This window comes from Pseudovibrio sp. FO-BEG1, assembly GCF_000236645.1.
In the GTDB taxonomy this organism is placed as follows: domain Bacteria; phylum Pseudomonadota; class Alphaproteobacteria; order Rhizobiales; family Stappiaceae; genus Pseudovibrio.
In genome coordinates this window covers 4253733-4310842 of the sequence record NC_016642.1, presented here as the reverse complement: position 1 = coordinate 4310842, position 57110 = coordinate 4253733, and the positions used below count along the sequence as shown (strand labels likewise).

At 51.7% G+C, this 57110-nt stretch carries 50 protein-coding genes and 1 tRNA gene (1 of these 51 only partly in view); 25 read left to right on the top strand and 26 right to left on the bottom strand.

The window, feature by feature from the left end; genetic code table 11:
• The first annotated feature begins 56 nt into the window (after positions 1 to 56).
• Together PSE_RS19405 and PSE_RS19400 are read left to right on the top strand one after the other, a co-directional pair.
• On the top strand, positions 57 to 833 hold the full coding sequence (locus PSE_RS19405; protein WP_014286382.1) for a rhomboid family intramembrane serine protease: 777 nt from the start codon (positions 57 to 59) through the stop codon (positions 831 to 833).
• Positions 834 to 991: 158 nt separating this feature from the next.
• Positions 992 to 1423: a CBS domain-containing protein gene (locus tag PSE_RS19400; protein WP_008547558.1), complete on the top strand. Its 432-nt coding sequence runs from the start codon at positions 992 to 994 to the stop codon at positions 1421 to 1423.
• Positions 1424 to 1520: 97 nt separating this feature from the next.
• On the opposite strand, the gene PSE_RS19395 is transcribed toward PSE_RS19400, so the two are convergent.
• The 3 genes from PSE_RS19395 to folE all read right to left on the bottom strand — a co-directional run bounded on the left by PSE_RS19395 (position 1521) and on the right by folE (position 3771).
• On the bottom strand, positions 1521 to 2534 hold the full coding sequence (locus tag PSE_RS19395) for a patatin-like phospholipase family protein (RefSeq protein WP_014286381.1): 1014 nt from the start codon (positions 2532 to 2534) through the stop codon (positions 1521 to 1523).
• Between the two features lie 99 nt (positions 2535 to 2633).
• A complete protein-coding gene (gene hisI, locus PSE_RS19390; RefSeq protein ID WP_014286380.1) occupies positions 2634 to 3104 on the bottom strand; it encodes a phosphoribosyl-AMP cyclohydrolase in 471 nt (156 codons plus the stop codon).
• A gap of 34 nt (positions 3105 to 3138) precedes the next feature.
• Positions 3139 to 3771 carry a GTP cyclohydrolase I FolE gene (gene folE, locus PSE_RS19385; RefSeq protein WP_008547794.1) on the bottom strand — a complete coding sequence of 211 codons (633 nt, stop codon included), beginning with the start codon at positions 3769 to 3771 and terminating at the stop codon, positions 3139 to 3141.
• A gap of 416 nt (positions 3772 to 4187) precedes the next feature.
• Between folE and PSE_RS19380 the strand changes: the two genes are divergently transcribed.
• Together PSE_RS19380 and yidD are read left to right on the top strand one after the other, a co-directional pair.
• Positions 4188 to 4622, top strand: a complete 435-nt coding sequence (locus PSE_RS19380) for an iron-sulfur cluster assembly scaffold protein (RefSeq protein ID WP_014286379.1) — start codon at positions 4188 to 4190, stop codon at positions 4620 to 4622.
• An 11-nt stretch (positions 4623 to 4633) separates the two neighbouring features.
• Positions 4634 to 4987, top strand: coding sequence for a membrane protein insertion efficiency factor YidD (gene yidD, locus PSE_RS27050; protein ID WP_014286378.1), 354 nt, complete (start codon positions 4634 to 4636; stop codon positions 4985 to 4987).
• Positions 4988 to 5001: 14 nt separating this feature from the next.
• On the opposite strand, the gene PSE_RS19375 is transcribed toward yidD, so the two are convergent.
• Together PSE_RS19375 and PSE_RS19370 are read right to left on the bottom strand one after the other, a co-directional pair.
• A complete protein-coding gene (locus tag PSE_RS19375) occupies positions 5002 to 5553 on the bottom strand; it encodes a hypothetical protein (protein WP_014286377.1) in 552 nt (183 codons plus the stop codon).
• Between the two features lie 45 nt (positions 5554 to 5598).
• Entirely contained in the window at positions 5599 to 5931 is a 333-nt protein-coding gene (locus PSE_RS19370; protein ID WP_208997989.1) for a hypothetical protein, read from the bottom strand.
• A 299-nt stretch (positions 5932 to 6230) separates the two neighbouring features.
• Between PSE_RS19370 and PSE_RS19365 the strand changes: the two genes are divergently transcribed.
• A tRNA-Tyr gene (locus tag PSE_RS19365) sits at positions 6231 to 6315 on the top strand.
• Positions 6316 to 6359: 44 nt separating this feature from the next.
• Entirely contained in the window at positions 6360 to 6788 is a 429-nt protein-coding gene (locus PSE_RS19360; RefSeq protein WP_014286375.1) for an ASCH domain-containing protein, read from the top strand.
• On the opposite strand, the gene PSE_RS19355 is transcribed toward PSE_RS19360, so the two are convergent.
• Positions 6785 to 8125: a glycosyltransferase family 1 protein gene (locus PSE_RS19355; protein ID WP_041768692.1), complete on the bottom strand. Its 1341-nt coding sequence runs from the start codon at positions 8123 to 8125 to the stop codon at positions 6785 to 6787. The two genes, PSE_RS19360 and PSE_RS19355, sit on opposite strands and share 4 nt — an antisense overlap.
• A gap of 299 nt (positions 8126 to 8424) precedes the next feature.
• On the opposite strand from PSE_RS19355, the gene thrS reads away from it, so the two are divergent.
• Together thrS and PSE_RS19345 are read left to right on the top strand one after the other, a co-directional pair.
• Positions 8425 to 10371: a threonine--tRNA ligase gene (thrS, locus tag PSE_RS19350; protein WP_014286373.1), complete on the top strand. Its 1947-nt coding sequence runs from the start codon at positions 8425 to 8427 to the stop codon at positions 10369 to 10371.
• A 155-nt stretch (positions 10372 to 10526) separates the two neighbouring features.
• Complete coding sequence (locus tag PSE_RS19345; RefSeq protein ID WP_014286372.1) at positions 10527 to 11378, top strand: 1-acyl-sn-glycerol-3-phosphate acyltransferase; 852 nt, start codon at positions 10527 to 10529, stop codon at positions 11376 to 11378.
• Positions 11379 to 11445: 67 nt separating this feature from the next.
• On the opposite strand, the gene PSE_RS19340 is transcribed toward PSE_RS19345, so the two are convergent.
• Positions 11446 to 12531, bottom strand: a complete 1086-nt coding sequence (locus tag PSE_RS19340; RefSeq protein ID WP_014286371.1) for a hypothetical protein — start codon at positions 12529 to 12531, stop codon at positions 11446 to 11448.
• Between the two features lie 259 nt (positions 12532 to 12790).
• On the opposite strand from PSE_RS19340, the gene PSE_RS19335 reads away from it, so the two are divergent.
• A complete protein-coding gene (locus PSE_RS19335) occupies positions 12791 to 13396 on the top strand; it encodes a nitroreductase (protein ID WP_014286370.1) in 606 nt (201 codons plus the stop codon).
• A 16-nt stretch (positions 13397 to 13412) separates the two neighbouring features.
• Positions 13413 to 14024: a flavin reductase family protein gene (locus PSE_RS19330; protein WP_014286369.1), complete on the top strand. Its 612-nt coding sequence runs from the start codon at positions 13413 to 13415 to the stop codon at positions 14022 to 14024.
• Between the two features lie 25 nt (positions 14025 to 14049).
• Here PSE_RS19330 and PSE_RS19325 read toward each other — a convergent pair whose 3' ends face one another.
• Complete coding sequence (locus tag PSE_RS19325; RefSeq protein WP_014286368.1) at positions 14050 to 14757, bottom strand: citrate lyase subunit beta; 708 nt, start codon at positions 14755 to 14757, stop codon at positions 14050 to 14052.
• A gap of 184 nt (positions 14758 to 14941) precedes the next feature.
• Here PSE_RS19325 and PSE_RS19320 point away from each other — a divergent pair, with 184 nt between their 5' ends.
• Both PSE_RS19320 and PSE_RS19315 read left to right on the top strand, forming a co-directional pair.
• Positions 14942 to 15904 carry a transglycosylase SLT domain-containing protein gene (locus tag PSE_RS19320; RefSeq protein WP_014286367.1) on the top strand — a complete coding sequence of 321 codons (963 nt, stop codon included), beginning with the start codon at positions 14942 to 14944 and terminating at the stop codon, positions 15902 to 15904.
• A 146-nt stretch (positions 15905 to 16050) separates the two neighbouring features.
• Entirely contained in the window at positions 16051 to 17190 is a 1140-nt protein-coding gene (locus PSE_RS19315) for a DUF2336 domain-containing protein (RefSeq protein WP_014286366.1), read from the top strand.
• 21 nt (positions 17191 to 17211) lie between these two features.
• Here PSE_RS19315 and PSE_RS19310 read toward each other — a convergent pair whose 3' ends face one another.
• The 3 genes from PSE_RS19310 to PSE_RS19300 all read right to left on the bottom strand — a co-directional run bounded on the left by PSE_RS19310 (position 17212) and on the right by PSE_RS19300 (position 20239).
• On the bottom strand, positions 17212 to 17727 hold the full coding sequence (locus PSE_RS19310; RefSeq protein ID WP_041768691.1) for an Hpt domain-containing protein: 516 nt from the start codon (positions 17725 to 17727) through the stop codon (positions 17212 to 17214).
• A 147-nt stretch (positions 17728 to 17874) separates the two neighbouring features.
• The gene (locus PSE_RS19305; RefSeq protein WP_014286364.1) at positions 17875 to 18651 is read right to left on the bottom strand and encodes an NAD kinase; all 777 of its coding nucleotides are present in this window, start codon (positions 18649 to 18651) and stop codon (positions 17875 to 17877) included.
• Positions 18652 to 19096: 445 nt separating this feature from the next.
• Positions 19097 to 20239, bottom strand: a complete 1143-nt coding sequence (locus PSE_RS19300) for an anhydro-N-acetylmuramic acid kinase (RefSeq protein ID WP_014286363.1) — start codon at positions 20237 to 20239, stop codon at positions 19097 to 19099.
• 467 nt (positions 20240 to 20706) lie between these two features.
• Here PSE_RS19300 and PSE_RS19295 point away from each other — a divergent pair, with 467 nt between their 5' ends.
• Positions 20707 to 21387 carry an OmpW family protein gene (locus tag PSE_RS19295; RefSeq protein ID WP_041769105.1) on the top strand — a complete coding sequence of 227 codons (681 nt, stop codon included), beginning with the start codon at positions 20707 to 20709 and terminating at the stop codon, positions 21385 to 21387.
• A gap of 81 nt (positions 21388 to 21468) precedes the next feature.
• Here PSE_RS19295 and PSE_RS19290 read toward each other — a convergent pair whose 3' ends face one another.
• The 6 genes from PSE_RS19290 to PSE_RS19265 all read right to left on the bottom strand — a co-directional run bounded on the left by PSE_RS19290 (position 21469) and on the right by PSE_RS19265 (position 29035).
• Positions 21469 to 22557, bottom strand: a complete 1089-nt coding sequence (locus PSE_RS19290) for an ABC transporter ATP-binding protein (protein WP_014286361.1) — start codon at positions 22555 to 22557, stop codon at positions 21469 to 21471.
• 14 nt (positions 22558 to 22571) lie between these two features.
• Complete coding sequence (locus PSE_RS19285) at positions 22572 to 23858, bottom strand: trehalase family glycosidase (protein WP_014286360.1); 1287 nt, start codon at positions 23856 to 23858, stop codon at positions 22572 to 22574.
• Positions 23859 to 23897: 39 nt separating this feature from the next.
• The gene (locus tag PSE_RS19280; protein ID WP_014286359.1) at positions 23898 to 25127 is read right to left on the bottom strand and encodes a carbohydrate ABC transporter permease; all 1230 of its coding nucleotides are present in this window, start codon (positions 25125 to 25127) and stop codon (positions 23898 to 23900) included.
• Positions 25124 to 26455: a carbohydrate ABC transporter permease gene (locus PSE_RS19275; protein WP_041768690.1), complete on the bottom strand. Its 1332-nt coding sequence runs from the start codon at positions 26453 to 26455 to the stop codon at positions 25124 to 25126. The genes PSE_RS19280 and PSE_RS19275 overlap by 4 nt, the downstream gene beginning before the upstream one ends.
• Positions 26456 to 26546: 91 nt before the next feature.
• The gene (locus tag PSE_RS19270; protein WP_041769104.1) at positions 26547 to 27896 is read right to left on the bottom strand and encodes an ABC transporter substrate-binding protein; all 1350 of its coding nucleotides are present in this window, start codon (positions 27894 to 27896) and stop codon (positions 26547 to 26549) included.
• 11 nt (positions 27897 to 27907) lie between these two features.
• Positions 27908 to 29035 carry a substrate-binding domain-containing protein gene (locus PSE_RS19265; protein WP_128647316.1) on the bottom strand — a complete coding sequence of 376 codons (1128 nt, stop codon included), beginning with the start codon at positions 29033 to 29035 and terminating at the stop codon, positions 27908 to 27910.
• Positions 29036 to 29407: 372 nt separating this feature from the next.
• Between PSE_RS19265 and PSE_RS19260 the strand changes: the two genes are divergently transcribed.
• From PSE_RS19260 to PSE_RS19240, 5 genes are all read left to right on the top strand, one after another.
• Positions 29408 to 29920 (top strand): helix-turn-helix domain-containing protein, encoded by a 513-nt coding sequence (locus PSE_RS19260; RefSeq protein ID WP_014286353.1) that lies wholly within the window; start codon positions 29408 to 29410, stop codon positions 29918 to 29920.
• 50 nt (positions 29921 to 29970) lie between these two features.
• The gene (locus PSE_RS19255; RefSeq protein WP_041768689.1) at positions 29971 to 30957 is read left to right on the top strand and encodes a nitronate monooxygenase family protein; all 987 of its coding nucleotides are present in this window, start codon (positions 29971 to 29973) and stop codon (positions 30955 to 30957) included.
• A 147-nt stretch (positions 30958 to 31104) separates the two neighbouring features.
• Entirely contained in the window at positions 31105 to 31482 is a 378-nt protein-coding gene (locus PSE_RS19250; RefSeq protein ID WP_014286351.1) for a hypothetical protein, read from the top strand.
• Positions 31483 to 31748: 266 nt separating this feature from the next.
• Complete coding sequence (locus tag PSE_RS19245) at positions 31749 to 33083, top strand: sodium-dependent transporter (protein WP_014286350.1); 1335 nt, start codon at positions 31749 to 31751, stop codon at positions 33081 to 33083.
• 727 nt (positions 33084 to 33810) lie between these two features.
• Positions 33811 to 35145: a sodium-dependent transporter gene (locus tag PSE_RS19240; RefSeq protein ID WP_041768688.1), complete on the top strand. Its 1335-nt coding sequence runs from the start codon at positions 33811 to 33813 to the stop codon at positions 35143 to 35145.
• A 105-nt stretch (positions 35146 to 35250) separates the two neighbouring features.
• Here the strand turns inward: PSE_RS19240 and PSE_RS27045 are convergent, their stop codons facing one another.
• From PSE_RS27045 to PSE_RS19220, 4 genes are all read right to left on the bottom strand, one after another.
• Positions 35251 to 35529 carry a hypothetical protein gene (locus PSE_RS27045; protein WP_014286346.1) on the bottom strand — a complete coding sequence of 93 codons (279 nt, stop codon included), beginning with the start codon at positions 35527 to 35529 and terminating at the stop codon, positions 35251 to 35253.
• A gap of 195 nt (positions 35530 to 35724) precedes the next feature.
• Positions 35725 to 38160 carry a trimethylamine-N-oxide reductase TorA gene (torA, locus tag PSE_RS19230; RefSeq protein WP_014286345.1) on the bottom strand — a complete coding sequence of 812 codons (2436 nt, stop codon included), beginning with the start codon at positions 38158 to 38160 and terminating at the stop codon, positions 35725 to 35727.
• 168 nt (positions 38161 to 38328) lie between these two features.
• Positions 38329 to 39012, bottom strand: a complete 684-nt coding sequence (gene torD / locus PSE_RS19225; RefSeq protein ID WP_014286344.1) for a molecular chaperone TorD — start codon at positions 39010 to 39012, stop codon at positions 38329 to 38331.
• The gene (locus PSE_RS19220) at positions 39005 to 40177 is read right to left on the bottom strand and encodes a NapC/NirT family cytochrome c (protein WP_041768686.1); all 1173 of its coding nucleotides are present in this window, start codon (positions 40175 to 40177) and stop codon (positions 39005 to 39007) included. The genes torD and PSE_RS19220 overlap by 8 nt, the downstream gene beginning before the upstream one ends.
• Positions 40178 to 40324: 147 nt before the next feature.
• Between PSE_RS19220 and PSE_RS19215 the strand changes: the two genes are divergently transcribed.
• Positions 40325 to 41032, top strand: coding sequence for a response regulator (locus tag PSE_RS19215; RefSeq protein ID WP_014286342.1), 708 nt, complete (start codon positions 40325 to 40327; stop codon positions 41030 to 41032).
• An 8-nt stretch (positions 41033 to 41040) separates the two neighbouring features.
• On the opposite strand, the gene PSE_RS19210 is transcribed toward PSE_RS19215, so the two are convergent.
• Both PSE_RS19210 and PSE_RS19205 read right to left on the bottom strand, forming a co-directional pair.
• Positions 41041 to 43425: an ATP-binding protein gene (locus PSE_RS19210; RefSeq protein WP_014286341.1), complete on the bottom strand. Its 2385-nt coding sequence runs from the start codon at positions 43423 to 43425 to the stop codon at positions 41041 to 41043.
• A gap of 111 nt (positions 43426 to 43536) precedes the next feature.
• The gene (locus tag PSE_RS19205; RefSeq protein ID WP_008547559.1) at positions 43537 to 43875 is read right to left on the bottom strand and encodes a hypothetical protein; all 339 of its coding nucleotides are present in this window, start codon (positions 43873 to 43875) and stop codon (positions 43537 to 43539) included.
• A 307-nt stretch (positions 43876 to 44182) separates the two neighbouring features.
• Here PSE_RS19205 and PSE_RS19200 point away from each other — a divergent pair, with 307 nt between their 5' ends.
• The 4 genes from PSE_RS19200 to PSE_RS19185 all read left to right on the top strand — a co-directional run bounded on the left by PSE_RS19200 (position 44183) and on the right by PSE_RS19185 (position 51145).
• Positions 44183 to 44830, top strand: coding sequence for a hypothetical protein (locus tag PSE_RS19200; protein ID WP_014286340.1), 648 nt, complete (start codon positions 44183 to 44185; stop codon positions 44828 to 44830).
• 480 nt (positions 44831 to 45310) lie between these two features.
• A complete protein-coding gene (locus PSE_RS19195; protein ID WP_041768685.1) occupies positions 45311 to 46561 on the top strand; it encodes a site-specific integrase in 1251 nt (416 codons plus the stop codon).
• A gap of 328 nt (positions 46562 to 46889) precedes the next feature.
• Entirely contained in the window at positions 46890 to 49142 is a 2253-nt protein-coding gene (locus tag PSE_RS19190) for an AAA family ATPase (RefSeq protein ID WP_014286337.1), read from the top strand.
• Complete coding sequence (locus PSE_RS19185) at positions 49139 to 51145, top strand: UvrD-helicase domain-containing protein (protein WP_014286336.1); 2007 nt, start codon at positions 49139 to 49141, stop codon at positions 51143 to 51145. The genes PSE_RS19190 and PSE_RS19185 overlap by 4 nt, the downstream gene beginning before the upstream one ends.
• Positions 51146 to 51762: 617 nt before the next feature.
• Here PSE_RS19185 and PSE_RS19180 read toward each other — a convergent pair.
• The 3 genes from PSE_RS19180 to PSE_RS19170 all read right to left on the bottom strand — a co-directional run bounded on the left by PSE_RS19180 (position 51763) and on the right by PSE_RS19170 (position 55150).
• A complete protein-coding gene (locus PSE_RS19180) occupies positions 51763 to 52944 on the bottom strand; it encodes a carbohydrate porin (RefSeq protein ID WP_014286334.1) in 1182 nt (393 codons plus the stop codon).
• A gap of 113 nt (positions 52945 to 53057) precedes the next feature.
• The gene (locus PSE_RS19175) at positions 53058 to 54113 is read right to left on the bottom strand and encodes an ABC transporter ATP-binding protein (RefSeq protein WP_041768684.1); all 1056 of its coding nucleotides are present in this window, start codon (positions 54111 to 54113) and stop codon (positions 53058 to 53060) included.
• On the bottom strand, positions 54095 to 55150 hold the full coding sequence (locus PSE_RS19170) for a substrate-binding domain-containing protein (protein WP_014286332.1): 1056 nt from the start codon (positions 55148 to 55150) through the stop codon (positions 54095 to 54097). The genes PSE_RS19175 and PSE_RS19170 overlap by 19 nt, the downstream gene beginning before the upstream one ends.
• 193 nt (positions 55151 to 55343) lie before the next feature.
• Here PSE_RS19170 and PSE_RS19165 point away from each other — a divergent pair, with 193 nt between their 5' ends.
• Both PSE_RS19165 and malE read left to right on the top strand, forming a co-directional pair.
• The gene (locus tag PSE_RS19165; protein ID WP_041768683.1) at positions 55344 to 56972 is read left to right on the top strand and encodes an alpha-glucosidase; all 1629 of its coding nucleotides are present in this window, start codon (positions 55344 to 55346) and stop codon (positions 56970 to 56972) included.
• A 34-nt stretch (positions 56973 to 57006) separates the two neighbouring features.
• Positions 57007 to 57110 carry the 5' portion of a maltose/maltodextrin ABC transporter substrate-binding protein MalE gene (gene malE, locus PSE_RS19160; protein WP_014286330.1) on the top strand. 1066 nt of this gene lie beyond the right edge of the window, so only the first 104 of its 1170 coding nucleotides appear in the window; its start codon is at positions 57007 to 57009; the stop codon falls past the right edge of the window.

The window sequence follows — 57110 nt, the reverse complement described above, 5'->3', positions numbered from 1 at the left end:
CTGTGCCAAGTTACCCTAGTTCAAAATGGGACAGCAATTTTCGGGTCTGTAATGAAATGAACCAATCCAACGAAGAGCATCAGGGCCCGGACGGTCCGTATTTTCACCGCCCAGCACGGGAGCCGATGTTCAATCTGCCAACTGTGGTTGTTGGTCTCTCTCTTATCCTCATAGGGATCCATCTGGTTCGGGCTTACATTCTTTCTCCGAATGAAGAAGTGCAGACGCTACTTCTGTTTGCCTTCTGGCCGGTTCGTTATGTCAGCGGCTTTATGGCTCAATATTCCTGGCCGGGTGAAACGGCTTCTGCGGTCTGGAGCTTCCTGACCTATGGTTTCCTGCATGGGAGTGCTGAGCATATCGGCTTTAACGTGCTTTGGATGGCTGTGTTTGGCAGTGCGGTTGCCCGCCGGTTTGGCGCGACGCGGTTCCTGCTTCTTTCTGCGGTTTGTGCTGTTGCTGGCGCCGGTGCGCATCTGGCAACCAACTGGGGAGATCAGGTGCCAGTGATTGGTGCCTCTGCTGCAGTTTCCGGCCAGATGGCTGCTTCTTTGCGGTTTATCTTTGAAGCAGGCGGGCCGATGAGTTCTTTCCGCCGTCATGATACTCATGCATATGCTGTTCCTGCGCGTCCTTTGATGGAAGCTTTGAGTGATCGGCGCGTACTCACCTTTATCCTTGTCTGGTTCGGTCTCAACTTCCTGTTTGGAATCTGGTCAGCACCTATCGCAGGTGAGGGTGTAAGTATTGCGTGGCAAGCTCACGTAGGTGGATTTGTGGCTGGATTGATCCTCTTCCCACTCTTAGATCCGATTAAACGGCGTTGGTCCTGACTACTTAATAGTTAGCTAACTACATATGTTAACAGCACCTAAGTTGGTGGCTAGGCAAGTATTGTTTTTTTGTGCCATGATACCGTAGGGTTAGATTTGTTCTCTTCCTCTTTTTTCTCTGAGAAAGAAGGATGGCATAAACAAACGAGGAGGTCGCCATGACAGTTGCTGCCATATTGAACGGCAAAGGGCGGGACGTTTATACGGAAACGAGCACACGTAGTTTGAGCGAAATATGCGCGAGCCTTGGCGGACGTCGCATTGGTGCGATTGTGTTGTGTGACGAGCCGGGCGTGATTGTCGGTATCGTTTCAGAACGTGATGTTGTTCAGGCGATCGCCATGGAGGGTCCTGACGTTCTCGCCCAACCCGTTAGCGAATACATGACCAAAGAGGTTGCTGTTTGTACGGAAGCAGACTCTGTAAACGGTGTTATGGCCCGCATGACCGAAGGCCGCTTCCGCCATATGCCTGTTGTGGAAGATGGCAAGCTGATCGGTCTTGTTTCGATCGGTGATATCGTGAAGTTCCGTATCGCTCAGGTGGAGCGTGAGGCGGACGACCTTCGCAATTACATTCAGGCAGTCTGATCTGCTGGTTCACTGCTGTGCTGTTTAGGCACAGCAGTCATTTCTTCCAAAACTCGTTATTTTACACCGCATCATTCGTGTGATGCGAGTGCCGGTATTATGGCTGCATTTCTGCCAACTGGTGGATTTCCGGCAAGGCCCGGCATGTGGTTTCATAGCCGACGCGGATAGCTTCTTCTCCGCGGTGGAAGTCGAACAGCCCAAGATGGGACAGGCGCAGGGTGAGGATGGTGTCTGGTGGGTCTCCCGCCAGACGTGAGCGGCCAATCCTGTCCTGAATGATGTTGTAGCTATCCATCATAACACCTGAAATGCCGGGCAACCCCTTTTGTTTTCCGCCAAAAATCTGACGTCTCAGCACGCGTTTGATCGTGCCACCGGGGTCTTTGTTGAGTTTGCTGTCGATCTCCGGGATCATGTCCTTCGGGATCGGGGGGAGCTCGTGCACCACTGTGGAGCCGCGGCCAAATGTGTCTGAGTTCAAGTTGACAGCAATGACTGCTCTTGCGCCCATGGCCCGGCAGACGGAGACGGGGATCGGGTTGACCAGTGCTCCATCCACCAGCCAGCGGCCACCGTACGCAACGGGTTCGAATACGCCTGGAAGGGAGGTGGAGCATCGCATGGCTTGCGTGAGCAGGCCTTTTTTCAACCAGATCTCATGGCCGGTGCCTAGTTCGGTTGCGACTGCTGCAAAGGGGCGGTCGAGATCCTCGATCATGATGCCGCCGAAGTGGTCTTCGAACAGGGAGAGGACTTTTTTGCCAGAGATGAGGCCTGAGCCGCCGAAGGAGAGATCGACCATGCTGAAGACGCGGCGGCGGGAAAGGGAGACGACCCACTCCTCAAGCTGATCCAGCTTACCACAGAGATAGCAGCCGCCGACGACGGCGCCGATCGAGGTGCCGGCGATGAAGTCCAGTTGGATGCCTGCTTCTGAAAGAGCTTTGAGAACACCGATGTGCGCCCAGCCGCGGGCTGCACCTCCGCCAAGTGCCAGGCCAATGCCGGGGGTGATCTCCGGCTCTGGAATGGTGGTGGGTGTTTCAGGCTCTTCTTCTACAGGCTGTTTGCTGTTGGGCCACAGAGGTAGATTTTGCAGCACTGCCATCTCCCCGACTGTCTTTACACTGGTTGAATAGTCAACGTTACCTTGGGGTAACTATGCTATTTAAACCTATAAAAAGACTGAATCGGGGCGCAGCGAAACCTACTGTTTTTTCCCGTAAACTTCTTGGGGGTCATATACCGGAGCGACTTCTGTCTTCTCCAGCCAGACATCGCCGGTTTCGTTCGAGTTTACTTTCCGGAAAAAGCAGGAGCGATAGCCGACGTGGCATGTGGCGCCGTTGCCATGGACTTTGACGCGGAGCCAGATTGCGTCCTGATCACAATCGGTACGGATTTCAATGACTTCCTGTACCTGACCAGAGGTGCCACCCTTCTTCCAGTACTCCTGGCGGGAGCGGCTCCAATACCATGCTTCACCGGTTTCGATTGTGCGGCGCAGGCTCTCGGAGTTCATATAACCCACCATGAGAAGCTCACCGCTGTCGAAATCAGTGACTGCAGCAGCAATCAAACCATTTTCGTCAAATTTCGGGCAGAGTTCATCGCCCAGTTCAATTGCGTTTTTGTCAGCGCGCGGCGCAAAGCCGTCGGCTTTAATATTCGTCGACATGAAATGCTCGAATTTTCTGATGAATGGTCCGCGCTTACGAACGGACCATTGTCATGAAGCGTACCTGTTCAGAGGCATTGTCTTCAAAAACACCGGAGAACCGGTTGGTGAGTGTGGAGACACCCTGTTTTTGAATGCCGCGCATGGACATGCACTGGTGCTCTGCTTCGATCATGACGGCGACGCCACGAGGAGCCAGATATTCTTCCAGTGCAGTTGCGATCTGAACGGTCAGATGTTCCTGTGTCTGAAGGCGACGTGCGTAGATTTCTACAACACGTGCGATCTTGGAAAGGCCCACGACAGCATGGTTTGGATAATAGGCGATATGCGCCTTGCCTGTGAATGGCAGGACGTGATGCTCACAGAAAGATGTAAAAGTGATATCTTTCAGCAGCACAATATCGTTGTATCCACCGACCTCTTCAAAGGTACGTTCCAGATGCTCGCGAGGATCTTCCTTGTAACCGGAGAAAAGATCTTCGTAGGCTTTGACCACGCGCTTTGGTGTATCCAGCAAACCTTCGCGCTCCGGATCATCTCCGATCCATTGAAGAAGTACGCGCGCAGCAGCCTCAGCTTCAGCCCGGCTAGGGCGGTTGGGGAGCTTGTTGTCTTCTGTAGCCGTGGGATCGGTTTCTGTAACCGGTCTCAAAACAGCGTCCATATTATGTCTCCAACAATACGCAGGCGATGAGTGTAATTTAAGACATACTTCTCTTAAAAAAACACTGAACCCGCCATAGGTTCCTGCGCAACAACTATTTTCGTCGGCCTGTTTTCAGTTCAGGCTCTTCCCATTGTCATACGCAAATCTACGGCTTACCTAAGGAGATGTGAGTATGGCGCAGGGTATAATCTGCGACAACCCGTTTAGACCGCCAATAAATTGGCACCTATGGTTTCTTCTAGGTAATGTGTGCTAGATTGCGATATTCCGCTTTTGACCTCTAGCAAGGTCTCGGCAGCACCACCTATATAAGATAGATGTCTTGGTTAGGAAAGGGTCTTCCCTTATTAGTGAGTGATCCAAGCTCGCTTTAGGTTATAAAGCGGGCGTGAGAAGAGTAGCCAGAGTTTTGCATGTTGGACGACATTTACAATACTAAGATCCTTGAGTTTGCAGGGAATATTCCTCTGTTGGGGCATATTGATAACCCGCAGGCTCAGGCAAAAGCACACTCGCGGCTCTGTGGTTCGACGGTGAGTGTTGAGGTTTGTGTAGCCAATGGTCTAATAACCTCATTTGCGCAGGACGTGAAAGCGTGCGCTCTGGGGCAGGCTTCTGCATCCATTCTGGGTCAGCATGTTATTGGAGCAACACCTGCAGAAGTGCGGGAGGCTTATGCGCAGCTGCACGCTATGCTGAAGGATAACGGCCCTGTGCCGACCGGCCGCTTTGCTGACCTTTCTTTCCTTGAGCCAGTGCGTGATTATAAAGCACGCCATGCGTCCACCATGCTTGCGTTTGAAGCGCTGGTGAAGGCGCTTGATGATGTTGAAGCTGCTGTTGCCTAAGGCATTTTGCTATGTGTAAGCCCGATCCGCTCCCCAAAGAGAGGCCTGCCAGCCTGATGGCGCGGTTTGGGATTGGGCTTATCTGGATTTATCAGCACAGTCTGTCACTGATATTAGGACGGGCCTGCCGCTATCAGCCATCCTGCTCTCATTATACAGCTGAAGCCATGACACGGTTTGGGTTTTGGCGCGGTGGCTGGATTGGGTTGTCGCGGATTATCCGCTGCAATCCTTATGGGGCGAGTGGATATGACCCGGTTCCGCTCAGCTTACCCAAGGCATCAAGTTGGTACTTGCCATGGCGGTATGGTCACTGGAACGGTGATCATATTGATCCCAAGACACGTTTTGATCTGAAAGACTGAGACTGCTCTGAGTATCAGGGGCAGTTGAACTCGGTCTTTTCTTCGGCTGTCGGTACTGGAAGAACAGCGAATTCTCCCTCAATTGCTAGGTTTTCGTAGGGCTGTGAGTTGACGACCACGCCATATGCCTTGCCGCTGGCTGCATCGAGCGTCCACACCCATCCCAGATTGGATTCCTGCGGATTATCTTTCCAAGAGATCTGAGTGATGTCTGGGGTGATCTGCTGCACTGTGTAGGTCGCGGTGCCTTTGCTCTTGCCGAATTGCGATGTGGTGTTCCAGGCCAAAGCTTCTGCATTGCAGATGAAGGCGGTGAACTTTTCTTCGATGGCTTCCGCCCCATCCTTGGTGATGCTCCATGCAAAATTCAGGGATTTGCCGAGCCATTGTTCTGCGGTTTTTGCAGCAGACGTGTTGCTGCCGGTTTCAGCAAGTGTGTGGATTTCGCTTTGAAGGCTTTTGCTGGTGGGGACTGGCGGTCCGTCACCTGGAACCTGGGCTGTTGTTAGGCTGGCTGATTGAAAGAGGAAAATTGCAGTGGCGCTCAGGAGGGCTGGAGTTCTCATTGTTTTCTCCTGTTTCAACTCTATTATCCGGCCATTCAAAGAAGATCAGCGTTTGTCGTCGTCTTCCTGATCTTGCTGGGTGGCCTCATTATCAGGATTCTGTGTGGTGACAGGTGGCGCGGGCATCATGGATTGGTTACTCATCGGATAATCAGGCATGCCGGACATCATTGAAGGATCTTCCTGAGCACTGTTGTCTTCGTCCTCAACACTTCCTGAGGTTCCCAGAGATGGTTCATTGAACATCTGCGCAGGAGAAGGGAGGGACCATGCTGACATGGATAGTCCCAGAACGATGATATGAGTTAGAAGCCAATGCCTGCTCATTTCGACGCCTTTGATGATCTTCGGGATGTGCACTCCACTACAGAAACTCATAATTTCGTTTGAAGATAATGGCTTAATGTAGAAAAGCGTCCAGCAACCAGCAGTGGTTCCCGGTCCTTCGCTTAACAAAGCGCTACTTGCCGAAGTGGGAATTCGTGAAATTTTCGCGGTGATGATTACGTAAATACCCTTAGTCAAAGCTGCTGGAGTGGGGTGTTGTTCACAGATTGCCGGCTAAAAACGTTTTTTCCGATGTTTTCCCAACTCAAATTTCAAAGGGGCGTTGACAAGAGGGCCTCAAATGAAGATAACCCGTCCTCACACGGCGCGGCCAACTTGGCCAATGCGACGGAGGAGTGCCCGAGTGGCTAAAGGGGGCGGACTGTAAATCCGCTGGCTATGCCTACGTTGGTTCGAATCCAACCTCCTCCACCACCTTTCTTTCTTTTCATGAAATCAAATAGTTACGGTGGAAGCGCATGTCTTCTGAAGTATTCGATCATCTCCCTAGTTTTGCATTTGGTGACAGCCCTGAGCTGGCTGATAGTTTGCTTGAGCTTGTTCTGAATGGAACAAAGACAGCGACGTGCGGTGATCTGCATTCCTATGAGAAAGACGGAGAGCCACTTCCGCAGCCGGGCGATCAGTACGTTATTCTGGATGGTAAAGGGCAGGCAGCCTGTGTCATCGAAATGGTGACTGTTGATGTGCGTCAGTTTAATGAGATTGATGAAGTCTGGGCTGTGCTGGAAGGTGAAGGCGATCTGAGCCTCGAGTTCTGGCAGGAAGGCCATCGCGAGTTCTTTGAGCGCAACGGCGTTTATGCTCCTGATATGAAGCTTGTTTGTGAGTACTTCCAGCTGGTGAAGATCTTCAAGCGCGATCAGGCGAAACCAAAACCGAATTAAGTTTCTTCCAGCTTTTGCTGCTTGCCTTCTGTGCCGGATGAACGTTTGTCCGGTGGGGTGCTGTTGTTCTCAATAATCTTCCAGATATCCTGTTGCACATTCTGCCATTGGCGAAGCTCATTCCGTGCTGGCAGTTCTGCGCGTAGAGCTTCTTTCGATTGTATTGTCGACTGGATCAGGGCAGCCAGTTCTTCAGCGTTGTGCGGATCAAAGTATTGGCAATGATCTCCACCGACCTCCGGAACTGAAGTTGCGTTTGAGGCCAATACGGGTGTGCCCATCCAGAGTGCTTCACCGACTGGCAGGCCATATCCTTCAAACAAGCTTGGGTAAACCAGTGCAATTGCTTCTTTATAAAGTGCAGTCAGCTCCGCGTTTGTAGGTGATTGAACAATCGTCACGAACTTGCCGATAGGCGTGTACTTTTGGTCTTTGTTGAGGCTGGCAAATGCGCCGTTGGGGATCGCTCCTGCGCATATAAGCTGAGGTAACTGCGCGTTTTCGTCTTGCTTCACGATATGCAGGTATGCGTCAAAGACCAGCTTTGCGTTCTTTCGGTAGCGAATGTCACCAAGTAGCAGGAAGAAACCGTGCTCGGGCCGTTGTCGCAGAGGGTAGATAGGCTCTGCCTCCTGAAACTCGTGGGCCAGATGCACAACACTGGTGCTTTGCGGGGAAGGGAGCTTTTGCTCTGCGAGGAACTTCAGGAGGTCATTGCGCGTATATTCGGAGTTAGCGATCACGTGCGGCCTTGTGGTGACTGTTCGTCTCAGATGCTCCAGCCAGAGCTTTGCGCCAAGATCCTCCTCCGGATCGTTGAGGCGTAACGGAGAAATATCGTGGATCATGACATAGACGGGCACATAAGGTGCGCGGCTCTTCACATATTCTGTCAGTCGCCGTGCTTCTTCCAGGTTTCCCAGTGAGAGGAACGGGGCGTCGATATCTGTGAGGGGTTCTTGCAGTGCTTCGCCATCATAAGCGCCGGTGGTCTCATTGGCGCGTGCGCGGAGTGTGTGCCTGAGCTTGTGAAACAGGCCTTTGAGTTTGCGGTTTCTGTATTTTTCAGAACGGAATGCTTTGACGGGAGCGCCCAGCAAATCAGGTAGGCATGCGGGGTTCAGGTCATCTGATGCGAACAATGGATCAGCTTGCACGCTCACATATTCGTTTTTGCGGGCGTCATGACAGATGAAGGTGACTTCGATGTCGTCTTTATAGAACCGCTTTGCTGTCTCATAGAGCGTTCTGGTGACACCGTTGGCCTGTAATGAGGTGGATCTGTTCTGCCTCAACGTGGTCAAGTCAAAGTAGAGCTTTGGCTTCGGCGTGGTCATGCTCAGCTCCTGACAGCTGGTAGAGTGTGCGTCATGCATTCCTTGTGATGGAGTTTGCGAATCCTGTTCTGGCCAGCAGTATGAGGAGGTGGAGCGGGTAAGGCCAGCTAAACCCTTGCTAACCCGTAATAATTCAAGGTGTGTAACCTGTCGATTACGCGTCAGTGCCCGCGGAAAACAGAGTTGATCTGCACCAGATTCATCTGGACGCGTCCTTTAGAATTGGTTATTCAGGCAACCCATGATTAACACCAAACCGCTTACCTGCCTTGTTTGCAGGAGTGAGCTGGAGAATTGATATGCTTCAATTAACTTTCCCTGACAATTCCGTTCGCGAATATGACGCTGGTTCCACCGGCGCTGATGTTGCAGGGAGCATTTCCAAATCTCTCTTGAAAAAAGCTGTTGCCGTCGCAATTGATGGTGAACTGCGCGATCTTTCTGATCCTATTGAAACGAATGCTGCGATTGAAATCGTAACCCGTGATGACCCACGTGCGCTGGAGCTGATCCGCCACGATGCGGCGCACGTGATGGCGGAAGCTGTACAGGAACTGTGGCCTGAGACACAGGTTACAATCGGTCCTGTTATCGAAAACGGCTTCTACTACGACTTCAAGCGCGATACGCCATTTACCACTGAAGACCTGCCGAAAATCGAAAAGAAGATGCAGCAGATCATTCAGCGGAATGCGAAGTTCACCAAAGAGATCTGGAGCCGCAACGAAGCAAAAGAATACTTTGCTGCCAAAGGGGAAGACTACAAGGTTGAGCTTGTTGACGCGATCCCTGAGGATGAAACCGTCAAGATCTACAAGCAGGGTGACTGGCTCGACCTATGCCGTGGGCCGCACATGGCGTCCACTGGCCAGATCGGTCAGGCTTTCAAGTTGATGAAGGTTGCCGGTGCCTACTGGCGCGGTGATGCAAACAACGAGATGCTGACCCGCATCTACGGCACTGCATGGTCAAGTGATAAGGATCTGAAAGCTTACCTCCATATGCTTGAGGAAGCTGAGAAGCGTGACCACCGTAAGCTGGGCCGCGAGATGGATCTCTATCACTTCCAGGAGGAAGGTCCGGGCGTTGTCTTCTGGCACCACAAAGGCTGGCAGCTGTTCCAAAACCTGACCAACTATATGCGTCGTCGTCTGGAAGATGACTATCAGGAAGTGAATGCACCTCAGATTCTGGATAAGGCTCTTTGGGAAACTTCTGGTCACTGGGAGTGGTACCGCGAGAACATGTTCGCGACTGAGACCGAGGATCACCGTGTCTTCGCGATTAAGCCGATGAACTGTCCAGGTCACGTGCAGATCTTCAAGCACGGCCTGAAGTCCTATCGTGACCTGCCACTGCGCATGGCTGAGTTTGGTGCGGTTTCCCGCTATGAGCCATCCGGTGCGTTGCACGGTCTGATGCGTGTGCGTGCGTTTACGCAAGATGATGCGCACGTGTTCTGTACTGAAGAGCAGATGGCTGCGGAATGTCACAAGATCAACGACCTGATCATGTCCGTCTACAAGGACTTCGGGTTTGAAGAGATCGTTGTGAAACTCTCCACGCGTCCTGAAAAGCGTGTTGGTTCCGATGAAGTCTGGGATCACGCTGAAGCTGTGATGGGTGAAGTGCTGAAGGAGATCGAAGCGAACTCCGGCGGTAAGATCAAGACCGGCATTCTGGAAGGTGAGGGCGCGTTCTACGGACCTAAGTTCGAATACACTCTGCGTGATGCGATTGGCCGCGAATGGCAGTGTGGCACTACTCAGGTGGACTTCAACCTGCCAGAGCGTTTTGGTGCCTTCTACGTGGACAGCGATGGTGAGAAGAAGCAGCCGGTGATGATCCACCGTGCGATCTGTGGTTCTCTGGAACGCTTCCTTGGTATCCTTATCGAAAACTTTGCAGGACACTTCCCGCTGTGGCTGGCACCTCAGCACTTCGTTGTTGCTGCGATTACTTCTGACGCTGATGACTACGCGAAGGAAGTGCATGCTGCGCTGAAAAAGGCTGGCCTGCGTGGTGAGCTGGATCTTCGCAATGAGAAGATCAACTACAAGGTTCGCGAGCACTCACATGCAAAGATCCCTGTGATTATCGCTGTTGGTAAGCGTGAAGCCGAAGAGAAGACTGTAAGCATCCGTCGTCTCGGTTCCCGCAACCAGACTGCTATGGCTCTGGACGAGGCTGTTGCAAGCCTGCGTGACGAGGCTACAGCACCTGACCTTAAAGAGCAGGCTTCCTGATCTTTAAAGAGACACTGATTTGAAAGGCTGGCAGCGTGTTTGCGTTGCCAGCCTTTTTCTTTTTTGGCCTCACTGTCGCCTAATGTTCACGTAAGTTTGCGAAAGCTTATGAAGCCAGCTCACAGAAAAGCTGGGCGAGTGAAGTGAGGTTAGCGGTGAACCACGCGGAATTAAGCTATGCCAATGATGGCCATCCTCTTTTGAAGCGATGGCTTATCCGAAGCATTGAAGGACTCTCGGGTCGCAAGAGACTGCTGGATCTCTATGAGGTCTGGCGCAGTGACTATTCTATTTCGGATCAGGCCCTCTGGCGGGACCTGCTGGATCTGATTGATCTTCGTGTTGAATGCACCGGTCATTGCTGGCCGCCCTCTGATTTGGATGGTAAGCCGCTGGTGCTGATTGCGAACCATCCCTATGGCATTGCCGATGGTATTGCGATCCTCTCACTTGCCGAGCAGTTGAACCGTCCTTACCGCGTGCTCATCAATAATGAGTTGCTCAAGGTGCCAGAGGTTCGGCCCTTTGCGCTGCCGGTTGATTTTGAAGAAACAGAAGACGCTCTGCGAACCAATCTGAAGACACGGCAAGAGGCGCTGAGATTGCTACAGGAAGGGGTGACGATAGTTATCTTTCCAGGTGGCGGTGTTGCGACTGCTGCGAGGCCATTCGGTCTTGCGGAAGAGCTGCCATGGAAGACGTTCAGCGCCAAGTTGATCAGGAGTGCCCGGGCGACCGTGCTGCCGGTCTATTTTGAAGGGCAGAACTCAGCGCTGTTCCATCTGGTCAGCCGCTTTTCACTGAGCTTGCGCTTGTCCCTGTTGATCCGTGAGTTCAAGAGCATTCTGGGGCAGACAATTTTGGCGCGGATTGGAGATCCTATCCCCTATGAGGCTTTGGAGAAATGTGAGAGCCAGCGGCAGATGATGGAGCAGTTGCAGGCAGCAGTTCTAGATTTGCGCCACGAGGCTGAGACTTCAAAGCCCGAGACGTTTTATCTGCCTTAGTCAGTAAGCAGGCCAATAAAAAAGGCGCCGTGTCGGGCGCCTTGGTCATTGCTTGCTGTGGTCTGTCTTACATCGGGTTCTCTGCAAGTACTTCCACTTCCACGTTGTTCACACTTGGGTTCACGGTGAACTCATCGCGGTACATCTCGCCGTTGTTGCGCGCCATGACCGTGTAGGTGCCAGCTGCGAGTGTTAGGTCGAGGAATGCGCCGTTGCCGCTTGCAACGGTATCTCCACCTGGTGACAGGATGGTCCAGGAGGTGTTGGCCAGAGACGTCTTGTTCTTGGCGCTCACCAGCTTCAACGTGATGTTGCCTGCCTGATGGTAGAGAGTGGCTTCTGTCAGCTTGCCAGCCTGCACGTGAATGTCAGCCCGCACAACAGCATTGATGTCGCCGTAGCGGCTTTCTACGTGATAGGTGCCTGCGCTTACAGGGACAAGTTCGCCCGGCTTGATGCCTGATGCGATGAGACCGCGGTCGCCGGTTGCGTCGTAGGTCATGTCATAGATGTTGAAGCGCACATCTTCACGCGGCATCTTCTGATCGTTGCCAAGAGCTGCATCCAGACGAATGCCACCTGCGTTCAGAATGATGGTGCCGGTCTTCACGCCGCTCTTGAGTTCATAGCGTGTTGTCGCTGTGACTTTGCCAAAAGAGGTGTGAACCAGATAGGTACCCGGATCGAGACGGAATTCAGCATCCTGATCCTGTGAGGACGCAACCATGTTCAGGGAGCCGTCGGAATTTTCTTTTGAAGAGTATACGCGCCACTTCAAACCACGTGTGAGGTTTGGTGTTCCCTCAGCCAGCTTGGCGACCAGATAAAGTACTGGCTGCGCACCAATTGGTGCCTGCTCAGCACTGACTGCTGGTGGTGCGTATGGCAAGAAGCTCGTACCCATTGTTGGTGCAAGAGACTGACCCTGATATCCGCTGAGTGGATCATAGCTGATTGGAGGTGCGATGGTCTTTTCTGGCTTGGCGGCCAGATCCAGCACTTCCTTAGAGAACGGCAAAGCAGGTTTAGAAACAGGAATAGGACCTGCAGCCTGAGCGGCGTTTCCAAGCAATGCCAGCCCAGCACAAAATGCTGTTGCGGCTGCTGCGCGTTGTAGCGCTTTGTTGAACGTCGATATCCGCTCTAACTTCACGTGTGCTCTCGCTACTACTTCAGAAAGTGTTACCCATGTGCGACAGTAAATACAAAACCGTCACCAGCCCGAGTGAAATCAGATTACAGTGACAAACTGTGTTTTGGAAGTGTTTTATAAATTTTTACTCAGTGGGTTGGGGATTGGTAGGCAATGTGGCAAGAATGGGGCAAGACCATCCTTTAATTGACACAGTTGATATTCTGTATAGGACTATTGCGTAGCTTTAATCCTTGAAATCCTGAAAAGAATCGAGACCGTGGAAATCAAAGACCTTCCAGAACTGAAGAGTTTTCTGAAAACTCGTCGCTCTCATCTCGCTGCAACACTCCTACATCCTGGCCCTGATCAAGCACAAATTTCTGAGCTGCTTGAGATGGCATGTCGTGTGCCGGATCATGGGAAAATTTCTCCTTGGCGGTTTGTTATCTATGACAATTCACAGGCGGACTCTATTGGTGAGAAGCTTGCTGAAATTGCTGAGAAGCGTCAGGGGCCGCTTGGAGAGAACACAAAGGCGATGGAGCTGGAGCGTTTCAAGCGTGCGCCGCTGGTTATTGGCGTTCTTTCTTCTCCAAACCGTGAGCATAAAGTGCCGGTCTGGGAGCAGGAGCTGGCAGTTGGTGCCGTTTGTGTGTCTCTGCTTAATGCTTGTTTCTCAATGGGATTTGCTGGTCAGTGGCTGACAGAGTGGTATGCTTTTGATGATGAAGCTGCTGCACATCTGGGTGCTCGTGAGGGTGAGCGGTTTGCAGGCTTCATTCATATTGGAAGCCCGAGTGTCGTTCCAAATGAACGTCCACGGCCTGATGTAGCCCAATTGACCGAATATTTTCAGAGCGCTCCATCCGGTGTTGATGCGTAGGAACTGAGATAAGTCTATGTTTTATGAAGCAAATAAGCCGCATGGGTTGCCACACAATCCATTCAAGGCCATCGTTGCGCCGCGTCCGATTGGTTGGGTTTCAACTGTCTCCAAGGACGGTGTGAGAAATCTGGCACCTTACAGCTTCTTCAATGCAGTCTGTGACACGCCTCCGATGGTGGTGTTTGGCTCCAGTGGCTACAAGGATTCCGTAGGCAACATTGAAGAGACGGGTGAGTTTGTTTGTAATCAGGCGACGCTGGATCTGGCTGATGCGATGAACCAGTCCTCTGCGATGGTGGGTTCTGACGTTGATGAGTTCGAGCTTTCCGGTCTGACTGCAGAGGCGTCAAAACTGGTTGCTGCTCCGCGTGTTTTGGAAGCGAAAACTGCGTTGGAATGTAAGCTGATCAACGTGCAGCGCCTGATCGATATTGACGGAAATGAGACCAACAGCTGGCTTATACTGGGTCAGGTTGTTGGTGTGCATATCGATGAGAGTGTGCTGGAAAACGGTATGCTCAATGTGGCGAAAATGAAGCCTTTGGCGCGGTTGGGCTACATGGATTATTCGGTGGTTGATTCCGTGTTCCAGATGGATCGACCAGCTCTTCCGGAAAAAGCCTGAGAGTAGGGCGCTTCGGCGCCCTTTTTCATAGGGCTGCGAAAACTTGTTGTATCAGGCTTGCTTCTTCTGGTGAGTTTGCTGTTTTTCCAGCAAAGCCCTGCGAGGCGACCAGATCAATCAACTCCAACATTTTGGCTCTTGGCAGATGAGATGGCACAGCGGTGTCCAGCGGGAGCAGGTGGGCTGCTCTTGCGGTGAAAAGGCATTGCGTACGGGCATGCTCAAATGGTGGAAGGAGCTGGCCTTGCTCATCCCGTGAGTGCTTTGCTGCCAGAGCAATTTTCAGCACCTCTTCATTCCAGCAAAGTGCAGAGAGGCGTGGGCTTATGCTATTCAGGTTTGCGAGGGTCGTGAATGCGGACGGGAATCTGCCAAGCTCTGGAATGATTTTGAGCGAACCATCCTGAAGCCCGTGTTCGGCTTCATAAACAGATAGGATTGCGTGCAGGCGCTCAATGTCTGCTGCTGTTTTGACGAAGGTCGGGATCACGCCATTCTGCCTTACATCAGTGTATGGTTTGAGTGTCGACAGAATGGTGTTTTCTGACGGATCATTGAGCACGAAGTAGAGATGGTTCTGCTTGCTGAGCTGCGCCAATGCGTCAGGTGAACCATAAGGGTCGACTTCTCTGGCTGGCTTTTCTGGCAATATGGCATAGGCCAGCTCAGCGTGTGCCGTGAAGTCCTTGCTTTGAGCGATTGCCGATGCCGTGGTTTTGAGCAGACAGTTCATTGGCTTTCTCCGAATCCAATCAGAAATTGAATTGTAAAGCATAAATGGCAGCGATCAGGATATGCGAAAACTCTATTTTAGCTCAAATAACTCAGTGATTTCAGTAGGGCATATTTAAAAGTTAACTATTTATTAACTAATATTAAGGGATATTAACTAATGGTATTATAGGGGGCAGATTCTAGTGAAGGTTGCAGGCGATCCTTCCATAGCTGGGCGTATTGAGTTGGCTTTTCAAAAGGCCAGTTCCAAAACGGGTACGTCCTTTGATTTCCTGCTGCAAGCTGCTGCCCGTGAATCCTCCTTTGATCCTAACGCCAAAGCCAAGACGTCTTCTGCGTCCGGCCTCTTTCAGTTTATCGAGTCGACCTGGCTTGAAACTCTCAAGAAAAATGGTGAGGAGCTGGGGCTCGGGGACTATGCCCAACACATTCGCGTGGATGGTAGTGGCAAGTACCGGGTAGACAACAAGCACCTGAAGCAACAGCTGTTGGACCTTCGTCATGATCCGGAGATTTCATCTCTGGTTGCTGGTGCGTTGGCGAAAGATAATGCGTCCGGTCTTTCTTCAAATCTTGGGCGTGATCCGTCTGCCGGTGAGTTGTATCTGGCGCACTTCCTTGGTGTGAACGGCAGTTTGCGTCTGTTGAACGCGGTAGAGGATCGTCCTCAACATCCAGCTGCTGATTTGTTTCCTTTGCAAGCTCGCGCCAACAAAGCTGTTTTTTACAGCAGGGATGGGCAGCCACGGTCAGTGAGTGATGTTCATGATCGGTTGGTCGGTCAGTTTAATGAGACCATCGCCGGTGCTGAGCGTCCTGCTGTTGGGCTGCGCAAAGGGCCGATCACTAAGCCCATTGATAGCCACCGCGTTGAGAGCCGTATCCTGACGGCGTGGCGGGCGACGACTGTCGACAAAAATGAAGCACCATTCCAGTCCTTGTTCCGGACTGATGAAGCAGCTGCTATGACGGCCTCCAAAGCTGTCAGTGAGACGAAGCGGTCTGGTGTGGAAGTGCAAGAATCTATCAGCCAGCAGTTTGTTGCACCTAAACCAGTTGCGCGTCCTTCCGGGTCTCCTCTGGACCTGACGAAATTTCTCGCCCCAGCGCAAACCAGCGGAAAGTCCTTAAGTAAGAAGGTCTAGCTACCTGTGATTTACAGGTGTGCCCTGGTGCTCTGATCTCTCAAAAAGCACGTTTTGCGAGAAACTGCGGGTGCGGTGAACGAAGCCTTAAGAATTATGATTAATTATTTCTACCCATAGTTGGTGGATACAGGTTTCCGAGTACCATGATTATCAAGAGTTTCCTGAATTGGGTGCAGTATGCGCCAAGTGGTAGTCGCGCACAGGCGGCTGGTGCTTTGGCACGTGCGTTTTTGTACTCTGACCTTGAAGGCTCTGAACACAGTGAAGCGGAAGCGGCTTTGACCTTCCTGCTTGATGATCGTGATGTTGCCGTTCGGGTCGCCCTTGCAGAAGCGTTTGGCGCTGCTAAGGTTGTGCCTGCGCACATCATTTCTGCTTTGCTGGTGGATGAGGATGAGGTTGCGCTGCCTTTGCTTTCCGGTGCAACGGAAATCCCGGAAGGGGAGCTGGTTGATCTGGTTGCGACCGGGTCTGCAAGGCGCTGTGTGGCTGTGGCCAGTCGTCCTGATATCTCGGTGGGTTTGTCTGCTGCTATCTGTGAGGTTGCCTGCGAAGAGGCCTGTGCGGCTTTGTTGAGCAATGAGAAAGCTGAGCTGACTTCTGGCAGTATGGAACGTATCGTTGCGCGGTTTGGTGAGAGCCGCGATGTCAAAGATGCTTTGATGTCTCGTGATGATGTTCCGCTGCAGATCCGCCATATGATGCTGCGTCGTTACACTGAAAGCCTTGGTGACCACCCGCAGGTGCTGGGTGCGCGGAACATGCGTGCGCCAGAGCAGTTGGTGGCTGACGCGCAGGACCGGTCAACGATTTCACTGGCCTGGAGTGCTTCTGATAAAGAGCTTCAGGGATTGGTGGAGCATCTGGTGGTGTCTGCTCAGATGACGAGCGTTCTACTGCTGCGTGCTGCTGTAACCGGCTGTTTTAACTTGCTCACCAACTCTCTGTCGCGTCTGTCTGAATACGATGAAGATCAGGTTTTCGATGCTCTGGCAACGCCGTTCAGTCCTGCTCTGCGCCGGGTGCTTTCAGCAGCTGGTTTGCCGGATCGGACACATGCACTGTTTCAGGAGTGTATTGCCAGCTGGCAGCGGGTTGAGAACATGCAGATCGACCACTGGTCCAAGTCCCGTATTGTGGCGGGGGATCTGATTGCATTGGAAGATGAGCTGGGAATTGAGGATCTGGGTGATCTTCAGGATCTGCTGCATCGTCTTTCCAACGAAGCTGCTCGTGAAAGTGCGCGGACCCGTGTTGCTGAAATGCTGAGTGATGTCGCTTAAGCCACTCAGCTTGTTTCCCGATTAACTATCGATGAGCTGAGTGAGTGGTTTGCTGGCTTCTTCCAGACGCGAAACAAGCGCTACGCCGAGCTTGTTGGTATCATCGCGGGCGTCTTCTGAAATCATTGCATTGATTGCGCTGACGTGTTGGGCGATGAGTTCTTTCGGGTATGTTTCCTGCGCTTTGGCAGCGACGAGCAGGAGGGTCAGGTTGTTTGCGACGCGACCGACCAATGGGAAGCCCAGAGTTTCGGCCTGTCCTTTGATGTCATGAGCGCAGCGGAACAGGCTGTCGTAGGTTTCTTCAGTAAAGTCAGCGTCTTGTGCTGCCTGATTGGCTTCCTTCAGGCAGTCGACTTCCGATCCCATCCAGCTTTCAAACTTATCTGAGAGCTTCTCAATCGCTTCTTCAGCTGCTTTGACCGGATCAAACTTGGCTGCTTCGATGGTGGACATCTTCCGGACTTTTTTGGAAAGGTCGTTGGGAACGCGGATGTGTTCCTGAGAAGATTTATCTGAACCAGTTGAAGAAGCCATTGTCCTGCGCAATTCCTGAGCCTGCATTGCTGTAGGCGCGATTATATTTCGAATTCGTAATAATATCTAACGGTTTTATGGGCAATCCCAACCCGAAGTTGTCTCTAATAACATATTTGGCATGGGACTGCCATAAACGGGTGTGGCTCAGTACTTAAACATCTCTGAGAGGATACGTTCGTCCCAGCTGTGCTCATGATCGAACATGATGCAGCTTTCAGCGGTCGCGTCCTGATAGATGGTGGTGCTGATAACATTGCGGAACTCGCGGTGATCAGCTGCCGCGTTGACCGGGCGCTTATCAGCCTCAAGTACCTCAATCTTCACGGTGTTCTGCGTGGAGAGCAGGGCACCGCGCCAGCGTCTTGGGCGGAACGCGCTGATGGGTGTAAGTGCCATTAACGGCGAGTCAATCGGCAGGATCGGTCCATGGGCGGATAGGTTATAAGCCGTGCTGCCCTGGGGAGTAGAAATAATAATGCCATCGCAGGCCAGCTCTTCCATGCGCACGCGTCCATCAACGGAGATGCGCAGTTTGGCGGCCTGATGTGATTTGCGCAGGAAGGATACTTCATTGATTGCGCGGGCGGTGAACTCGTTGCCGTCCTTGTCGATCGCCTCGATGTTCAGTGGATGCAGAGGCGTTATCTCTGCTTTTTCAAGGCGTTCGACGAGATTTTCGGTGCGGTACTCGTTCATGAGGAAGCCGACTGAACCGCGATTCATGCCGTAGATAGGCATGCCGGTGTTCATAAACTTATGTAGACAAGAGAGCATAACTCCGTCGCCACCAAGCGCGACAATGACGTCTGCTTCATCTTGTGAGGCAGATCCATACATCTTTTCAAGAGCTTGGCGTGCAGCAAGTGCTTCTGGCGTGTCACTGGAAACAAAAGCGATGCGGTTGATAGTTCTTCTCTTCAAAGACGGCTCCTCCCTTAAAAAGGAGGTAGCATGACTTTCTGAAAATTCAAACTGCCTTTATGTCGCTTCTCGTCGGTTTGCCAAGGGATTAGGCGTTGCTGGCGTGATTTGCGCTGTCAAAAATACATAGATACTATAAGTATTGTGTTGTGTATTTGTGCAATACTACTTGTTTGTGTTCGAATAAACATCAAGGTACTGATTTGCAACAGTCTGCTTTTCAGTTGTTCGGAGGGGTTTTTGTTAAAATAACTTTCGAGTATGTTGAATGTGTTGCAGATGGTTGAATTTCTCTCAAGATATCAATTATCTACAATGTTGCGACCAGAATATACTGCTTACCTTTTCTTATAGCTATTTGTAGCAGAGACCTTTTGAGCCTTAAGCAAGAGGTCGGTGGGAGCTTTTGCGCGGCGGCAGGGGCTCCCACCTTTTTATGTAAAGGTCACTTGGTTGTCTGGTGTGGTAGCGCTTTGGTACCGCCGGACATGGCGGTTGGAACGCCTGTGGTTCCCGGAAAACTGATCGGTAAATTGCGGTCGCATCTGGCGGCGAGGAAGGCGAAGCATTCTGCTTCCACGGCATCTCCTCGCCAGCCAAGTTCTTCTGCTTGCACGATTTTTACGTTCGCACGCGCTTCGATTTCCTTCAGAATCTGCGGGTTTTTGCGTCCGCCACCACTGGCTACCAAGCGAGCTGGGTGTTTTGGTAACATGTCCAACCCTTTGCCGACTGCACTGGCTGAGAAGGCGGTGAGTGTTGCTGTGCCGTCTTCGAGAGAGAGACCGGTTGCCATGTCTTTGGTGAAGCTGTTGCGGTCGAGGGATTTGGGGAAGGCTTCTGTGAGATAGGGGTGTTTGAGGAGTGACTGGAGGCGGGCCTCGTCCACTTGTCCGCTGGCGGCGATGAGGCCGTCGCGGTCCATGTCGCCGCGATTGTGTGAGCTTATCCAGTCGTTTATAGGGGCGTTGGCTGGGCCTGTGTCGAAGGCGATGAGGGTGTTGTGCCCGTCCCACCAGGAGATGTTGCCAACGCCGCCGAGGTTCAGGATGGCTGTATCTGTTGGATCGTCAGAAAGACCAGCGCTGCGCAGGAGCGCCTGATGGTAGATAGCGGCGAGGGGCGCGCCTTGGCCACCGGCTTCGATATCCTGCGTTCTGAAGTCGTAAATGACTGGAATGCCAAGACTATCAGCGATGATGTGCCCATCACCGAGCTGGCGAGTTGCGCCCTTCTGGCCGTCTTTGGGAGCGCGGTGCAGGACGGTTTGACCGTGAAAACCGATCAACGCAATATTTTGCGTTGAAATGGAGTTTTTTGAAAGGAAATGTGAAATCGCGTGGGCCTGACCTTCACTCAGAGCTTTTTCCGCCCGTGAAAAAATTTCAGGTTCTTCTGATGCGAAATTCCAGTCCTGAGCTGCGGCCATGGCTTCGGCGATCAGCTGATTGGTTTCGGGGGGATAACTTGCCAGGGTATAGGGGCCGAACTCCTCGATGGTTTCGCCATCGGTTTTCAGCATGGCGATGTCGACGTTGCCGTCCATCACTGTTCCGGTCATGAGACCGATGCACCATTGCGCCGCCATTTATTCCCCCACTTCCCCATTCTGGTAGACTTAAATCAGTTCGCAGTTTGTTTTTTGCAGCAAGGATGCAGGCCTTGCGATGGAACACGTGCGAAGCCTTCACTTCATAGCGGGTTCCGGTGTTCCTGACAAACTTGGAACACCGCAAAGTTACAGGCTTCGGTTGAATGGAGGCGGTTGTCGATGGGGTTGTTTGGTAGTCTAGGTGCGTACTACACATCAATAATGGTGATTAGTTGTGGTTGGTTGGACATTACACGCACTTGTTGGTGCTAGTGAATTATGTTAGGTTTTATGTCGAAAATGTCTATTTGAAATCTACTTTTCTGGATTATTTATCCGCCAAAATTACTATTATAAATAGTACTTATATTATCAATGTCAGTTTGATGCATCTCAATGCTGCTCTGATCCACTCTCAATAATTGGAATAAGTGTAAAACTCACTTATGCAACTGGAGGTGGAGATGAGTTTGAAAAGGGTGATGGGCCTGATGGCGAGCGCAGCGCTTATGGTGTCTGCTGGTCAGGCTCTGGCAGCGGATATGCCTGTACCACAGGAAGATATAGCTGCTGCGGCTGCATCGGAAAAAAGCCCTTGGCAGATCCGTGTGCGTGCTCTGGGTGTTGTGACTGAAAATAGCGGCCATGTGAACGGCGTGCCGGGTTCAGATCTGACTTATTCAGACACTGTCGTTCCTGAGCTGGATATTACCTATTACTTTACTGACAATATTGCTGCGGAGCTTATTCTGGGCACCACATGGGCCAACGTCGATGGTGATGGTGTACTTGATGGGGCTGCTATTGGTGAAACCTGGGTTCTGCCACCAACCCTGACACTGCAGTATCACTTCACTAACTTTGGCAGCTTCAAGCCATATGTTGGTGCAGGTATCAACTACACGATTTTCTATAATCAGGATGGTCGTGGCAATTTCAAAGATATTGATATTGAAAATACCTTTGGTGCGGCTCTTCAAGTTGGTTTTGATTACATGATCGATGACAACTGGGGCGTCAACTTCGATGTGAAGAAGCTGTTCCTTGAGCCTGATTACAAAGTGAAGACCGACGCGGGTACGCTGCGAGGCACTGCTGAGCTTAATCCTTGGCTGATTGGCGCTGGTGTTACTTATCGCTTCTAAGGCTGTTTTGGCTGCTTAGAAAAAGTAAGGCTTGGATGTGTGAGCACCCAAGCCTCTTGTTTATCAGGATTGCCTAGTGTTTCAGGCAGGTTCTGCTGCCTTTTCGCTGTTCACCCGCACAGCTTTGCCATCTGCGTTGAAGAAGTGGGTGAGGGCAGGGTCGAAGGAGAGGCCGACCGTGTCGCCTGCGCTGTAGTGCTCCAGACCGGACAGTCTGACCAGAATGGTGCCGAGCCCTTTGGCAGCAACATAGATGAACAGATCTGCACCCAAATATTCGACATGCTCCACCGTGCCTGTAACAGCGGCTTCTGCTGGTGGAACAACGCTGATGTGTTCCGGGCGGATGCCGAGTTTGACCGGTGTGCCTTCGTTATCTCTGAAAGGTGAAGGCTGCTCAGAGAAGCCAGCAAGCGTGAAGGTATCGCTGCTGAACTCAACGGGCATGATGTTCATCTTTGGTGAACCGATGAACTGCGCTACAAACAGGTTGTCCGGGCGCTCATAGAGCTCACGAGGAGAGCCGACCTGTTCGATACGGCCGGATTGCAGGACCACGATCTTGTCCGCCAATGTCATCGCTTCCACCTGATCGTGGGTCACGTAGATCATGGTGGCATCCAGATTGCGGTGCAGTTTTGCAATCTCGAAACGCATTTCAACGCGCAGGGCTGCATCCAGATTGGAGAGCGGCTCATCAAACAGGAAGGCGGCTGGATCGCGGACAATGGACCGGCCAATGGCTACGCGCTGACGCTGACCACCAGAGAGGGCCTTTGGGCGGCGGTCCAGATACTCTTCCAGCTGAAGCACTTCTGCAGCCTTGTTGACCTTGGCTTCAATCTCAGCTTTTGGAGCGCCTGCTGTTTTCAGAGCAAAGCCCATGTTTTCGCGCACGCTCATGTGTGGGTAGAGCGCGTAGCTTTGGAACACCATGGAGAGCCCACGCCCGGATGGTGGCAGGGCGGTGACGTCCTTGCCATCAATGTGCACGCTGCCCCGGCTGGCTTCTTCCAGACCAGAGATTACGCGCAGAAGTGTGGACTTGCCACAGCCAGAGGGCCCAACAAAGATGACGAACTCACCGGGATTGATCTCAAGATCAATCCCTTTGATGACCTGAAGATCACCAAACCATTTTTCGACACCCTCAAGGCGAATAGCTCCCATTATTCCGTTCCTCCTCAGGCTGCTTTAGCGGTCAGGCTTGGTGTGGCCCATGTGAGCCAGATGGCGGATGTCCAGGAGAAGGAGTTGCCGCCAGCGCCTTCGCCGGTGATTGGATCAAAGTATTCTGCAAAATCGCTCTTTTCGATCAGCGCAACGGTGTCTGTGCGCAGACGTTCCGCCCGGGCGGTGTCGCCCAGTTCTGCAAAGCCGGTTGCGATCAGGTAGTTGATGATGCCCCAGACAGGGCCACGCCAGTAGCGCATGCTTTCAAACAGCGGGTGATCCGGGTCATAGCTTGGCATGGTGTAGTTGACCTTTGCCGCGATCCGGTCGAAATGCTCGCGTGTTGGGTTGATGTACTTCTCTTCGCGAATGCCTGCATATGGAGCAAGGAAAGATGCGCTGGAAATGCCATCGCCCAGTACATCATTGCGCAGATCGTAAGTGCAGAAAGCCTGCTTTTCTTCGTTCCAGAGTTTGGCGATGCCTTTTTCTGTCAGCGCAATCCAACCTTTCAGCTCTTCCGCTGCTTCGGTTTCGCCCAGTGCTTCAGCCATGGCCAGCAGATCGCGGTCTGCACGCAGCAGGATAAAGGTGTTGCCCGGATCAGCGACGAAGAACGGGCACTGTTCAGCGACGATCTTCGGATCCCAGTTGTTGTCACGGCCAAACTTCACAATTGCCAGATAGCGGTCGTAGTCGATCTTCTTCGGGCGCATTTCCGGATTGACGTGGGATGTGTCTTTGCGGGTGTACTCACCAATATCAGAGATATCGACGTGGCTTGCTGCGTTGTCCCAATCTGGCAGGTTGTCACGGCCAGATTCCCATGGGTGCATGATGGCAATGACGCCGTGGCCTTCCGGGTCGCGATAGGTGTGATACCAGCGGTGCCATGCCAGCAGTTTCGGGAAGAGGGCTTTGATCTTCTCTTTACCGGCTGCGGATGTGTCCTGCTCAAACAAGCGGCGAACAACTGTGGCTGCCACTGGGGGCTGGGAATGGCCGGAAGTCGGGATCTTCGGGTTTGTGGTGCCCCAGACGGATGGGCCGGGGAAGTAGCTTGGGTCATCCTTGCGGAAGATGATGTGTGGCACCATGCCGTCATCCCACTGGCCTTCGAAGAGAAGTTCGATCTCTTCCCATGCGCGGTTCATGTTGAACGTTGCAAAGCCGAGGGCGACGAAGGCGCTGTCCCAGTTCCACTGGTAAGGGTAGAGACCTTTGGTCGGGATGGTATAGCCGCCCAGATCATTTTCCTTAAGAATGGAAATGGCCTGATTATCGAGTTGTGCGGACATGTTAGATACTCCGATGTTTTTTCTTTTTGACAGTGCCACTTAGCCTTTGACGCTACCTGCTGTGAGGCCTTGAACGAGGAACCGTTCAAACCACAGGAAGATGCAAAGCACAGGGACTGTTGCGATGACCGCACCGGCCATCAAATGTTGACGTGGGACTTCTGAAGAGTTGAGGGACACAACACCGCGGGAAAGGGTGAAAATGTCCGGATCATCCAGGAACATGAAGGCAAAGAGGAACTCGTTCCACGCGATCATGAAGACGTAAAGCGAGACTGAAGCCAGCGCTGGCAGGGACAGCGGCAGGGTGATTTTGAGGATCACGCCCAGACGGCTGAGACCATCCATGAGGCCCGCTTCTTCCAGCTCCGCAGGCAAACCTTTGAAGTAGCCTTGCAGCATATACAGGGCAACTGGAATGGTGGTTGCCGGATAGACGATGAGCAGGCCTGTCAGTGAGTTGCGCAGACCCAGCTGAGAGAAGACAGCATAGAGCGGAATGACCAGAACAATGGCTGGCACCATGTAGATGAGCAGCACGGAGCGGGACATCCAGGACCGACCTGGGAAGTTCAGGCGGGAGACTGCATAGGCGCCCGGAACTGAGAACAACAGGGTCAAAATGATGGTTGCCACTGAAACGATGGCAGAGACTGTCAGGTAGGTGCCGAAATTGAACTGGGTGAATAGCTCAATGTAAGAGCGGAACATTCCAGAGAGGCCGCCGGAGAGGTCGATGGATAGATCCAGTGGGTTACCGAGCAGTTGCTGCTGGCTCTTCAGGCTGGTCATGACCATGACGTAGAACGGCAGAGCAACCATGACGGTGAAGACGACAAAGCCAAAGCCTTTTGCCACGCGCAGGAAAATGACTTCCTTCTCATAACGGGTGAGGCTGCCTTTTGGGGTGCCATCCAGAGTCTGGCGGTTTGCCCAGAAGGTGACGGCCACAAAGGACACCAGTGCAATGAGCTGCCAGAGCGGCTCGACAGAGAGCGGCAGAGCAAAAGGTGCGCCGAGGGTTGCTGCCAGCAGAGCTAGCAGAATGATCGCAGCTGGCGCGTATTTCTGCCCGACGCTGGCGGTCTTGCTGTCCCACAGATGGGTGAAGAGCGCGCCCAGCGCAGCGGCGAGGGTGGCGGCGCCCACTTGTGGGATGGCCAGCTCGCCGGTGATGAGTGTCAGGGTGACACCAATCACGATCATGGCGAGGAAGCCCCAGACGGCTCCGCTTACAGCAGAAAGAACGTAGCTGTTCAGCAATCTCATAGTCCTTCCTCCTTGGTTGAGAAGCGGATGAACAAGGTGGCGAAGGTGACAAGAACAACAAAGACGACTACGGCAACAGCTGCACCGGCGCCCAGATTGGAGAGGGCAAAGCCTTGCTCATACACATCCACGGTCAGGGTGCGGGTTCCAGCATTGCCGCCGGTGAGCAGGAAGATGTCGTCGAACTTGTTGAAGGTCCAGATGAAGCGCAGCAGGAAGAGGACGGACAGGATGCCCATGAGCTGTGGCAGGGAAATGTACCAGAACTGCTGCAGTGGGGTCGCGCCATCCATTTCTGCGGCCTCATAAATGTCCGTGGAAACGGACTGCATGCGGGCCAGAATGAACAGGAAGGACAGCGGGAAGTACCGCCATGCTTCAAAGGCGATGGCTGTTGAGAGCGCCAGTGGGAACTCAAAGGAAGTTCCGAACAGGTGCAGGTCGACTGCGCGCTGGCCGAAGAAGTTCACCGGTTCTGCGAAGACGCCCATCTTGGTGAGCAAGGCGTTTAAGGTCCCGGAGAATGGATCCAGCAGCACGACCCAGGTGAAGGCGACGGCGATCACCGGAGAAACATAAGGGAACAGGAAAAGCCCGCGCAGGATGCCTCTGCCTTTGAAGGACGTATTGAGGAGCTGTGCTGCAAACAGACCAAGGACCAGTGCGCCCACTGTGCCGAAGATGGTGTAGTAGAATGTGACGCGCAGAACGCTCCAGAACTCATCGCTGTCAAATACGCGGCGGAAATTGTCGAGCGTGAAGGTGCTGTTGGTGAGCACACTGTCAGCATTGCCGAATACAGCTGGTTTGCTGGCTTTCTCCGGCTTCTTCAGCGCAAGGTATTCGTCAGAAACGGTGCCTGCGATGACGAGTTTTTCACGGGCTTTGCCTTCAAGCGTGCCGATGTTGCAGGTCAGGTTGATCCCAGTCAGAGAGCAGGCATCCGGCAGTTTTTGCGCGGTGAAACCGGGAGGGAGAATATCGGTAAAACCAGCGTCTGCGATGGAGTTTTTCTGGGAGGAATTGCGGACACGGTACTCCAGCGTTGCCGGATCGCCTGCTTGTTGGGGTTTGCCTTTCACGCGCTCGTTGATAAGGACTTTGGGGGCACGCAAGTCGCCCAGCTCCACGGGTTTGAAGCTGATCCAGAAGTTGGCAACCAACGGTCCAAGAACAATTGCGAGGATGATCAGAAACGTGGGCGCCAGCATGGTGTAGGCGAGGCGGGCCTCCCGCTTTTGCATAGGGCCTGCGCCTTTGGGCGGCTGGCTTACGCTTTCACCTTTTGTGGTAACAGTTTTTCCGGCCTGATCGGCTATGGCGCTCATTGCGCTGTGCTCCTGATATCACTGTGGTTTTGGTGGTTTAAGGGCCCGCAGACCAATGGCCTGCGGGCTGGGATCACGGCGGCGTCAGGCCTTACTTGATCTTGGCAAGTTCCTGGTTGATCCGGGCGACCGCTTCTTCCGCAGAGAGTTCGTCATCAATGAACTCGCGGGTGTAGCGGTTGATTGCCATGGAGTTCAGGATCTTGGATGCAAGACTGAGCTGGCCTTCCTTCACCCCCCAACGGCTAGCCGTGTCCAAACCTTCAACAATCTGAGAGATTGTTTCTGCCGGATAGAGCTCTGTGAGCGGTGCTTTGCGGTCCACACCAACTGGCAGGGTTGCCCAACCTTTGATGAAGGCATCTTTGTCTTCCGCATTGCCGCGGCGAACAGGGAACTTGCCTTCCGGTGCGATGGACAGGGTCGCCATGTAGCCTTCGTTCATGGAGTACTCCACGAACTGCTGTGCAGCTTCTGTGTCAGCATCGTTGGTGATGGAGAAGTAGCGGATGTCGCCCCATGCTGCGCCGGCCTTGTTGGATGGACCGGACAGAGTGGTTACAACGCCGGTTTTACCTGCCAGTTCCTTGGAGGTCGGGTCGTCGTTGATGGTTGGCGGTGCGCTGTCACGCAGACCAGCCAGCTCGTCCAGAATGAACGGTGACCAGATGATCATAGCTGCTTTGCCAGCGAAGTAGAGTTCGCGTGACTGTTTCCAGTAAAGGTCGCCTGGAGGAGATGCCTTTGCCAATGCCTTATAGAAGGTCAGTGCTTCCGCAAGTTTCTTCTCATCAAAGCCTTTGAAGCCGTTTTTGTCGACCGGAGTTGCGCCGTTTGCCAGAAGCACATGTTCCAGAAGCTGGCTCATGAAGCTTTCGTCGATCTTTGTTGCAGCCACAAAGCCGAACTGCTCAGGCGGATTGTGCAGCTTTTCGATGGCAGCAAGGATGGATGCGTAGGTGTTTGGTGCTTCCAGACCGGCAGCGTCAAACAGATCCTTGCGGTAGACGATCATCTGGGTCCAGCCATCAACCGGAACAGCTGCGTAGCCATCTGGCAGGGCTGCCATGTTCAGAGCGCCGGATGCGAAGGTGCCTTCTTCCAGATCTTCGATGACTTCGGTTGCTGCATCTGTGTCGATGATGCCAGCTTCTGCCCATGGCAGAACGTGGATCAGCGGATGATAGATGACGTCTGGCAGATCGCCTGCTGCGTAAGCTGCAGTTGCACGGGTGCCCATGTCTTTTTCTGTTACCGGAATAACGTTGACTTCAATGCCAGTTTTCTCGGTAAACGCCTTCGCCATTGCCTCCTGCTTGGCGAGACGTGCAGGCTGTTCTTCTGTGGTCCAGAAGCGCAGTGCTTTAGCCTGTGCCGCACTCATTGCAAATGCAAGCGTGCCGACGAGGGCTGTTGTCCTTAAAATGTTCCTCCCGAACATAATTTCCTCCATTATGCGGTTGCGAAGTATGTGCTGAGGTGAGCTTTCAGCTCCTCAGGTGTTTTGCGCGGCGGACCATCAGAGCCACGCTGAATGAGTTTCGCTTCAGCCAGTATCTGCAGCTCGCGTGCTGGCTGACCGCTGATTGCTTTTGTGAGAAGTTCCGCCAGTGTGCTGCCTGCGAGAACCGGCTCTTGAGCAAAGCTGGTGAGCGGCGGATCGAAGTGTTCGCAAACAGGCAGGCCGTCATAACCGATGACGGTGATGTCTTCGCCAACGGTCAAACCATGGCGGCGGATGATTTTGGTGACGCCGATGGCGATGGCGTCTGTCATGCAGATGATGGCTGTCGGCGGGCGGTTTTGACGGAGCAGCTGAAGGGCTGCCTGTTCACCGCCCGGTTCGTCCAGAGTTGCTTCCGCGATCAGCTGATCTTCAAAGGCAAGGCCAGCATCTTCCAGACCTTGCTGGAAGCCTTCGATACGCAGGCGGCTGAAGTTCATCTGCGGGTTGGACATCACCAGTGAGATGCGGCGATGCCCCTGTGCGATGACCTTTTGGGCGGCAGCGTAGAAGGCGGCGTGGTTGTCGATGTCGAACCAGGGATGTTCACTCTCACGGGCAGTACGACCATGACTAACAAACGGGAAGCCGCGATCCAGCAGATAATCGACGCGCGGATCATTGGTTGCTGTTCTGGTGAGAACGAAGCCGTCGACCTTTTGTGAGGAGATGAGGCGGCGGATTGCCAGCACTGCATCATCCATGGAACTTGCTGTAGTGACCAGCAGATCTTTGTCGACTGCGTTGAGCGCCCGTGTCATGCCATCCAGAAACTCGGCAAGAAACGGATCGGCGCCTTTGCCGGGCATGAGTGGCAGGACAATGCCGAATGTATCGACACGGCCTCGTTTGAGGTTGCGTGCTGTAGAGGAGGGGCGGTAGCCCAGCTCTTCGACTGCTTTGAGCACGCGCTCACGTGTGTTTTTGGAAATGTCCGTGTAGTTGTTCAAGACGCGGGACACGGTGCCCTTTGCTACGCCCACATGGCGTGCCACGTCTCCAATGGTCACAGATTTTCTCTGCTGCACATTCTGGTCAGTGATGCTCACAGAATTCCCACCCAAATACTTTGTCACCAGATCGCTCCCATGCATGATCTGATTTCATCAATGATGCTTACAAAACCGATTTTGGAAGTCAACAAAATCGGTTTTGAAGACTCCGAAATCGGTTTTGGAAACCGAAGCACAAGGTTTTTCCGAAAGAGGGTTTCGGGTGGTTTCGGTGAGCGAAACTAAGCTTGAAAAAAGTTCTGCATGGGCTGGGGACAACTTGGTTTCGATGGCTCTGACGTGGTGAGAAGAGATGTTTGAGGCCCTGAAACTGGTCTTGCAAATAGACTCAGAGCCTTCATTTGCGACTAAGCCAAAGGGCTAGGTTGCCCATTAGGTCAACTGGAAATAGCTTCTTTAAACGAAGTTAAATTCTAAAAGGTGTCGGAGCCGGGAATGAGTGGAGCACGACGAAGCTTTGCAGGTGTTGACTGCGCAGTTGCCCAGGCCATCGAGCAGATGGGGGATCCCTGGATCCTGCTTATTCTGCGATGTCAGTTTCAGGGCATTAAGCGCTTTGATGACTTTCAGGGGCACTTGCAGATTTCAACGAGCGTGCTGACAGACCGGTTGAGGCGGCTTGTTCAGGCTGGGATGTTGCGCAAGGAACAAGACCAGCATGACAAGCGCGGCACGGTTTATCTGCTGACCGAGAAGGGGATGGATTTCTATCCGGTTATGATTGCGCTGCATCAATGGAGTGAACGCTGGGAGGCCCGTGAAGATGGGCCACGGCTGGAGCTGCTGGACAGGCAGAGCGGAGAGCCGGTGCGCGAGGTGCGCGTGCTCTCGCAGGATTACAGAGAATTGGGTGCCCGGGATGTTCAGGCTCTGGTTGATGACCGGAGCGGCGAGATGATGCAGGACATTCAGGAGCGGTTGAAACGTCGGAGAGGGGATGCTGCCTGAGCCTTCTAGAGGCGGGCAGATTGTCGGATTTGTAAGGGAGTGTGTTTGAAATGGCTTTGCCAGATATTTTGAAGAGTAAACTTCGCCTGCCAGTTGTTGGCAGTCCATTGTTCATCATCAGTAATCCAGACCTTGTGATTGCTCAGTGTAAGGCGGGGATTGTTGGATCGTTCCCTGCTCTTAATGCGCGTCCAAAGGAAAAGCTGGAAGAATGGCTGATCCAGATTACGGAAGAGCTGGCAGCTTATGATGCCGCCAATCCGGATAAGCCGTCTGCGCCGTTCGCCGTGAACCAGATTGTGCATCGCTCCAATGATCGTCTGGAACATGATGTGGAGCTTTGTGTGAAGTACAAGGTGCCGATCGTGATCACCTCTCTTGGTGCGCGGCCAGAGGTGTTTGATGCGGTACACTCTTATGGTGGTATCGTACTGCATGACATCATCACCAACACACATGCGCATAAAGCGATTGAAAAGGGAGCTGATGGCCTGATCGCTGTTGCTGCAGGTGCAGGTGGGCATGCGGGGACGACCTCTCCGTTTGCGCTTATTCAGGAGATCCGTGAGTGGTTTGATGGTCCTTTGCTGCTGTCTGGTAGCATCAGCACTGGCCAGTCCATCCTTGCTTCTCAGGTGATGGGGGCTGATCTGGCTTACATCGGCTCTGCGTTTATTGCGACTGAGGAAGCGAATGCGGAGCAGGGCTATAAGCAGATGATCGTTGAGAGTGGGGCAGAGGACATTGTCTACTCCAATCTGTTTACGGGCGTTCACGGCAACTATCTGAAGCCTTCCATCGAGAATGCCGGTATGGACCCGAATAATCTGCCTGAAGGCGATCTAAAGACCATGAACTTTAATAGTGGGTCCGGTAAGCCGAAGAGCTGGAAAGAGATCTGGGGTTGCGGTCAGGGTATTGGTGCGGTGAAGACCATCGGCACTGCTGGTGATCTGGTTGCCCGTCTTTCTGAAGAGTATGCCGCCGCGCAGAAAGCGGTTGCTACGAAGATGCCTGCAATGGAAGCGGCTGAGTAACCAAAGCACTGATAATGCTGGTTTGAATAGGAGGCTGCCGGGTTTCGTGCCCGGTGGCCTTTTTCTTCACAAAAGTGCGCATGCTTCGTCCTTATGATTGTCCTGCCATGATTTCGTAGGAGGTGGGACCAACGAGAAGGAAGAAAAATGCGTATTTTTTGGTGTCTCGGCCTTCTGCTGGCCGGTACTTTCATGGTCGCCTCTGAAAGCTATGCTCAGGGCAGCGACACACAAGTCACTCCTCCCATGACCCAGTATTGTAACCGCGGTACAGCGCTCTATGCGGATGGAAGCAGTGCGGGTGGCCCAATGCCAATGATCAAGTGTGGTCAGAACACGCTGGTTTATCAGCGCACCAATATGAGTTTCCCGCTCTCCGTGGTGGCCAATGGCAAGCTGTCTGTTAACAACGCAAATGGTGCCTGTCAGAGCGCAAAGGCAGCTGGTGCTGATGCGATTGTCAGCAATATTCAGTCCCTTTGTAACACGACTCTTTGGCCGAACTCTTGTTCTCAGTGTAATTGAGTATAAGATATATCAGCGGTAGTATTGGTTGCTGTAGAGCTAAAGTAATCAATACTACTTATCTTATTGAGTTAATCTCACCATATGCCGCGTAGTAATCAGTATTACTTTTTTATGGGCATCGTGACACCCAATAGTCATATATGAGAAACTCTGTTGCATAAATGGGGTGTATCTCTGGCGATATATTGCTAGAATCGGGCAACTTGTGAAAGTTGATTTCAAAATACACTTAAGCAAAATCAAAAAAGAATGGCTTAGGTCACATGCAACGAGAGCATTGGGGAAGTCGTATCGGCTTCATTCTGGCTGCTGCAGGTTCAGCGGTTGGATTAGGTAATATCTGGAAATTTCCGTATTTGGTTGGCGCAGAAGGCGGCGGGGCATTCCTCGTGGTCTACATTGCGTTTTTGATCGCGATTGGTTTGTGTGTGATGATCGCGGAGATTGCGCTGGGCCGTCAGGCTCAAGCCAACCCATTCAGCGCTTTCAAGCGTGTCGGCGGCGCAGGCTGGTCGATTTTTGGTCTCATGGCGGTTTTGACCGCGTTTCTTATTCTCTCATTCTATTCCGTTGTCGGCGGCTGGACCATTGCTTACGTGGTTAAGACGTTAACCGGTGGCTTTGCTGGTTACTCCGGTGCGGAGTTTGAGGGACACTTCGGTGCATTGGTGACAGATGCAGTTGAGCCGATCATTTATCACGGTGCCTTCATGGCGATTGGTGTGCTGATCGTGATCAACGGTATTTCCGGTGGCATCGAGAAGGCATCCAAGATCATGATGCCGCTTTTGTTCATTCTACTGGCGTTGCTGGTGGTTCGTTCTCTGACCCTCGAAGGGGCCTGGGCAGGTGTCGAGTACTTCCTCGTTCCTGACTGGTCGCATCTGAACCCGGACATGGTTGCCGCTGCTCTGGGGCAGGCGTTCTTCACGCTGTCACTGGGTATGGGTGCCTTGATCACCTATGGTTCTTATCTGGGTAACAAAGAGAGCATTCCAAACGCAGCTGTTTGGGTTGTTGGCCTCGATCTCTTGGTCGCGATCCTGGCTGGCTTCCTTATTCTGCCAGCTGTGTTTGCGTTCAACATGGATCCGGCTGCAGGCCCAGGCCTGACCTTTATCACCTTGCCAGCGATCTTTGCTGAGCTGCCATTTGGCACCTTCATTCAGCTTTGCTTCTTCCTGCTGCTGTTTGTAGCCGCGATCACCTCAGCAATTTCCTTGCTGCAGGTTGTGGTTGCTTTCATCTGCGAAGAGTTCAACGTGGGCCGTAAGGCAGCGACCATCTGGGTTGGCATTGTGATCTTCCTGTTTGGTGTTCCAAGCTCTCTGGCGCTGGGCGTCTGGGGCGATGTCACGTTCTTTGAGCTGAACTTCTTCGACTTCCTTGGCTACCTCACAGACAACTACTTCCTGCCACTGGGCGCGATTGCGACCTGTCTAGTTGCTGGTTGGGTGAGCTATGACAAGTTTGCTGCAGAAGTGACCAATGAAGGTGAGCGTCCGTTTGCCTATCTGATCGCATGGAAGTGGATGTGCCGTGTGTTTGCGCCAATCGCAATCATCTACGTGATGGCTCATTCCATCTTCGGCGTATAAAGCTTCGCTCAAAAACAATGAAAAGGCCGCCAGTTTTGGTGGCCTTTTTTAATGCTGTTCTGAGGTCATGCGTAGTTTGACTTAATCTGGGCCGGATGAGGGAGGAAGATGTGCTTGTTGGGCATGGTCCCTTCACCCGAGATGGTCTTGATAAGGAACTGGGTTATGTTGAGGCAGCTAAAGCGCTACTGGGTGCATTCCATGAATGCCAGATTGCCGCGTGAGATGGTGTGTCTGGACGAGGAAAAGCAGGCCAGGTATCGCAGTGTAAGGGGACGCTGGCCTCAAGCATAAGGCCTGATGATCGTCCCAACGAGAAAAAGAAGCACCGTTCTGGCGGTGCTTTTTTGTGTCTGAATTGTGGTTTTGGGGTGCAGCAGCAGGGCATGCGACGAAAAAACCTGTGGGCCGCATATGAGGACAGGAAATTGCGCTCATATATCGTGGTTAATTCAATAATTGAATGAGTCTGCTAATAATTTGCGTTTCTTGGGTGTGGTGTGCCTATTTATCGGAAAATATGAGTTCATGTGGCCAGTTTTTGATCTCACCCAATAATTGCACTCGCAGAAAACGCTTATTTTTTCGGGTACGTAGTTTTGCCTGCGACAATCTGTCAGGTCAACAAGGCTAAAAATTTCATCAAAAGAGCTGGAACAACGAATTCATTTCAAGCTTTTGCGCTTGATTGAAACAAACCATCACATGTTGATTGGCAACAATAAGAATGAAACGTGAGCAATGGGGAAGCCGCTTCGGCTTCATTATGGCTGCTGCAGGGTCTGCAGTCGGTCTCGGTAATATCTGGAAATTTCCATATCTGGCAGGTACCCAGGGCGGCGGCGCTTTTCTGGCGGTTTATCTGATCATCATGGCGACCATCGGCGCGGCGTTGATCATGGCAGAAATCGCCATTGGTCGTTCAGCGAAGAAGAACCCTGTGGGTGCGTTCCGCGCGCTGGGTGGCAGCCTCTGGTCCACCACAGGTGTGATCGGGGTGGTCACGGGTTTCATGATCCTGTCGTTCTACTCCGTCGTCGGCGGCTGGACGATTGCGTATCTGGTGAAGAGTGTTGCAGGCACCATTGAATCCGCTCAGCCTGAGCTGCTGGAAGCGCAGTTCGGCGGGCTAGTTTCTGCGGTTTGGGAGCCGATCTTCTATCACGGCGTGTTCATGGTTCTGACCATGGGGATCGTGATTGCAGGTGTTGCGCAGGGTATTGAGCGCTCTGTTAAAGTTCTGATGCCTCTGCTGTTCATTCTCCTGATGGTTCTGGTGGTGCGCAGTGTGACCCTGCCGGGTGCATGGGAAGGTATTGAGTTCTTCCTCGTGCCGGACTGGTCTCAGGTGAATGGTGAGATGCTTCGCGCAGCTCTTGGTCAGGCGTTCTTCAGCTTGTCTCTGGGTATGGGCGCAATGATCACCTATGGTTCTTACTTGGACAAAGACGCGGACATTCCGAATGCATCCTGCTGGGTGGTGTTCTTGGCGGCGCTTGTTGGCGTGCTGGGTGGCTTGCTGGTTCTGCCAGCTGTGTTTGCCTTCGGCATGGATCCAGGTGCAGGTCCGGGCCTGACCTTCATCACTCTGCCAGCTGTGTTTGGTGAGATGATTGGCGGCTACGTGTTCCAGATCATCTTCTTCGCGATGCTGCTGATCGCAGCGCTGACCTCTTCCATCTCTCTGCTGGCTATTCCGGTTGCCTACTTTGCAGAAGAGTACGGTATTGAGCGCAAGTGGTCTGCGATCGTGGTTGGTATCCTGATCTTCCTGATCGGCGTGCCTTGTTCCCTCGCATTGGGTGTATGGGGTGAGTACAAGCTGTTCGGCATGAACTTCTTTGATCTGATGGTTTATGCGGTCGACAACTACACTCTGCCAATCGGTGGTATTCTGACTTCCCTGTTCGCAGGTTGGATCGTGCTTGAGAAGATGGGCAAAGAGCTGAGTAATGATGGTTCTTTGAACTTCAAGTGGATGGCAGCGTTCACTTGGATCATGCGGATCGTTGCCCCGCTGGCAGTTGTCTGGGTGATGTTGAGCGGTCTGCTCGGCAGCTAGTCGCATCTCACATTAGAAATTAAAAAAACACCCCGGTCAGAAATGGCCGGGGTGTTTTTGTGAGACTAGGAGAACACACATCGAAAGTACTTGCTGAGTGCTAGATCAGTGAATGTCTTTCTTGTGATGCTCTCTGGTGTGTTCTTTGTGGTCATGCATTTTGGTGCGGTGGTGGCCGTTATCCGAATGACCTTTTCCGGCGCGGCTTTTATGCGGGTGTTTGTGGCCTTCTGGATCACCGCCATGTTGAGTGGCCGGATGGCTCTTACGACCGCGCTCGTACTCCAAATGATCTTTGTTGTGCTTATGCTCCCGTCCGTCATCATAACGACGGGCCATCTTTTCCTGAGTGTGGGCTGATGTATTTTGCTGTTTTTCTGTCATCGCTTCCCCGCAGAACTATTGCAGTTTTCGTTCTACCATATTGGCCATGGCTGGCTTTGATGCGGTGTGATGACAGTTATTGAAAGCTGAGAGATTGACCTAAATCTCGATTTAAATGCACTGCGAGAACATCGAGCAGGCAAGAAAAAAGGGCTGCGCGGAGCAGCCCTTTTCGGTGTTGTGACGGAACCTGATTTATCCGTTTGTTGGAGCTGTGAAGACTTTGACGTCTGGCAGTTCGCCTTCGAATTTTTCGAAGTCAGCGATGACGGTGTGGCCGCAGTTGCCCTGTGCCAGCTTGGAGGTGCCAAGGTCTGGGGTGAGGGTGTTGACGTCACCGTATGCGCAGAGGCTGCCAACTTTGCCGCCTTCGACTGGGTCATACCAGCCACCCTCGTAAAGGCGGATGACGTTTGGCATGATGTCTTCGCTGACGATAGCGCCTGCCAGTGTCTGGCCGCGGTCGTTGAAGATGCGGATGACATCGCCAGACTTGATGCCACGAGCTTCTGCATCTTTTGGATTGATCATGCATGGTTCGCGGTCTGCAACAGCGTATCCTTCGCGAAGGATTGTACCGTTGAGCTGCGAGTGCAGACGATCGTTCGGATGGCCGGTGTTAACGTGGATCGGGAACTTAGCATCCGGACCATCGAGGCGCTCAAGTGGTTCCATCCACATTGGATGCGGAGGACAGTCGTCGTAGCCCATCTTTTCGATGTTCTTAGAGTAGATCTCAATCTTACCGGTTGGTGTGCCCAGTGGTTCCAGAAGAGGATCTTCGCGGAAGTCAGCGTAGCGGATGTATTCTTTCGCAGCCTGTGAGACTGGATGGACGACGATGCCGTCTTCCCAGAACTTCTCGAACGCAGGCATTTCAAGGTTCTTGCTTGCAGCCTGTTTTTGAGCTTGCTCGTAGTAGTGACGGATCCAGTCCATTTCGTCACGACCATCGGTGTAGGCTTCCTTGTTGCCAAGGCGGTCTGCCAGATCAACGAAGATGTCATATTCGCTGCGCGCTTCGAAGACAGGATCAACGATCTTCTTCATCGCTACAGTTGCTTTGTTGGAGTAGGAGCCCATGGCTTCGATGTCATTGCGTTCATAAGCAGAAGCTGCCGGAAGAACGATGTCAGCAAAGCGTGCTGTTGCAGTCCACTGATAGTCCTGAACGATCACTGTTTCCAGCTTCTGCCAGGCCTTGATCATGCGGTTACGGTCCTGATGGTGGTGGAACGGGTTGCCGCCAGCCCAGTACGCAATCTTGATGTCAGGGAAGGTGTAGCGGGTGCCGTTGAAGTCATACTCTTCGCCCGGACGTTCCAGCATTTCAACAACACGAGCCACCGGAATGGACACTGATCCTTCCATCGCGCCGCCGTCGTTCATGCCGGAAAGAGCAGGGCCGTCGGAGGTTGGTGTGCCACCGTTGGAGTAATGATAGGAAAGACCGAAACCACCGCCCGGCAGGCCGATCTGACCCAGCATAGAAGCCAGTGTGACCAGCATCCAGTGTGGCTGTTCGCCGTGGTGCTGACGTTGCAGGGACCAGCCGCTGGTGAGCATGGTGCGGTTGCCCATGAACAGGCGTGCCAGTTCCTTGATTTTATCAGCCGGGACACCGCAGATTTCTGAGGCCCATTCAGCAGATTTCGGTGTCTGATCTGTCTCACCAGTCAGATATGGGAGGAACTTGTCGAAACCTGCGGTGTATTCGTCCATGAAGTCGACGTCATACAGCTCTTCAACAAAGAGCGTGTGTGCCATGCCGAGCATCAATGCAACGTCGGTCTGTGGTTTGACCTGTACCCACTCTGCATCCATGAACTCTGCGGTTTTGGATTTGAGTGGGTCGATGCAGATGACTTTTTTGCCGGTCTTCTTGAACTCTTCAAGATAGGTGTAGCTGTCGTGGTCTGCGATCAGCCAGTCAATCTGGTTGGTCTTGATTGGGTCTGCGCCCCAAACAACCAGCACTTCTGTATTTTCGACGACAACTGGCCAGACAGTCTGCTGCTCGTAGACTTCCAGTGTGCCCATGACGTGCGGCATGATTACCTGAGAAGCGCCGGTTGAGTAGTCGCCGGTGTGGGTGACATTTGGCATTTGCAGGCCGCGGTTGATCAGGCGGCGCAGCAGGCTGCGGCTGTTATGGATCTTACCTGCGCTCTTCCAGCCGTATGTGCCGGTGAAGACGCTGCGTGGGCCATGTGTTGCCTTGGCGTACTTGAGTTCCTGAGCTACCAGATCCAACGCTTTGTCCCAGCTGACGCGAACAAAGTCGTTGCTGCCACGGTCTTCAACGTCTGCACCACGGCCCTTTTCAAGATAAGCGCGGCGAACCATCGGATACTTGATGCGTGATGGTGAGTAGACGGAGTCCATAACACCTGCCAGCTGGTGGCTAGGATGCGGATCCTGCTCCCAAGGTTTTACTTCTGTCCAGCGACCATCTTTGACCACTGCGCGGAAAGCACCCCAGTGACAACCGGAGAGAACTTCTCCGTTGACTGCTGCTTGTGCAAAGCGTGGTGAGAAGATGGATGGAGCCAGTACACCCAGAGCGCCCAGTGCGGAAGCGCCCTTCAGGAAGCTACGACGAGACGTATAGTTTGCAATGATTTTCGACATCTCTGCTGTCCCTTTATTTTGGCAGAACAAATCGATGAGTTGAGCAAGTAGCCCGATGAAAACAGCCCGTTTTCTCTGAGTGTTACCGTAATCACAGCGTGTAAACGTGGTTCGCGCGTTGATTGAACGGGATGTAAAATCGAGTAAACAGGTTGTAAATGGTGACAGTCAGGTGGTCGTGCCTGCTTCGTTCAAACGTGCCAGATCCATGCTGAGCCATGTGTTGAGAGCGGCAGCCAGCTGCTCATAAAAGCCTGAGGGATCAAAGCGTTTGCAGCCTTCGCAGAATGACGGCACCCAGTTGAGCAGATGGTTTGACAGGAACCAGATCTGATTTTCATGCAGTGATTGAGCTGATGTCTGATCGCCATTGGCTTCTGCCAGAGCTTCCCTGTCGATGTACTCCGCCAACACGTTGAGCTGTACGCCGAGGTGGTCCGCTGGCTCTTTCAAAGAGCTTTCAATGGATATGCCAAGGTCCTGCAGGAGCTTGTTCATGTCAGCTGTCGGCTTTTGGAAGAGCGTGCCTTTTTCGTTGTAATAGGCAGACTCATAGGGAGGTGCGGAGTGCGCACCTCCAGCACCAAGAAATAGGCGGGAGTAGGCGGTTGCCAGATCCAGTACCTGTGTCTGGTAATCTTCTTTTGGAAGCTGCGCCATTTGAGACAGCTGGTTGGTGAAAGAGGAGAGCTCTGGTGCCAATGCAAACACATCAAGCAGGGCTTTGCCCTCCGGAGAGCTGTAGCTCTCCAGAGTTTCGATTTTCACTTCGCTGGTGAAGAAGCTTGCCAGCCAGCGGTAGACCAGAGATCTGTCACTGTTGGAAAAGGTGATGGTTTCGTGCTTACCCATGAGCTTCACTCCCACCTGTGTCTTTGGCATTGAGCTGCAGGTATTTCTGCAGGATGCGGTATTGCTCTTTGTCTAGTGAGATGAAGCGCTTCATAGCTTTGAGAGAGCCGATCCACTGGTTGGCGAGGAAATGCTCTGGATCGCGTAGGCCATGACATGTGGAGCAAGCAGCGGTGTACATTTCCTTGGTGTATGCCCAGAGCTGATCACCCTGTGAGATCAGATTTTCCTTGGAAACCCAGGTGTCGATCTGAACCTGATGCCAGGTCAGTTCGGTGTCCGGATCCACTTCTGTCTTCAGGCGCTCGATCTTGTCGACGACCTTTTTGCCGACAGTGGCGGAGAAGATGCGCTGTCCTCTGAGAGCGTAGATCACGCGGTCGACTTCATCCTGCTGCCAACCTGCAATGCGGACTTTCAGGAGGTCACCACTGCGCTCAAGCACAGTCACATCCGTGCCACCCATCAAGCGCCCATCGCTCTTGCCGTTGCTTTCTGCTTTGGCCTGCTCAACGAAGAAAGGCTTGCTGGTAATGGCGTAAAGATGATCGGAGGTTGCGCCTTCGTTTGCGGAGAGGGCCTGCAGCTCGTCGTACATGGCTTTGTAGCCTTGAGACATATCCGGCAGTTTGTGGGCGATGCCTTTGTGGCAGGAGATGCAGGTCTCGCCATCCTTGAAGCCTTTCTGCATGGTTTCAGAGGCTTTTGGATGCTGCTTTGCGAAATCCATGGAGTTTTGCTTATGACAGTTGCGGCATTGCTGGGAGTCGTTGGCTTCCATCTCTGCCCAGACACTCTTGGCCATGGTCAGGCGGTGCGCTTCAAACTTCTCCTTGGTGTCGATCTTACCGGTGAGCTTGGAGTAGACCTCTTTGGCTGCTTTGATCTTGCGGAGGATCTTTGGGTAGGTTTCCTTGGGTACATGACAATCTGAACAGACCGCCTGAACGCCGGATGCGTTCGAGAAGTGGGGAGACTTCTTGTACTCCTCATAGACCGTGCTGCGCATTTCGTGACAGGAGACGCAGAAGTCCAGTGTGTTGGTGTAATCCATCGCGGTGTGAAAGCCGCCCCAGAACACAATGCCACCCGCAAATGCGCCGATGAGTAATAAGCTTATTGGAAATATTGCGGTTTTCGTCCGCAGGAGTCGCCAGATTTTCATCTTTTATCTCTTTTGCACTCTCGGACAAGTCGGTCCGTTCAATGCTCAGAGAATTAGACTAAGGTTGTAAATAGCGTTTGGAGGAAATATGAACGGGGTGTAGAATGGTGTAAACATGATGTAAACACACAAGCCGACAACAAGCATATGACAAACAAGGCACATATACTGGTCGTTGATGATGACCTGACCAGCCGCGTCGCTCTTTCCGGATATTTTGAGACCGAAGGATACCGTGTTTCTGAAGCAGAAGATGGTGCGCAAATGCGTTCGGTGTTTGCAGGCGGTGATGTTGACTTGATCATGCTTGATATCCGGCTGCCGGATGATGATGGCCTGACCTTGCTGAAAGAAGTACGCAAGCAGTCGGATGTGGGGATCATCATGGTGACGGGTCGTACGGATGAGGTAGACCGCATTGTTGCGCTTGAAATGGAAGCGGACGACTATGTGATCAAGCCGTTCAATCCGCGCGAGTTGCTGGCTCGTTCCAAGAACCTGCTGCGCCGGGTGAAAGCTGCGCGGGTACCGGTTGTTGCTGATGAGCGTGTGTTGAGCTTTGCGGGCTGGTCTCTTGACTTGGACAAACGTGGGCTGCAGTCGCCGGAAGGGGAGGATGTGCGCCTGACACGCGGCGAGTTTGAGCTTCTTTCCGCGTTGGTCGAGAACAAAGGCCGCGTGCTGACCCGAGATAATCTACTGGATCACCTGAACCACCGGGAGTGGGATCCTAGTGACCGCACGGTCGATGTGCTTATTGGCCGGCTGCGTCGCAAAATCGAAGTGAATCCCAAAGACCCAAGCCTGATCAGGACTGTGCATGGGGTTGGTTACGTGTTTACTGGTGCGCACTGACGTCGAGTTTAGCTTGACGCCTCTGTAAGGCAGCTGAGCCAGGTTTCATTCAACTTGTGCTTTGAGGCCGTGTAGCTGACCTCCAGAGCGCTGAAAATCTCTATGATTTTATGCTTCTCTTCCTTTTGAGCGGCGTGTTCCAGCTGTTCGGAGAGCTTTGCGACATGAGTGAGACCTACATTGTAAGATGCGCCTTTCATGCTATGCGCTTTGTCTCTGATCTTGGGCAGATTTTGCGTTGCGATGAGGTTGCGTAGCTCTGGAATGAAGTAGCGCGACGTTTGCATATATGCATCGACAATGCGTTTTGCGCGGTTTTCTCCCAACATGTCGAAATGACCACGTAACACTGTTGTATCAATGAGTTCTGTTGGTTGCTCCTGCAGGCTCTGTCGGGATTTGCGTGCGAACATGGCTCTGTCGGAAAGGCAGGAGGCAATGGCGTCTTCCAGATCTTCCTGAGAGTAGGGCTTGCCGAGGAAACCATCGGCGCCAGCGGTGAAGCTCTTTTCAATATCTGCCAGGAAGATACAGGCGCTTTGAACGATGACAGGAATGCTGGAGATATGGTGGTAGTGGGATGCGCGAATGCGGGCGATGGTGTCTGTCCCACTTAAGCCAGGCATGCGGTTGTCCATCAGCACCAAATCAAAGCGATGTTCGTGTAGCTGAGACAAAGCCTCTTCACCGCTTGCCACTGTGAAACAGATGTGGCCTGCCTTTTCTAAGAAACCTTCTGTGACAAGCTGATTGACCTTGTTGTCCTCCACTAGAAGGATCTTCAACTTCTTGGGCTTCCAGGTATCTTGCTTGTCTTCGATGATGCTAACGGTCTGATCTGCTTCGTAAAATGGTACTGTAAAGTGAAAGATTGCACCTTGCGTCTGGTTTGCTTTGCAGCCGATCTCACCACCCATAGCATTCACGAGGCGTTTTGAGATGGCGAGACCGAGGCCTGTTCCGCCATAAAGCCGATTGGTGGCTGCGTTTTGCTGCACAAACGGTTCAAACAGGTAGCTGTGATCACCTGTTGGTAGCCCCACGCCTGTGTCTTTCACCATGATCTGCAGACAGCGTGTGTGCCTGATCTGGCTTATGGGGATATGCACGCTGATGGTGATGGAGCCTTCATTGGTGAACTTGATGGCATTGCTGACGAAATTCAGAAGGACCTGCCGGATTTTAGTCGGATCGGCGCGCAGGATTTCAGGCACATGTGCGTGGACGTCGATCAGCAGTTCAAGGCCTTTGTCTTCGGCTTGCTGCCTTGTCAGATCCACCACTTGCTTGATGACTTGCCGGATTTTGAAGTCGACTGTCTCTAACTCCAGAGAGCCTGCTTCCACCTTAGAGTAGTCCAGCACATCGTTGAGAATGGACCGCAGCATCTCACTTGAGGATATGATGCCGTCCAAATAACGATGCTGCTCTGGCTTAAGGCCTGTGTCCTTCAGGAGATCTGCCAGTCCAAGAACCCCATTCAAAGGCGTCCTGATTTCGTGGCTCATGGATGCGAGGAAGGTGGACTTGGCACTGTTGGCCGCTTCGGCTTCTTCCTTTGCCTTTTTATGATCGGTGACATCGTTGAGGATAAGGATCATGCCGGGAAACTTGCGGCTGAAATCTACGATGTGCTGGGCACGGATGTCGAAGACGCGTGGACCAACAGCGGTATCGAGCGTGACATCTGTAAAACAGCTCTCCAGTTCCTGAGGCAAGTAGGGCTGCAGCTGATTGGTCAGCACATCGCGCGTTGCTTCGTTGATGTACTTGATCTTGGTGTTCTGCAGGCCGCAAAAGACTGCCTGTGCCGCATAGTTGAGGTCATTGACCTTGCCATTCTCATCCATCAGCACGATAGGATCGCTCAGGCTTTCCAGAATGGTGAGGTACTTATTTTTCTCGTTGGTGATACGGCGGTTTTCTTCGTAGGCTTCATGTAGCTTTCTCTCTTCTGCAACACCACTCCATTCCGTCGAAAAACCAAGTTCCATGAAATCGAAGTAGCGTAGTAGATAAGATCGGTACCGAGCTTTCTCAGTCTCTGAAAAACCTTGAGATTCAATGAGATCCATATAGGCGCTGCGGTAGTATTTTGTCAGGCCGAGGAAGTAACCCAATGTTACTCCTCTGGATCGGTGGCTTTTGGCTTGTTCTACGCCAAATGCAGCGAAGGGGTGGCAGGAGAAGTCTGAGCTGACATCTATTTCTGGAGGCGTATCGTAGGCTTCCATTGCTTTCACAATGGACTTTGAGAGGCCCTCAACAGATACGCGCCATGCTTCCCGAAGTGTTGCAGTATATTGGGTGTAGCCCTGATTTTTTGCGTAAAAGAAGATGCGATCTATCAGGGTGTTTTCGTTTTCTAAAATAAGATCTCGCAGCACATGCATGGCGGCCTCCGCGTCCTGCTTTCAGGCATGATACGAAGGGCTGTGATGGTCAATCCAAAACTGCAGTGCTACGTGCTGGGTCGTACGCGGCACTGCCTATGCATTGTGTGCTTAGTTGAGGTAGCGGGAGCCGAAGCGGTTGAGCGCGTCTCTCAGGGTTTCCTGTTCATCCAAATGACGGTTGCTTTCCATTTCGTGATGGTCCAGCTGTGGGCTTTCCTCCGTCATGCGCAGATGATCGCCTGAGTTCTCCTGAAGCTCTTCCAGTATGTGCTCAAAGACTTGCAGCCGCTCTTTCAGCGAATGCTCGCCGCTGTGTTCCAAATAGTCTTTCAGCTTGGCCAGCTCAGCCTGCAAAATGGTGTTGTCTCTAATTTCTGACTGATAGGTGCTCATGATCCCCTCAAGAGCATTGACGTCTTCACCAGCATTTGGATTTTCTAAGCTCATTACAGGCCTCCTCATTTGGGGGAGCGTATGTTTGTGCCTCGGGCAATACTTGTAAATATTATCTACCCAAAAAATACCGCGACTGGCGTTGCCTCTTGAAGTTTGGGTAAGTCTGTACCTAAGCAGAACCTGAGAGTTCTCAGAGAGTTTTAGCGGTTTTCATTGCTGTCACCCTACGTCCTGCTAGGGCTCTACTTTGAGTTCTTTAACCATGATCGGCGTCTTGCTGATACTTTGCCTCACGGAGCAGTCTGGCTCCCGTCATTCCTCACATGATGTCTAATGCAGATACTGCGAGGAAGTTGACATGAGAAAAACAATAGGAGCACATGAGCTGGATGCTGCCACTTTGGAGTTTGGGCTTCTTGTCGGTCTGTTGATCCCGGAGGGCAAAGACCCAAAAGAGTACAAGCTCAACAAAGATTGGCTAAAAGACCCGGTCGCACAGCTGCGTAAGCAATTGAAGACAATCAATAAGGATCTCAATACCTGTTTGAAGGACGCCTTGCACGCGTTGAGAACAGATGCTGATAAGGCCGTGGATGATCCCGCTGAAATACTCAGGGAATGGAACCCGCTTCTCTTTCCAGCGATCGGCTTTGGTGGCCATGTAGGAGATCTGGGAGAGGTGCCCGCCATCGATTGGCTGTCTCTCATCACGAATGGCGGAGATGTGCCTGAAACCATCGCAGACTGGATGCAAAAAGTGGCTGGCAATCGCAAAACCCTCAAGGCCTGGGGCGCAGCCCTGGTTGGACTCGTCACCGGCAAAATTGATCACCCAATCGGGAAGGGAACTCCAGAGGATCCTTATCTTTTTGAGATCAGAGAGGTTGGCTCACTTGGAACTCTTTATCTCTCACTGTCTGGGAAGAAGGACAAGGATGGCAATGCGACACTGGTTCCCGGCCTCTCGTTCGACAGCGAGCCGATTGATTTGGATGATGAGAGGTAGTGTGAGGGAAGCTGTTTGCGTTTAAGAAAGTGCTTAGGTAGAAAAGCGAAAAGCCTCCAGAGGGAGGCTTTGAAATACTCTCGTAAAATCGAAAACGAAGGTGGTGCCGACAGCAAGGATCGAACCCGCGCCCCTCTGATTACAAGTTGCATTTTGCATCTGGCGATGATCTACGACCTATTGCGATTCAGTACTATGAATCAAAGAGTTGTAGAAAATTATTTGCTCCTGCCTACCTTGCATTTCGCTGCGAAACTCGTACATTTGCTTACAATATGCTGACACAGAATGGTAGGCATTTGCAAGCTGACCTATAAGGGTTTAGACGCCTGTTTTGCACAGGCTCTGCAGAAAAGCCCGGAAGGTCGTCACAAGCTGTCAGGCCGTCAGAAACAGCAGCAAACGGGGAATACTTTCAACTGACATTTTTGCATGTGTGATGGTTCTTGTCATGGGCCGTCAGCAGGAGAGGTGTGCCTGATGCCCAACGTTACAAAGCGAACTGTGGATGCTGCTGAGCCCAAGGCGAAAAAGTACTTCGTGTGGGATGGCAAGCTTTCTGGGTTTGGCCTGCAGGTGATGCCAAGTGGGCACAAGTCGTTTGTAGTTCAGTATCGCACCTTGGAAGGCCGGTCACGTCGAATGACGCTTGGCAAGTATGGTGGTCTCACTCCCGATGAGGCGAGGGGGCTTGCTATCGAAGTTCTCGCTAAAGTACGCAACGGGGAAGATCCAACGGTGCACCGCAAGGTCATCCGGCATGCTCCCACGGTGAATGATCTGCTCGACATGTATCTGTCTGAACATGTGGAAGTGCACAATAAGCCGAAGTCGCTCATTGAGATCCGGCGCATTCTGGATCGTTGTGTGCGTAAGCCTCTTGGGAAGTCCAAATTGGCTTCTGTAACTCGTCAGGACATATCCAAGCTGCATCGATCTATGAGGCGTACACCAAGGCAGGCTAATCATGTGTTGGCGATAATCTCGAAGGCTTTCAATCTTGCTGAGGTGTGGGGCTTGAGGCCTGAGCACAGCAATCCGGTGCGGCTCGTTAAGCGCTACAAGGAGAATGAGCGGGATCGGTTTCTTTCAGGTGATGAGTTACAGCGTTTGGGCAAGACGCTGAAGATTGCTGAGAAGGAGGGGCTGCCCTGGATCATCAAAGCCAAGCCAGAGAACCGCAAGCATCTGCGCCACGATATTGAGAAGCGCCGGACGCCTGTGAACCCGATGGCGCTCTATTGCCTGAAGTTGCTGCTTTACACTGGAGCGAGGCTCATGGAGATCGCATCGCTTGAATGGGATCATGTGGACTTTGACCAGGGCACAATTGCTTTACCTTCCAAGAAAGGCGACGGGCGCAAACCACACCCGGTGAGTGAGAATGTTCTCGATATCCTTGCCGATATTCCTCATCTAGAGGATTCTCCATATGTGCTGGCTCGGATCAATGATCCAACACGACATATCTCCAAGGAGCTGGTGGAGAATGCATGGCAGCGCGTACGTTATCATGCAGGCATCCCTGATGTGCGTATCCACGATCTACGCCACACGGTTGGCACCTTCGCAGCCCAGGCAGGCAGCAATGCCTTCCTTATCAGTCATTTGCTGCGCCACCGCAACGTGACCATCACCAACCGCTATGTGAACCACGATGCGCATCCGATCCGTGTGTTGTCAGAGACGGTTGGGGAGCGGATTGAGGCTGGGTTGGAAGGAGGTGAGTGAGAGTTCCGCTACTGGCATTAGGAGGGGGAGTTGGATTTTTACGAGCTCTGCATGAGGCTTTTGACCAATACCGGCCATTCGCTTAGTTACGGAACTGCCTAATCTAGAGCGAGACATCAACTTGGGATTGAACATGATCAGCTTGATGCTGAGGGCGAAAATCTGACATTCTCTATGAACGCGAATTCCAAATAGCGTCATCGTCGAAGTGGTCATTCAAGGGAAAATATTCCAGGAGATTGAAGCTAAAGTTCGAACATGGCATGAGTTACAATGCCACCTTGCTATTTATGCGTGTGGCATTTGCAAATTGTGAGGTGAGCTATTTATGAAAATCCAAAGTGTTGAAGTCTATAACTTCCGAAAACTTCACAAGGCCAAACTTGATTTTTCTAGCAGCCAAACACTGCTCGTTGGGGCAAATAACAGCGGTAAAACGTCTGCTATGGTCGCATTGCGGTGCTTTCTCAAAGACCGGGGTGGGATAACTGCCAAAGATGTTACTGCATCCAACTGGAAACGGTTAGAAGCTATTGCCTGCAGCTGGATGGAGGAAGGAGTCGAACCTGAGCTTCACCCTTTAATTGCTGAGCTACCATACATGGACGTATGGCTGCATGTCTCCGACAACGAGTTTCACCACGTTGCCCATCTCATCCCAACTCTCGAGTGGAAGGCGGGCCTTCTGGGTGTTCGTATCCGACTTGAACCGAAGACCTTTGCCGATGTGTTTAATGAGTATCGGGAAGCTCGAAAAAAATCCTTGGATCGACTGGTAGAGTACGCAAAGACACACGCCGACAAAGTAGGTGATTTTTCACTTTGGCCAAAGTCATTGCAAGACTTCCTAGATCGACGGATGTCAAGCTTGTTCACACTTAATGCTTATCTGCTCGACCCAGATAAACCGGCCGTTGTACAAGATGGAGAAACCACTGTGCTCCAGCCTCAAGTGCTACCGGAAACGGCGCAAGGACTAGGGCCTAATCCATTTTCTGGTCTATTTCAAATTAGAGAAATCAAAGCGCAGCGTGGCTTTGCAGATGCTTCGGATGCCAAGCCTTCGAGAGATGATGACACGGAAGATAGGTCTCCTACATCTAAGCGCAAACTGTCGGATCAACTGCAAGCGTATTATCGCCAGCACCTAGATCCTGACAAGGACCCCACGCAGGAAGACGTTTCTGCACTAGGTGCTTTCCATACAGCGCAGAAAACCTTCGACGAGCGTCTTCAACAAGGGTTCTCCGCTGCGATTGGAGAGCTTGAAACGCTTGGTTATCCAGGCATCGCTAACCCGAAAATGTTGATCTCGACACGCATCAAACCGACTGATGGCCTAAATCATCCGTCTGCGGTTCAGTATGACATTTCCGGTGACTCAACACCATTGCGCCTTCCAGAGGACTACAATGGGTTGGGTTTTCAAAACCTCATCTCCATGGTGTTCCTTCTCATGCGATTCAGAGATGACTGGATGCTCGTTGGTAAACATGCGAGGTCCAGTACCGGTTTAGAGCGAGAACTGATTGCTCCGCTCCAGTTGGTTTTGATCGAAGAACCTGAAGCCCATCTTCATGCGCAAGTCCAACAAGTCTTTATGCGCCGGGCGATGAGCGTGCTGCGCAACCATGAGTTATTGAAAGATGATGCCTCACCATTTTCGACACAGCTTGTGGTGAGCACCCACTCCAGTCATATCGCGCATGAGGTCGAGTTCGCAGACCTACGATATTTCAAACGTAAGCCGGCTAAGCCCGACTGCGTCGCCACCTCAGATGTTGCCAACCTGTCCGGCCTGTTTGGTACCGATGACGAAACAACGAGGTTTGCGAAACGGTATCTTCGCACAACCCACTGTGATCTGTTCTTTGCGGACGGGGCAATCATGATCGAGGGTGCAGCAGAACGTATCTTACTGCCTCATTTTATTTCGCAGGCACATAAGGGTTTGGCTGAAAGGTATATCTCTTTACTCGAAATTGGTGGAAGCCATGCGCATCGGTTGAAGCCATTGGTCGAGCTTCTCGAGATTCCTACGTTGATTATTTCCGATCTTGATGCCGTTGACCCGAAAAACAACCGCAAAAGCGTACTCCCTTCCAACGGTGCAGCGTATGAGACGGCCAATAGTGTGCTGAAAAGTTGGTTACCTAAACTCACTATCGTGGACGATCTGTTGGCAGCCGATGATGTTCCCGAGTTATGCGTGGGCGGTTTTGGATACACTGGCGTTGTCTATCAACGCGACCAGTCTGTGCAATGCGAAGACGACACTAACACTGTAAATCTCATTCCAAGTACATTTGAAGATGCACTTGTTCTGGCGAATTTAGACATCGTAAAAAAGATGTCCGGTGTCAGCATGAGCAATGCCTTTGCTAAGATCGCTAGTTCGTCCAAAACAGCTGAAGGGCTGGTTGAAGGCCTTTACCAAAGACTGTCGCAATCACCACAGAAGGCCGCGTTTGCCCTTGATCTCCTGAGTGTTGAAAATATCGATGATCTAGTCGCGCCCCCTTACATTGCTAAGGGTTTAAGCTGGCTCGAGAAGCGTCTCAACGCCGGAGATGCAACATGAGTGAAGAACACATCGAGATCGTAGATGATAATAATCGCGACAATCCAGCGGATGAAGCAATCAGAGATGCTCTGTGTCTCGATAAACCCCAGAGCTTCTTCCTTTTCGCTGGAGCGGGATCCGGTAAAACACGATCACTTAAATCCGTATTGGAAACCCTAGCTGACATCATCGGCAGTGACTTACGTCGCAGAGGTCGGAAAATCGCAGTTATCACCTACACGAATGTCGCCTGCGATGAAATTCTGAGGCGTGTCAACAGTGACCCTATATTCGATGTGAAGACCATCCACAGCTTCGCATGGTCCCTCGTTGAGGGCCGTAATCATGATATCCGCAAATGGCTGCTCGAAGAAAAACTACCAGCTGATCTTGCGAAAATCGAAGAGAAGCATGCGAAGGGCCGCGCAGGTAAAGAACATGACAAACGTAAAAAGCAAATCGCGTCAAAAAAGAAACGTATTGAAGAGCTCCCCAATATTCATCACTTCACCTACAATCCTAATGGGGACAATGTTGGCCGTGCCTCACTCAGTCATGATGAAGTGATAGCCATGGCATCTAGCTTCCTGATGTCAAAAGAGACCTTTCAAAAAATTGTCCTTAGCAAATATCCGTTTATCCTTATCGATGAGAGCCAGGATACACTGAAGCCATTCATGTTGGCACTGCTAGAGTTTGAAAAGGCTCACCAAAGCAAGTTGGCACTAGGGCTCTTTGGCGATACCATGCAACGTATCTATGGGCATGGTCTGCCTGATCTCGTTGATCGTATCCCAGAGCGCTGGGATAAACCAGCGAAGGTAATGAACCACCGAAGTCGAGCCCGGATCATTGACTTAGCAAACAGCATTCGAGCAGATGCGGATAAGCGCAGTCAGCGACCACGATCAGATCGCGCTGGTGGATTTGTTCACGTTTTCATTGCCCCTAATGAAGGCACCGACCGTGAGCAGTTTGAGGCTGATGCTCGTTTAGTAATGGCAGAAATCACTTCTGATGAGAAATGGCGTGTGCCATCTGCAGTTAAGACGTTGACAATTGAACGTCACATGGCTGCAGCGAGATTGGGATTCTCTGGTCTTTTCGAGCCTCTCGATAAAGTAGACAGCTTTCAAACAAGCTTTAGAGATGGAACTCTAGCTTCAATGAGATTGTTCTCAGAACGTATTCTGCCAGTGATTGAACATAATAACTCGGGGGACGCCTTTGGCTTGATGGCAATCTTGCGGAAGCACTCTCCGTTGCTCTCGAAGTCATCGCTTTCGATAACACAGAAGGGCCAGTTATCTGGATTGGGAAAAGCCAGATTTGCCGTAAAAGATCTAACCGCACTCTTTGTTGACGATGCAGATCCAAGCTGCGGCGATGTACTTAAGTCCGTGGCAGCCTCAGGACTATTTGAGATACCTGAGGTCCTCAAATCTCTAAGTAGCCTTGATTTTAGTCCCAATGCGGAGTTCGAGCCGACGAATGACGACCGCGTGGATGCTTGGGCAGTCGCGCTTCGCGCTCGGTTTTCTGAGGTTTCCAAGTATCGTGACTATGTTCTAGATCTTAGCCCTTACGGCACGCATCAAGGTGTAAAAGGACTAGAGTTTCCGCGCGTGATGGTGATTGCAGATGATGGCTTGACCCGATTCAAAGGCCTTGCGTCTTATGAAAAGCTTTTGGGAGCTAGGGCCAAGTCCGATCGGGATCTAAAAAATGAGCGTGAAGGTAAAGAGACAACCTTCGATCGCACGCGCCGCCTATTATATGTAACATGCACAAGAGCTGAGGAAAGTTTGGCAATTGTCGTTTACAGTGACGATCCAAGTTCCGTTGCCGATACAATGATGTCAAAAGGGTGGGTAACATCTGATGAAATCAGTAAAGGAGACAATCTAAGGAAGGAACGGGCAACGGCTTTTGGCAGGGTTTTAGAAGCTAATGAAAAACGTAGATTAGAGATCCATATTGAACAGACAGAAATGAGGACGCAAAAGGAGCGACCTATTTGACCCACGAAATTCGAGTTCCTACATTGACAGAGTTTTGCCAATATGATGGGCTTCACTGTCGAAACTTATGGAAGGAAGTTGGAGAAGGCTATGTGTGTCCTTCTTGCAATCGCTCAAAGTTCCAATTGATGAGGTGGACGAAAAGGTTCCCCAACAAACCCGGTTCATTTATGGGGTGGAAAGCCATTTTACATCGCCACCACGATCATTCAGGTGATCGTTGGCAAGGGACTGGACGATTTCCCGAAACTGTAATCTGCGATCAGTGTAACTCAGCCGATGGTACCGCAAAGAAAAAACTCGACCTCCCAAAGAATTTTTCTTTTGCTCCTCACGAAATAGCTAGATTCATTAGCGCTACCCCACATTCGAAACATCGAATAGACTATGCTGTAGCGCAAGCAATTTTCAACGAACTGTCCAGATAAGAGCTATAGAAGAAGCCTTCGAGTGAACGTGTCTCAACCCTTGATGGAGCTACCCGAATGGCAACTCATGGCCCCCTCTGCGTAAGTAAGTTAAAATCAAGTTTATTAGGTAAGCTAAGATGAGCGATGGAACTGAAAGATTACGGGTGATGCCACAGAGGTAATTGGGGCCACTGGGGCCCCAATACGTCAGAACCAGGTTTCAAACTGAAGGCCGTAGGTTGTTCCAGATTTCTTGTCCTCGAAGATATCTGTATTTCCTACCGCGCCAGCTTTGCTCCATGCGCCATATGTTACAAATGCGCGTAGCTGTGGTCTCGCCCAGAAACCAGATTCACCAAAGGTGTATGCCGCCGCGAAGGTGGTTTTGCCGAGAGTCCGGCTTTCATCTTCGGTGTGAACGTGATCCAATCCCAACTCAAGCTGAAGGTTGAAGTCTTCATTGATGTTGTATTGCGGGCGAATGCCTATTGAAGACCAGTTTGTGTTGTCCCCATTGTTGCGATCAAGCTGATGCCAAGCGGTGTAGAAGAGTTCAATTTCGTCGGTAATGGATGCGAGACCATGAATCTGAGCACGTGTAATTGAGCGATCTTCAGCGTCACTCCAGCCATCTGCAGAAAAGCCGGAGGCAGCGTTGAAGCCATGCATCAGGCTGGCCTTCATGTAACCGCCGAAAATGTTGTTCTTTTGCAAATGTAGACGAAGCGCTGCGCCGTCATCGCCAGTGGCGTCGCCAGTGGTCATGGAGTAAGCCGCACCGATTTCACCTATCAGATCTTCTCCAAGATGAATGCCTTCAAATCTAGCGTCCAGAGTATGGGTATTGCGATCTCCGTTTGTAAAAGCAGCAACGGAAAGTTTGCCGGAGCCGAGATCTACATCTTCCAGACCACCGCCAAAGCCATCCCAGTTAGAGTAGTTTTCATAGTAGTTGTCGGTGATGTGGATGTCTTTACGCTTATAGAAGCGGCGACCAACCCAGACTGTACTGTCACTGAGAGCGCCTTTACCAAGGCCTTTGTATCCCAACCAGAACTCACGAGTTGCAACATTGGCGTCGAACTCGCCATCAACGATCAAGTCGTTGTTGTCACCGGCGACATGCGCGCGGACACCGCCAACCAAGGCACTTCCATTTTCGAAGGTATATTTGCCACCTACGCCATACTCACCATAGAAATCAGACTCGTTCCCAAGACGGTACTTGTTCCAAGCCCCGTTTAGTTGCATTGCAGTGAACTTGTCGCCTTCAGTTTGACCAACTCCGATACGCAAATAGCCGGTTTGATTGTATTCAAACTCCGCATGCGCAGCCGTGGCGGCTAGAACTGAGAGCGCAGCTACAGTCCCCAACAGAGCATTTTTCATTACTTCCTCCAGTTATTTCAGCGTTGTTTTAAACACTGTATTTGTGATGCAGACGCACCTCTCCCGTCCCGCGCTCTGCGCAGGTTGGTAACTCCTTGTTTTATAGAATTAATTTAGCTGATTGCTGTCCCGTTGACTGAAGAGAAGAACCTGAGCTGATTGAGGTCGATGCTCAGTCTGATTTCATCCTGTGCGATCGTTGACCAAGGCAAACGAGCCGTTACGATTTCATTTACCATATCGAAGGTCAGGAAAAGATCTGCACCGGTATGCTCAACAATGCGGGGTTTCACCGTTAGCTGGTGACCAAGTGAGAAAACTTCTGGTCGTATCCCAACTTTTGCCCTCCCATTTTTCTGGGCTTCTAATGGTACTTGTATTCCCTCAATAACTTGATCATCTGGAAATTGAATGGAGTTGCCATCAACCTTAACATCGATCAGGTTCATTGGTGGCGCACCCATGAAGTCCGCAACAAACGTGTTAGCTGGATGGCGATAGATCTCATCAGGTGTCCCAACCTGTTGAATTACCCCATCCTTCATCACGACGATCTTAGTTGCCATTGTCATGGCCTCTATTTGATCGTGAGTGACATAAACAATTGTCGTGCCAGTCTTTGCATGCATTTGCTTGATTTCTGCACGCATCTCCATCCTTAGTTTTGCATCTAAGTTGGATAGGGGTTCATCAAACAAGAAGAGTGCCGGTTCCCGAACCAAAGCACGTCCCATCGCAACGCGTTGACGTTGCCCACCAGAGAGTTGTCCAGGGCGACGGTCCAGAAGGTGTTCTATTTGAAGCAAAGAAGCGACGCGCAGGACCTGAGTATTAATTTCTTCTTTTGGAACTGAGCGGATCTTCATCCCAAACTCGATATTTTCTCGAATACTCATGGTTGGGTAAAGCGCATAGCTTTGAAAGACCATTGCGATATCACGCTCTCGCGGAGGCAATGCAACAACATCTCGGCCAGATATTTCTAAGGTACCGGAAGAAATCTCTTCCAGACCAGCAATACAGTTTAACAGGGTGGATTTTCCGCAGCCTGACGGCCCGACAAGGACCAGGAAATCCCCCTTATTGATAGAGACGCTTACATCTTTCAGCACATGGGTTTCACCAAAGGACTTATTCAAGTTTATGATGTTTAGTGCTTTGGTTGCCATGGTATCCTCTCAGACTCTTGCAGCATCTTGGTTGAATCCCGAACGATCAGTTCCGCTCTTTGTCTAATTTGAAGGTCTTTGATTGGCGTGCCGTCCAAAAGATCACAGAGTATGCGCGCAAGAGGGGCGCATGCATCACGAAATGGAGCGCGTGTTACCGACAATGTTGGATTGAAGTTGATTGAACGAAACTGCGGAATAGCATCGTCATGTGCAAGTACAGAGACATCCTGTGGGATTGACAGGCCGATGTCCTTTGCAGCTCGATACACTCCAACAGCAATCGGTGTTGTTGCGCACAAAATAGCAGTTGGGCGTGGAGCTGTTCGCTCAGTCAGCAAAGCTAAACTTGCCGCGTAGCCATAGTTTTCGTCGCCGCTGCCGTATTGTAAGGCAAAATCCGGTGATGTAATGCCGCGCTGTTCCATTACCTCCAGGTAGCCCTCAGCACGTGCTTTTGAATAAGCATGGTTCTGTGGCCCGTTCAAAAATGCAATCCGCTGATGCCCCAAATCCGCCAAGAGATTAGTTCCATCTACGGCAACAGATTTGTTGTCGATGTCAAAGAAGGCGTAGGATGCATTAGAAGTTGCTCCATGGACGACAAATGGGATTTTTTGTTCTTCCAAAAATGCGATGCGCGGGTCGTTCTCTTCTGGAGCATTCAGGATAAACCCATCGAGTGTGTTCTTTGAAACGAACCTGCGATAGGGCGCTACTGGATCAGTCGCTGTTGCTGCATGAAAAACAAGATCGACATCACGATCGGCGAGATGATCGGATAGCCCTGCCATGATCTCGTAAAAACCGGCCGCTGATGTTTGCGCTGGTCCAAGAGATAAGATCATCCCAACCATACCAGAACGCCCTGAGACTAGCTTTTGAGCTATCTGGTTTGGCTTGTAGCCAAGAGTAGCCGCGGTTTCCTGAACCAGTTTTCGCGTTTCTGCGCGCACCTCCGGGAAGCCGTTCAAAGCGCGAGAGACGGTCGCTGGCGATATTCCCAGTTCCTTTGCAATGTCTTTGATCGTTGCCATGTCTCGAATCCTTTTCAAAACGTTTTAAACTGAATCTTGCATTTGTAAAATAGAAAATGAGGAGAGAACAAAATGCCTCAGCTTATATGCAGGCAAACTACCTACCTTCTTGACTCAAAACGTTTGCATAGTATTTAAATATGCTAGGTTTTGAGGCTGTGAACAGCCAATACGCATGCAACGCGGAGTAGTTATGAACGAGAATTGGTGGCGTAATGCCATTATCTATCAAGTGTATCCACGCTCTTTTCAGGATACAAATGGGGATGGCATTGGCGATCTGAGGGGGATTACTTCTCGGTTAGATCACATCGCATCGCTTGGCGTTGATGCTGTTTGGCTTAGCCCAATCTTCACTTCTCCTATGGCGGATATGGGTTATGACGTCAGCGACTATTACGACATCGATCCTCTCTTTGGAACACTGCAAGACTTTGATGACTTTGTGACTCGTAGTCATGAACTGGGATTGAAAGTTATTATTGATCAGGTTCTATCTCATAGTTCCAGTAAACACCCCTGGTTTGAAGAAAGCAGAGCTAGCCGGACGAACTCCAAAGCCGGCTGGTATGTCTGGGCAGACGCCCAACCAGACGGAATGCCGCCGAACAACTGGCTGTCTGTTTTTGGAGGTTCAGCATGGGAGTGGGAACCACGCAGAAAGCAGTACTACCTGCATAATTTTCTTGCAGAACAACCAGATCTGAATCTGCATAACGAAGAAGTGCAGGAAGCATTGCTTCACGTTTTGCGGTTTTGGCTCGAGCGCGGCGTTGACGGGTTCCGACTTGATACAGTCAACTATTACTTCCATGATCAGCAATTGCGGAGTAATCCTGCAAGCACCCGTGAAGATCGTGACAACCTGCCTGATGTTTATGGTAGGCAGGAGCACATTTTCTCAAAGAACCGCCCTGAGAATATCGACTTTTTGAAAAAGCTGCGCACCCTCACTGATGAGTTTGAGGGACGCATGATGGTCGGAGAAATCGGCGACGGCGGTGATTCAGCAACTAAATTGATGGCTGAGTACACCAAAGGGTCAGATCGTTTGCACCTTTGTTACTCTTTCGAATTGCTATCACCCAACTATACCGCCTCACACTTCAGAAATGCGCTCGATTCTTATCGGTCGGCTGCACCAGATGGGACAGCATGCTGGAGCTTTTCCAACCACGATGTTCCACGTCATGTCACTCGCTGGGAAGAGAAGGCTAGCTCGAGCAAAGAGTTGGCAAAGCAGACCATAGCAATGCTCATGTCCTTTGAAGGCTCTATCGGCATTTATCAGGGCGAAGAACTTGGGCAGCAGGACACTGAACTTAACTACGATGAGCTGACAGATGCACAGGCCATTCGCTTTTGGCCAGCAGTTAAAGGTCGCGATGGTTGCCGTACACCGATGGTCTGGGAGGCCACTAAGCAACATGGTGGATTCTCCTCCGCGAAACCTTGGCTACCCGTGAAGGATCCTCAGCTTGTAAGAGCTGTTGACGCTGCAGAGGCTTCCAATGACAGCGTCTTGCATTCCTATCGTAGCACTATTGAGTTTAGAAAAAACAACGACGCGCTTTTGACAGGTTCTACCGCGTTCCTTGATCTGCCGGAACCAATTCTGGCCTTTCACAGAATAACTAAGGATCAAAAGCTGACTTGCGTCTTCAATCTGTCTGAGATTGCAAGAGAATTGAGAATAGAGGGCGTAGCGAGCTTATCCGGGCCATCCAACGCAACCCTGCTCAATCAAACACTGACCCTTAATCCAAACGGATTTGCTTACCTGATTTCCGATCAGTTGGAAGGACTCGAGCTGATTTCATAGGGCATAACAACGCGTTTCTAATTGGGAGGACGCTATGAAAATACTAAGAACCACACTTGTTGCAGCTATGCTTGCTACAACATCTACCGCTGCCATGGCAGCTGTTGAAGGCGAACTGCTTATCTGGATCGGAGCTGA

Bases quoted from the DNA above. Each gene is read 5' to 3' on its own strand.
- PSE_RS19405 (WP_014286382.1), top strand. From the start codon at position 57: ATGAACCAATCCAACGAAGAGCATCAGGGCCCGGACGGTCCGTATTTT.
- PSE_RS19400 (WP_008547558.1), top strand. From the start codon at position 992: ATGACAGTTGCTGCCATATTGAACGGCAAAGGGCGGGACGTTTATACG.
- PSE_RS19395 (WP_014286381.1), bottom strand. From the start codon at position 2,534: ATGGCAGTGCTGCAAAATCTACCTCTGTGGCCCAACAGCAAACAGCCT.
- hisI (WP_014286380.1), bottom strand. From the start codon at position 3,104: ATGTCGACGAATATTAAAGCCGACGGCTTTGCGCCGCGCGCTGACAAA.
- folE (WP_008547794.1), bottom strand. From the start codon at position 3,771: ATGGACGCTGTTTTGAGACCGGTTACAGAAACCGATCCCACGGCTACA.
- PSE_RS19380 (WP_014286379.1), top strand. From the start codon at position 4,188: ATGTTGGACGACATTTACAATACTAAGATCCTTGAGTTTGCAGGGAAT.
- yidD (WP_014286378.1), top strand. From the start codon at position 4,634: ATGTGTAAGCCCGATCCGCTCCCCAAAGAGAGGCCTGCCAGCCTGATG.
- PSE_RS19375 (WP_014286377.1), bottom strand. From the start codon at position 5,553: ATGAGAACTCCAGCCCTCCTGAGCGCCACTGCAATTTTCCTCTTTCAA.
- PSE_RS19370 (WP_208997989.1), bottom strand. From the start codon at position 5,931: ATGAGTTTCTGTAGTGGAGTGCACATCCCGAAGATCATCAAAGGCGTC.
- PSE_RS19360 (WP_014286375.1), top strand. From the start codon at position 6,360: ATGTCTTCTGAAGTATTCGATCATCTCCCTAGTTTTGCATTTGGTGAC.
- PSE_RS19355 (WP_041768692.1), bottom strand. From the start codon at position 8,125: ATGACCACGCCGAAGCCAAAGCTCTACTTTGACTTGACCACGTTGAGG.
- thrS (WP_014286373.1), top strand. From the start codon at position 8,425: ATGCTTCAATTAACTTTCCCTGACAATTCCGTTCGCGAATATGACGCT.
- PSE_RS19330 (WP_014286369.1), top strand. From the start codon at position 13,413: ATGTTTTATGAAGCAAATAAGCCGCATGGGTTGCCACACAATCCATTC.
- PSE_RS19325 (WP_014286368.1), bottom strand. From the start codon at position 14,757: ATGAACTGTCTGCTCAAAACCACGGCATCGGCAATCGCTCAAAGCAAG.
- PSE_RS19315 (WP_014286366.1), top strand. From the start codon at position 16,051: ATGATTATCAAGAGTTTCCTGAATTGGGTGCAGTATGCGCCAAGTGGT.
- PSE_RS19310 (WP_041768691.1), bottom strand. From the start codon at position 17,727: ATGGCTTCTTCAACTGGTTCAGATAAATCTTCTCAGGAACACATCCGC.
- PSE_RS19300 (WP_014286363.1), bottom strand. From the start codon at position 20,239: ATGGCGGCGCAATGGTGCATCGGTCTCATGACCGGAACAGTGATGGAC.
- PSE_RS19295 (WP_041769105.1), top strand. From the start codon at position 20,707: ATGAGTTTGAAAAGGGTGATGGGCCTGATGGCGAGCGCAGCGCTTATG.
- PSE_RS19290 (WP_014286361.1), bottom strand. From the start codon at position 22,557: ATGGGAGCTATTCGCCTTGAGGGTGTCGAAAAATGGTTTGGTGATCTT.
- PSE_RS19285 (WP_014286360.1), bottom strand. From the start codon at position 23,858: ATGTCCGCACAACTCGATAATCAGGCCATTTCCATTCTTAAGGAAAAT.
- PSE_RS19280 (WP_014286359.1), bottom strand. From the start codon at position 25,127: ATGAGATTGCTGAACAGCTACGTTCTTTCTGCTGTAAGCGGAGCCGTC.
- PSE_RS19275 (WP_041768690.1), bottom strand. From the start codon at position 26,455: ATGAGCGCCATAGCCGATCAGGCCGGAAAAACTGTTACCACAAAAGGT.
- PSE_RS19270 (WP_041769104.1), bottom strand. From the start codon at position 27,896: ATGTTCGGGAGGAACATTTTAAGGACAACAGCCCTCGTCGGCACGCTT.
- PSE_RS19260 (WP_014286353.1), top strand. From the start codon at position 29,408: ATGAGTGGAGCACGACGAAGCTTTGCAGGTGTTGACTGCGCAGTTGCC.
- PSE_RS19255 (WP_041768689.1), top strand. From the start codon at position 29,971: ATGGCTTTGCCAGATATTTTGAAGAGTAAACTTCGCCTGCCAGTTGTT.
- PSE_RS19250 (WP_014286351.1), top strand. From the start codon at position 31,105: ATGCGTATTTTTTGGTGTCTCGGCCTTCTGCTGGCCGGTACTTTCATG.
- PSE_RS19245 (WP_014286350.1), top strand. From the start codon at position 31,749: ATGCAACGAGAGCATTGGGGAAGTCGTATCGGCTTCATTCTGGCTGCT.
- PSE_RS19240 (WP_041768688.1), top strand. From the start codon at position 33,811: ATGAAACGTGAGCAATGGGGAAGCCGCTTCGGCTTCATTATGGCTGCT.
- PSE_RS27045 (WP_014286346.1), bottom strand. From the start codon at position 35,529: ATGACAGAAAAACAGCAAAATACATCAGCCCACACTCAGGAAAAGATG.
- torA (WP_014286345.1), bottom strand. From the start codon at position 38,160: ATGTCGAAAATCATTGCAAACTATACGTCTCGTCGTAGCTTCCTGAAG.
- torD (WP_014286344.1), bottom strand. From the start codon at position 39,012: ATGGGTAAGCACGAAACCATCACCTTTTCCAACAGTGACAGATCTCTG.
- PSE_RS19220 (WP_041768686.1), bottom strand. From the start codon at position 40,177: ATGAAAATCTGGCGACTCCTGCGGACGAAAACCGCAATATTTCCAATA.
- PSE_RS19215 (WP_014286342.1), top strand. From the start codon at position 40,325: ATGACAAACAAGGCACATATACTGGTCGTTGATGATGACCTGACCAGC.
- PSE_RS19210 (WP_014286341.1), bottom strand. From the start codon at position 43,425: ATGCATGTGCTGCGAGATCTTATTTTAGAAAACGAAAACACCCTGATA.
- PSE_RS19205 (WP_008547559.1), bottom strand. From the start codon at position 43,875: ATGAGCTTAGAAAATCCAAATGCTGGTGAAGACGTCAATGCTCTTGAG.
- PSE_RS19200 (WP_014286340.1), top strand. From the start codon at position 44,183: ATGAGAAAAACAATAGGAGCACATGAGCTGGATGCTGCCACTTTGGAG.
- PSE_RS19195 (WP_041768685.1), top strand. From the start codon at position 45,311: ATGCCCAACGTTACAAAGCGAACTGTGGATGCTGCTGAGCCCAAGGCG.
- PSE_RS19190 (WP_014286337.1), top strand. From the start codon at position 46,890: ATGAAAATCCAAAGTGTTGAAGTCTATAACTTCCGAAAACTTCACAAG.
- PSE_RS19185 (WP_014286336.1), top strand. From the start codon at position 49,139: ATGAGTGAAGAACACATCGAGATCGTAGATGATAATAATCGCGACAAT.
- PSE_RS19180 (WP_014286334.1), bottom strand. From the start codon at position 52,944: ATGAAAAATGCTCTGTTGGGGACTGTAGCTGCGCTCTCAGTTCTAGCC.
- PSE_RS19175 (WP_041768684.1), bottom strand. From the start codon at position 54,113: ATGGCAACCAAAGCACTAAACATCATAAACTTGAATAAGTCCTTTGGT.
- PSE_RS19170 (WP_014286332.1), bottom strand. From the start codon at position 55,150: ATGGCAACGATCAAAGACATTGCAAAGGAACTGGGAATATCGCCAGCG.
- PSE_RS19165 (WP_041768683.1), top strand. From the start codon at position 55,344: ATGAACGAGAATTGGTGGCGTAATGCCATTATCTATCAAGTGTATCCA.